Source organism: Ectobacillus soli, assembly GCF_042610425.1.
In the GTDB taxonomy this organism is placed as follows: Bacteria; Bacillota; Bacilli; order Bacillales; family Bacillaceae_G; genus Ectobacillus.
Window position 1 is genome coordinate 1 of record NZ_JBGJZM010000003.1, and the last position, 57,671, is coordinate 57,671.

At 39.7% G+C, this 57,671-nt stretch carries 49 protein-coding genes, 1 rRNA gene and 1 riboswitch (1 of these 51 running past the window's edge); of the genes, 37 read left to right on the forward strand and 13 right to left on the reverse strand.

What is annotated here, in order from left to right:
- Window positions 1-94 (forward strand): 5S ribosomal RNA (gene rrf, locus ACAN53_RS14605); the annotation flags it as partial.
- 533 nt (window positions 95-627) lie between these two features.
- Here rrf and ACAN53_RS14610 read toward each other — a convergent pair.
- Both ACAN53_RS14610 and ACAN53_RS14615 read right to left on the reverse strand, forming a co-directional pair.
- Entirely contained in the window at window positions 628-2,118 is a 1,491-nt protein-coding gene (locus ACAN53_RS14610) for a bifunctional diguanylate cyclase/phosphohydrolase (protein WP_379970887.1), read from the reverse strand.
- A gap of 613 nt (window positions 2,119-2,731) precedes the next feature.
- Window positions 2,732-3,310: a DUF5317 domain-containing protein gene (locus ACAN53_RS14615; protein WP_379970888.1), complete on the reverse strand. Its 579-nt coding sequence runs from the start codon at window positions 3,308-3,310 to the stop codon at window positions 2,732-2,734.
- A 308-nt stretch (window positions 3,311-3,618) separates the two neighbouring features.
- Window positions 3,619-3,720: riboswitch (purine riboswitch) on the forward strand.
- A gap of 124 nt (window positions 3,721-3,844) precedes the next feature.
- Between ACAN53_RS14615 and purE the strand changes: the two genes are divergently transcribed.
- The 12 genes from purE (at window position 3,845) to purD (ending at window position 16,674) form a co-directional block, all read left to right on the forward strand.
- Window positions 3,845-4,303 carry a 5-(carboxyamino)imidazole ribonucleotide mutase gene (gene purE / locus ACAN53_RS14620; protein ID WP_379971093.1) on the forward strand — a complete coding sequence of 153 codons (459 nt, stop codon included), beginning with the start codon at window positions 3,845-3,847 and terminating at the stop codon, window positions 4,301-4,303.
- A gap of 8 nt (window positions 4,304-4,311) precedes the next feature.
- Window positions 4,312-5,454: a 5-(carboxyamino)imidazole ribonucleotide synthase gene (purK, locus tag ACAN53_RS14625; protein ID WP_379971094.1), complete on the forward strand. Its 1,143-nt coding sequence runs from the start codon at window positions 4,312-4,314 to the stop codon at window positions 5,452-5,454.
- Window positions 5,451-6,746 carry an adenylosuccinate lyase gene (gene purB / locus ACAN53_RS14630; RefSeq protein WP_379970890.1) on the forward strand — a complete coding sequence of 432 codons (1,296 nt, stop codon included), beginning with the start codon at window positions 5,451-5,453 and terminating at the stop codon, window positions 6,744-6,746. The genes purK and purB overlap by 4 nt, the downstream gene beginning before the upstream one ends.
- Before the next feature lie 88 nt (window positions 6,747-6,834).
- Window positions 6,835-7,554, forward strand: a complete 720-nt coding sequence (gene purC, locus ACAN53_RS14635) for a phosphoribosylaminoimidazolesuccinocarboxamide synthase (RefSeq protein ID WP_379970891.1) — start codon at window positions 6,835-6,837, stop codon at window positions 7,552-7,554.
- Window positions 7,547-7,801, forward strand: a complete 255-nt coding sequence (gene purS / locus ACAN53_RS14640) for a phosphoribosylformylglycinamidine synthase subunit PurS (RefSeq protein WP_379970892.1) — start codon at window positions 7,547-7,549, stop codon at window positions 7,799-7,801. The genes purC and purS overlap by 8 nt, the downstream gene beginning before the upstream one ends.
- Entirely contained in the window at window positions 7,798-8,478 is a 681-nt protein-coding gene (gene purQ, locus ACAN53_RS14645) for a phosphoribosylformylglycinamidine synthase subunit PurQ (protein WP_379970893.1), read from the forward strand. The genes purS and purQ overlap by 4 nt, the downstream gene beginning before the upstream one ends.
- On the forward strand, window positions 8,462-10,678 hold the full coding sequence (purL, locus tag ACAN53_RS14650; protein ID WP_379971095.1) for a phosphoribosylformylglycinamidine synthase subunit PurL: 2,217 nt from the start codon (window positions 8,462-8,464) through the stop codon (window positions 10,676-10,678). Before purQ ends, purL begins: the two co-directional genes overlap by 17 nt.
- On the forward strand, window positions 10,663-12,072 hold the full coding sequence (gene purF / locus ACAN53_RS14655; protein WP_379970894.1) for an amidophosphoribosyltransferase: 1,410 nt from the start codon (window positions 10,663-10,665) through the stop codon (window positions 12,070-12,072). The genes purL and purF overlap by 16 nt, the downstream gene beginning before the upstream one ends.
- 170 nt (window positions 12,073-12,242) lie before the next feature.
- On the forward strand, window positions 12,243-13,283 hold the full coding sequence (purM, locus tag ACAN53_RS14660) for a phosphoribosylformylglycinamidine cyclo-ligase (protein WP_379970895.1): 1,041 nt from the start codon (window positions 12,243-12,245) through the stop codon (window positions 13,281-13,283).
- Window positions 13,280-13,858, forward strand: coding sequence for a phosphoribosylglycinamide formyltransferase (gene purN, locus ACAN53_RS14665; RefSeq protein ID WP_379970896.1), 579 nt, complete (start codon window positions 13,280-13,282; stop codon window positions 13,856-13,858). The genes purM and purN overlap by 4 nt, the downstream gene beginning before the upstream one ends.
- A complete protein-coding gene (gene purH / locus ACAN53_RS14670) occupies window positions 13,855-15,387 on the forward strand; it encodes a bifunctional phosphoribosylaminoimidazolecarboxamide formyltransferase/IMP cyclohydrolase (RefSeq protein WP_379970897.1) in 1,533 nt (510 codons plus the stop codon). Before purN ends, purH begins: the two co-directional genes overlap by 4 nt.
- A gap of 12 nt (window positions 15,388-15,399) precedes the next feature.
- On the forward strand, window positions 15,400-16,674 hold the full coding sequence (gene purD, locus ACAN53_RS14675) for a phosphoribosylamine--glycine ligase (RefSeq protein ID WP_379970898.1): 1,275 nt from the start codon (window positions 15,400-15,402) through the stop codon (window positions 16,672-16,674).
- Window positions 16,675-16,699: 25 nt separating this feature from the next.
- Here purD and ACAN53_RS14680 read toward each other — a convergent pair whose 3' ends face one another.
- A complete protein-coding gene (locus tag ACAN53_RS14680; RefSeq protein ID WP_379970899.1) occupies window positions 16,700-17,059 on the reverse strand; it encodes a YgaP family membrane protein in 360 nt (119 codons plus the stop codon).
- Between the two features lie 262 nt (window positions 17,060-17,321).
- Here ACAN53_RS14680 and pcrB point away from each other — a divergent pair, with 262 nt between their 5' ends.
- From pcrB to ACAN53_RS14705, 5 genes are all read left to right on the forward strand, one after another.
- On the forward strand, window positions 17,322-18,011 hold the full coding sequence (pcrB, locus tag ACAN53_RS14685; RefSeq protein ID WP_379970900.1) for a heptaprenylglyceryl phosphate synthase: 690 nt from the start codon (window positions 17,322-17,324) through the stop codon (window positions 18,009-18,011).
- 13 nt (window positions 18,012-18,024) lie between these two features.
- Window positions 18,025-20,229, forward strand: a complete 2,205-nt coding sequence (pcrA, locus tag ACAN53_RS14690; RefSeq protein ID WP_379970901.1) for a DNA helicase PcrA — start codon at window positions 18,025-18,027, stop codon at window positions 20,227-20,229.
- Window positions 20,230-20,244: 15 nt separating this feature from the next.
- Window positions 20,245-22,254: an NAD-dependent DNA ligase LigA gene (gene ligA, locus ACAN53_RS14695; protein WP_379970902.1), complete on the forward strand. Its 2,010-nt coding sequence runs from the start codon at window positions 20,245-20,247 to the stop codon at window positions 22,252-22,254.
- Between the two features lie 15 nt (window positions 22,255-22,269).
- Window positions 22,270-23,484 (forward strand): CamS family sex pheromone protein, encoded by a 1,215-nt coding sequence (locus ACAN53_RS14700; RefSeq protein WP_379970903.1) that lies wholly within the window; start codon window positions 22,270-22,272, stop codon window positions 23,482-23,484.
- 72 nt (window positions 23,485-23,556) lie between these two features.
- Window positions 23,557-24,330, forward strand: coding sequence for a TSUP family transporter (locus tag ACAN53_RS14705; protein WP_379970904.1), 774 nt, complete (start codon window positions 23,557-23,559; stop codon window positions 24,328-24,330).
- A 44-nt stretch (window positions 24,331-24,374) separates the two neighbouring features.
- Here the strand turns inward: ACAN53_RS14705 and ACAN53_RS14710 are convergent, their stop codons facing one another.
- Window positions 24,375-24,962 carry an LOG family protein gene (locus ACAN53_RS14710; RefSeq protein ID WP_379970905.1) on the reverse strand — a complete coding sequence of 196 codons (588 nt, stop codon included), beginning with the start codon at window positions 24,960-24,962 and terminating at the stop codon, window positions 24,375-24,377.
- A gap of 198 nt (window positions 24,963-25,160) precedes the next feature.
- Between ACAN53_RS14710 and pruA the strand changes: the two genes are divergently transcribed.
- Window positions 25,161-26,708 carry an L-glutamate gamma-semialdehyde dehydrogenase gene (pruA, locus tag ACAN53_RS14715; protein WP_379970906.1) on the forward strand — a complete coding sequence of 516 codons (1,548 nt, stop codon included), beginning with the start codon at window positions 25,161-25,163 and terminating at the stop codon, window positions 26,706-26,708.
- A 54-nt stretch (window positions 26,709-26,762) separates the two neighbouring features.
- Here the strand turns inward: pruA and ACAN53_RS14720 are convergent, their stop codons facing one another.
- Window positions 26,763-30,839 (reverse strand): SH3 domain-containing protein, encoded by a 4,077-nt coding sequence (locus ACAN53_RS14720; RefSeq protein WP_379970907.1) that lies wholly within the window; start codon window positions 30,837-30,839, stop codon window positions 26,763-26,765.
- A 558-nt stretch (window positions 30,840-31,397) separates the two neighbouring features.
- Between ACAN53_RS14720 and gatC the strand changes: the two genes are divergently transcribed.
- The 4 genes from gatC (at window position 31,398) to ACAN53_RS14740 (ending at window position 35,691) form a co-directional block, all read left to right on the forward strand.
- Window positions 31,398-31,688, forward strand: coding sequence for an Asp-tRNA(Asn)/Glu-tRNA(Gln) amidotransferase subunit GatC (gene gatC / locus ACAN53_RS14725; protein WP_379970908.1), 291 nt, complete (start codon window positions 31,398-31,400; stop codon window positions 31,686-31,688).
- Window positions 31,689-31,704: 16 nt separating this feature from the next.
- On the forward strand, window positions 31,705-33,165 hold the full coding sequence (gene gatA, locus ACAN53_RS14730; protein ID WP_379970910.1) for an Asp-tRNA(Asn)/Glu-tRNA(Gln) amidotransferase subunit GatA: 1,461 nt from the start codon (window positions 31,705-31,707) through the stop codon (window positions 33,163-33,165).
- A gap of 15 nt (window positions 33,166-33,180) precedes the next feature.
- Complete coding sequence (gene gatB / locus ACAN53_RS14735; RefSeq protein WP_379970911.1) at window positions 33,181-34,611, forward strand: Asp-tRNA(Asn)/Glu-tRNA(Gln) amidotransferase subunit GatB; 1,431 nt, start codon at window positions 33,181-33,183, stop codon at window positions 34,609-34,611.
- Window positions 34,612-34,794: 183 nt separating this feature from the next.
- Window positions 34,795-35,691 (forward strand): diacylglycerol kinase, encoded by an 897-nt coding sequence (locus tag ACAN53_RS14740; RefSeq protein WP_379970912.1) that lies wholly within the window; start codon window positions 34,795-34,797, stop codon window positions 35,689-35,691.
- 55 nt (window positions 35,692-35,746) lie between these two features.
- On the opposite strand, the gene ACAN53_RS14745 is transcribed toward ACAN53_RS14740, so the two are convergent.
- From ACAN53_RS14745 to ACAN53_RS14755, 3 genes are all read right to left on the reverse strand, one after another.
- Window positions 35,747-36,835 (reverse strand): polysaccharide deacetylase family protein, encoded by a 1,089-nt coding sequence (locus ACAN53_RS14745; RefSeq protein ID WP_379970913.1) that lies wholly within the window; start codon window positions 36,833-36,835, stop codon window positions 35,747-35,749.
- Between the two features lie 151 nt (window positions 36,836-36,986).
- Window positions 36,987-38,075 (reverse strand): polysaccharide deacetylase family protein, encoded by a 1,089-nt coding sequence (locus ACAN53_RS14750; protein ID WP_379970914.1) that lies wholly within the window; start codon window positions 38,073-38,075, stop codon window positions 36,987-36,989.
- Window positions 38,076-38,184: 109 nt separating this feature from the next.
- Window positions 38,185-39,228, reverse strand: coding sequence for a polysaccharide deacetylase family protein (locus tag ACAN53_RS14755; protein ID WP_379970915.1), 1,044 nt, complete (start codon window positions 39,226-39,228; stop codon window positions 38,185-38,187).
- Window positions 39,229-39,693: 465 nt separating this feature from the next.
- Between ACAN53_RS14755 and ACAN53_RS14760 the strand changes: the two genes are divergently transcribed.
- The gene (locus ACAN53_RS14760) at window positions 39,694-40,071 is read left to right on the forward strand and encodes an iron chaperone (RefSeq protein ID WP_379970917.1); all 378 of its coding nucleotides are present in this window, start codon (window positions 39,694-39,696) and stop codon (window positions 40,069-40,071) included.
- A gap of 224 nt (window positions 40,072-40,295) precedes the next feature.
- On the forward strand, window positions 40,296-41,015 hold the full coding sequence (locus tag ACAN53_RS14765) for an MIP/aquaporin family protein (protein ID WP_379970918.1): 720 nt from the start codon (window positions 40,296-40,298) through the stop codon (window positions 41,013-41,015).
- A 393-nt stretch (window positions 41,016-41,408) separates the two neighbouring features.
- Here the strand turns inward: ACAN53_RS14765 and ACAN53_RS14770 are convergent, their stop codons facing one another.
- Window positions 41,409-42,512, reverse strand: a complete 1,104-nt coding sequence (locus ACAN53_RS14770; RefSeq protein ID WP_379970919.1) for a polysaccharide deacetylase family protein — start codon at window positions 42,510-42,512, stop codon at window positions 41,409-41,411.
- Between the two features lie 117 nt (window positions 42,513-42,629).
- Between ACAN53_RS14770 and rlmD the strand changes: the two genes are divergently transcribed.
- From rlmD to ACAN53_RS14790, 4 genes are all read left to right on the forward strand, one after another.
- On the forward strand, window positions 42,630-44,003 hold the full coding sequence (gene rlmD, locus ACAN53_RS14775) for a 23S rRNA (uracil(1939)-C(5))-methyltransferase RlmD (RefSeq protein ID WP_379970920.1): 1,374 nt from the start codon (window positions 42,630-42,632) through the stop codon (window positions 44,001-44,003).
- A 129-nt stretch (window positions 44,004-44,132) separates the two neighbouring features.
- Window positions 44,133-44,984, forward strand: coding sequence for a DegV family protein (locus tag ACAN53_RS14780; protein ID WP_379970921.1), 852 nt, complete (start codon window positions 44,133-44,135; stop codon window positions 44,982-44,984).
- 522 nt (window positions 44,985-45,506) lie between these two features.
- Window positions 45,507-46,001, forward strand: coding sequence for a YehS family protein (locus ACAN53_RS14785; RefSeq protein ID WP_379970922.1), 495 nt, complete (start codon window positions 45,507-45,509; stop codon window positions 45,999-46,001).
- A 28-nt stretch (window positions 46,002-46,029) separates the two neighbouring features.
- Window positions 46,030-46,743 carry a M48 family metallopeptidase gene (locus ACAN53_RS14790; RefSeq protein ID WP_379970923.1) on the forward strand — a complete coding sequence of 238 codons (714 nt, stop codon included), beginning with the start codon at window positions 46,030-46,032 and terminating at the stop codon, window positions 46,741-46,743.
- Between the two features lie 256 nt (window positions 46,744-46,999).
- Here the strand turns inward: ACAN53_RS14790 and ACAN53_RS14795 are convergent, their stop codons facing one another.
- Window positions 47,000-47,695: a Crp/Fnr family transcriptional regulator gene (locus ACAN53_RS14795; RefSeq protein ID WP_379970924.1), complete on the reverse strand. Its 696-nt coding sequence runs from the start codon at window positions 47,693-47,695 to the stop codon at window positions 47,000-47,002.
- Between the two features lie 115 nt (window positions 47,696-47,810).
- Between ACAN53_RS14795 and hcp the strand changes: the two genes are divergently transcribed.
- Window positions 47,811-49,514 (forward strand): hydroxylamine reductase, encoded by a 1,704-nt coding sequence (gene hcp / locus ACAN53_RS14800; RefSeq protein WP_379971096.1) that lies wholly within the window; start codon window positions 47,811-47,813, stop codon window positions 49,512-49,514.
- Window positions 49,515-49,639: 125 nt separating this feature from the next.
- Here the strand turns inward: hcp and ACAN53_RS14805 are convergent, their stop codons facing one another.
- Entirely contained in the window at window positions 49,640-49,834 is a 195-nt protein-coding gene (locus tag ACAN53_RS14805) for a YgaP family membrane protein (protein WP_379970925.1), read from the reverse strand.
- Between the two features lie 75 nt (window positions 49,835-49,909).
- Window positions 49,910-50,593: a Crp/Fnr family transcriptional regulator gene (locus ACAN53_RS14810; protein WP_379970926.1), complete on the reverse strand. Its 684-nt coding sequence runs from the start codon at window positions 50,591-50,593 to the stop codon at window positions 49,910-49,912.
- A gap of 189 nt (window positions 50,594-50,782) precedes the next feature.
- Here ACAN53_RS14810 and ACAN53_RS14815 point away from each other — a divergent pair, with 189 nt between their 5' ends.
- From ACAN53_RS14815 to ACAN53_RS14830, 4 genes are all read left to right on the forward strand, one after another.
- Window positions 50,783-51,205, forward strand: a complete 423-nt coding sequence (locus tag ACAN53_RS14815) for an SRPBCC family protein (protein WP_379970927.1) — start codon at window positions 50,783-50,785, stop codon at window positions 51,203-51,205.
- A 197-nt stretch (window positions 51,206-51,402) separates the two neighbouring features.
- Window positions 51,403-51,840: a helix-turn-helix domain-containing protein gene (locus ACAN53_RS14820; RefSeq protein WP_379970928.1), complete on the forward strand. Its 438-nt coding sequence runs from the start codon at window positions 51,403-51,405 to the stop codon at window positions 51,838-51,840.
- Window positions 51,837-52,571 carry an ABC transporter ATP-binding protein gene (locus ACAN53_RS14825; RefSeq protein ID WP_379970929.1) on the forward strand — a complete coding sequence of 245 codons (735 nt, stop codon included), beginning with the start codon at window positions 51,837-51,839 and terminating at the stop codon, window positions 52,569-52,571. Before ACAN53_RS14820 ends, ACAN53_RS14825 begins: the two co-directional genes overlap by 4 nt.
- Complete coding sequence (locus ACAN53_RS14830) at window positions 52,568-53,305, forward strand: ABC transporter permease (RefSeq protein ID WP_379970930.1); 738 nt, start codon at window positions 52,568-52,570, stop codon at window positions 53,303-53,305. Before ACAN53_RS14825 ends, ACAN53_RS14830 begins: the two co-directional genes overlap by 4 nt.
- Before the next feature lie 263 nt (window positions 53,306-53,568).
- Here the strand turns inward: ACAN53_RS14830 and ACAN53_RS14835 are convergent, their stop codons facing one another.
- Window positions 53,569-54,072 carry a hypothetical protein gene (locus ACAN53_RS14835; protein WP_379970931.1) on the reverse strand — a complete coding sequence of 168 codons (504 nt, stop codon included), beginning with the start codon at window positions 54,070-54,072 and terminating at the stop codon, window positions 53,569-53,571.
- A 93-nt stretch (window positions 54,073-54,165) separates the two neighbouring features.
- Here ACAN53_RS14835 and ACAN53_RS14840 point away from each other — a divergent pair, with 93 nt between their 5' ends.
- The 3 genes from ACAN53_RS14840 to ACAN53_RS14850 form a co-directional block, all read left to right on the forward strand.
- Window positions 54,166-54,750, forward strand: coding sequence for a vWA domain-containing protein (locus ACAN53_RS14840; RefSeq protein ID WP_379970932.1), 585 nt, complete (start codon window positions 54,166-54,168; stop codon window positions 54,748-54,750).
- A gap of 404 nt (window positions 54,751-55,154) precedes the next feature.
- On the forward strand, window positions 55,155-56,675 hold the full coding sequence (locus ACAN53_RS14845; RefSeq protein ID WP_379970933.1) for an NADH dehydrogenase subunit 5: 1,521 nt from the start codon (window positions 55,155-55,157) through the stop codon (window positions 56,673-56,675).
- Window positions 56,672-57,671 carry the start of a DUF2309 domain-containing protein gene (locus ACAN53_RS14850; RefSeq protein ID WP_379970935.1) on the forward strand. The gene runs 1,610 nt beyond the window's last position, so only the first 1,000 of its 2,610 coding nucleotides appear in the window; the start codon lies at window positions 56,672-56,674; its stop codon lies off the right edge, out of view. The genes ACAN53_RS14845 and ACAN53_RS14850 overlap by 4 nt, the downstream gene beginning before the upstream one ends.

Here is a 57,671-nt window from a genome sequence, read left to right on the forward strand (position 1 = left end):
TCACACCCGTTCCCATACCGAACACGGAAGTTAAGCTCTTTTGCGCCGATGGTAGTTGGGACTTTGTCCCTGTGAGAGTAGGACGTCGCTAGGCAAAAAAAGCTACTCGTCAAATTGACGAGTGGTTTTTTTTTTATGTCTATTTTTAAAGAAATGTATAGCGTTGATGGTTCATATGAGAAAAGGAATGCTTGTTTGTAAAATGGACAACCATTAAACCAGAAACCAGTCAAATGAGAAAGCAGGCACACTACAAACGAAAGCTATTGGACGAATTAGGGAGTAATAGGAATGATCCTACTAATAATAGGTGGGGTACTACTGGTCTGTACATACACAAACATAAAGAAAAAATCTTGTGGAACTTTCCGTCAGTTTAGGAGAAAATACGGTTCCTTCTGATTTTATCTAATAAATTTAGAGTCTGTTTTTAATAAAACAGGCTCCTTATTTGTTTATTCATCATATAATTATCTTTTATCCTAGCTCATCAAAGTAGGTGTCAGCGAAATAGACATCTTTATTAGCGGAAAATTAACTTTATCGAGTACTCGCAAATACAGACTATGATGCTACATGCACAATTCTTTTCGTGTTTATTAAGAGAGTTTATTTAAGAAAGTACTATCAAACTTCTGTTGTTGTTTGTTCCATTTCAAGCTTAAGGGCATACGCTTTTTGAATCAAACAAATAAATGGTTCCACATATTCTGGATCAAACTGTAGACCTGCACAATCGCGAAGCTCCTGTATAGCTTCTGTTAAGGTTTTTGTTTTTTGATACGGTCGTTCCGTGGTCATGGCATCAAATGAATCAACAATCGATAAAATGCGAGCAAGCTTTGGTATTTTATATTCCTTTAAGCCATATGGATACCCTTTTCCATCGAATCTTTCATGATGAAGTTCAATGATAGGAAGAAGATCATCGAAATTTTTGTTTGTCGAAATAATTTCTTTTCCCCATATGGTATGTTTTTTCATGATTTCCCATTCGTGAGGATCTAATTTTCCTTTTTTATTAATAATATCCCGTGGAATTTCTAGCTTTCCAATATCGTGAACCAATGCACCTAAAATAAATGTTTTGCGCTCTGCGTCAGTTAAATCAAGCTCGCTACTAAAATCAACAGCATATTTGTATACACGTTTGCTATGACGATACGTATAAACATCCTTAGAAAGAAAGATACTGAGCTTTTGTTCCATTTCATGCAATTCTTTTTCAAAGGACACGGTTTTTTTCACTGAATTCACGAGTTTATCATCGGCAATATGTATCATGTTTTTCCCTTGCTCTTTCGCATTGTACATCGCAATGTCTGCACGTTTTAACAATTCTTGAGAATCGTATAAATCTTTATTATATTCTGAAATCCCAGCTGAGAATGATAAGCAATGATAAGGAAGACGTTCAACACCATCAAAATATGTATCATTTAACTTTTTACGAAGACGATCAATAAAGAAAGTAGCCGGTTTAATTGACGTATTCTGCATCAAAATCGTAAATTCCTCACCACCATACCGTGCAACAAAGTAATCATGTTTCTTGCACTCAGATTCAAGAAATGAACCAAAAAATTGTAACAGAGCATCTCCTTGCAAATGTCCATAAAAATCATTGTATTTTTTAAAATCATCGATATCAAGAATAGCAAGACTTAATGGTTGATTTAAAGCATTAGCGGCTTTCACCTTTTCCTCTAATGTGTCTTTAAAATAGCCATGATTGCTAAGGCCTGTAAGAAAATCAATGTTAGCTCTTTTGTTAGCTTTTTGATATAACGTAAAATGCTGTCGAAATGCGATTGATAATAATATCAATACACTAACAAATATAAAATATCCAAATAGCCCTAATGAAGAAGCAGTAGCTATTAAAATAATAGAAAATAATAAAGTACTAAGATATAGAGCTAAACTCTCTCCAAACATTAATGAAATAATCGCTTTCACTTTTTCTTTTGTTAGAAATACAAAATAGATAACGATTAAGAATGTGTTAATAATAAAGTATGAAAAAAAAGCAAATATTGTTGGAATTATGTAGATATTGCTGTATTTACCGATATCACCTCCGATAGCCAGATAAATATGATAGGAGCTTATCATCATGATACTATACATACTGAGATTAAAAATGTGTTTATACCATTCTAATTTTCTATTTATCAACATATGTGAGAAAAATGATAGAAAAATTAGATTTAATGAAAAACTTAATCCAAGAAGAAAACATGTTGCGATAAATATTGCTGAATCAAGACATATAGCATTTCCTTTTGGAGGTAACTGAATTGTGTAATAACTAATCAGAATCACACAAACACTCAAAATTATTTTTAAATATAACTGATTTGTAGAGAATAAAGTATGAATTGAAAAAATAAGATTTAATGCTATACCGATGGTAGAAACGAGAAAAATATAAAGACTAACGGGGGATTTTATACTATTCATAGTTATTTTTAACGCTCACTCTCATTAGTTAAATATGTTAAAGGAAACTAAATAGTAAACAAGAATGAAACAGCAGTATGCGATAATCCTATTTTAATTGGCAAAGTAAAATGTAGCAACCAATTATTCTGGATTAATATGACATACTGCTATCACTTGATTTTTTTAGTGTTATCCTATTAACCTAATCGCCACCCTGAAGTTAAAGCAACAATAAGAGACCCTAAAATAATAGCGTTAAAAAAAATACGACTTGTTAGTACTTTTTTCATGTAGTTTCACCTCCTTTAACGAAATGAGTTCGGTGTTTTGTTACCATAAGCCATTGGACAAAGATAAAGATACCGATATTCATAATAACGTCACCAATACTGATTGCTTGCATTTTTGGATAAGGATGCGTGATTGGTATAATGTCGCCTAAAAAACCAAGGTGCGTATTAGCTGTTAAAACTTGATGTTTGGCATACATGCCGCCATTTTTTATATATTCAGCATTTACTGGATCAATCATATACGCTACATCTAAAGAAACGGGCATTCTTCCACCATTAATTGCCATGACTAGAAAATTTAAAAATACGCCAAGTAAAATTAGCTTGAATCCTTTATAGTTCCGATTTAAATACAAAAATATAAGTCCTAATACATAAATAAAGATGTAAATATAATTGCTTAAAAATAGAAGAGTGGGAAAACGGTTTTGAAATATAAAAATCAGTATTTCTAATACGAATAGAATTGGAAAGATTAACCCGCCTTTAATTCGTAAGTTTGCTAACTCCTTTAGGTTGCCTCTTCTTATAAAACCTACAATGATTGAGATAATCATTCCATCAAGTACCATAGTAATTTCCATCCATTCTGTAAATTCGAATATTAAACTTGAACAATAAAAAGGACATAATAGCGAAATGAGTAGTATATTAGCGAATGTTGACGTATAAATAATACTTATATGATACTCGTATGATGGTTTTTCTGTCAATATATTCTAATGTAAATATTATCTTAATATAAATAAATTTCCTGTTGGAATTTATAGGGTGCAATGGATTGTCAAATTTGTGAAATACGAATGATTTTGTTGTTTGTTTCTGTAAACGTTCGATTTTCATTGACACTCCTTATATGAATTTGATATTATAACGATGGATAATTTAAATACGAACACCTCATATAATAGCGGGAATATGGCTCGCAAGTTTCTACCTAATGACCGTAAATCGTTGGACTATGAGGGAAAGTTACTCAGCTTATGTTCGTTTGTGCGAGAGTAGTATGCCTGAGTAGAATACTTTCCCTAAGTATGGGGTTGTGTTCTGCTTGGGCATTTTTTATAGGACAGGAGGTATGGACAGTGCCAGTAGTCGGAGTTGTTATGGGAAGTACATCGGATTGGGAAACGATGAAACATGCGTGTGATGTGTTGGATGAGCTTGCTATTCCTTACGAGAAAAAGGTTGTTTCAGCACATCGTACACCGGATTATATGTTTGAATATGCTGAAACTGCTCGTGATAGAGGGTTGAAGGTAATTATTGCTGGGGCAGGAGGCGCGGCGCATTTGCCTGGTATGATTGCAGCCAAAACGACGCTACCTGTTATCGGTGTTCCTGTTCAGTCGAAAGCATTAAATGGGCTCGATTCTTTATTGTCAATTGTACAAATGCCAGGTGGTGTCCCAGTTGCTACAGTTGCAATTGGAAAGGCTGGGGCTGTCAATGCTGGCTTACTAGCTGCTGAAATGCTAGGGGCTTTCGATGATACGATTTATAATGCGTTAGAAAAGCGACGTGACGAAATGAAACGAAAAGTATTAGAGGACAGTGAACTATGAAGAAGAAGATGATTATTCCTGGTCAGACGATTGGGATTATCGGTGGCGGTCAGCTTGGTAGAATGATGGCTCTTTCTGCTAAAGAGATGGGGTTTCGCATTGCTGTGCTAGATCCAACACCTAATTCTCCTTGTGCACAGGTAGCAGACATTGAAATCGTTGCTGCCTATAATGATAGAAAGGCAATCGAGGAGCTAGCCAACGTCAGTGACGTGATCACATATGAATTTGAAAATATTGATTATGACTGTTTGCAGTGGATTGAGGAGCATGCGTATTTGCCTCAAGGTAGCCACTTGCTACATGTAACGCAAAACCGATATACCGAGAAAAATGCGATTATGAATGCGGGTATTCCTGTTGCGGCATTTCGTCTTATTCAGGAAGAGGAAGATTTACTCCGGGGTATTCAAGACTTTTCCTATCCTTGTGTGTTAAAGACCACCACAGGGGGCTATGATGGGAAAGGGCAGGTTGTACTCCGTAGTGAAGAAGATTTAGTTGAAGCAAAGCAGCTTATCGCAGAGCGTGAATGTATTTTAGAAGACTGGGTTCCATTTGAGAAAGAAGTTTCTGTGATTGTAGTAAGAGGGATTGATGGTAAGACAAGCGTATTTCCGGTAGCGGAAAATATCCATGTTGAAAATATCCTGCATTCATCTATTGTTCCTGCTCGTATTTCCGACGAGGTTCAATTGCAGGCTGTTTTGTGCGCGGAAACGCTTGCGAATGAGCTTGACTTAATCGGGATTTTAGCGGTTGAGATGTTTGTAACGCAGGATCAGCGCATTTTTGTCAATGAATTAGCGCCTAGACCGCATAATACAGGTCATTATACGATGGATGCTTGTGAGACAAGTCAATTTCAACAGCATATCCTTGCTATTTGCGGATGGCCACTTGGAGAAACTTCTTTGTTAAAACCGGTTGTCATGTTTAACATTTTAGGAGAACATATAGAAGAAGTCTTTCATAAGATTGACCAATTTTCATCATGCAAGTTGCATGTGTACGGAAAGGCAGAGGCTAAGGTCAAACGGAAGATGGGTCACCTTAATATTCTAGCGCAAGACACAAACGAAGCTATGGACAAAGCACGTTCACTTCGCATTTGGGAACGCGAAGAACAATGGTTGGAGGGAAAACGATGATTAATCGCTATACACGCCCAGAAATGGGAGCAATTTGGACAGAAGAAAATAAATTTAACGCTTGGCTAGAAGTAGAAATTCTTGCTTGCGAAGCTTGGTCTGAGCTTGGAGATATTCCGAAAGAAGATGTGAAGAAACTTCGAGAGAAAGCTTCATTTGATATTAACCGCATTTATGAAATTGAAAAAGATACGCGCCATGATGTAGTCGCATTTACAAGAGCCGTTTCGGAAACACTAGGTGACGAACGGAAATGGGTACACTATGGATTAACTTCAACTGATGTGGTAGATACTGCATTATCATTTTTACTTAAGCAAGCGAATGATATTTTATTAAAAGATATTACTGCTTTTATCGAAGTGTTAAAGAATAAGGCGAACGAGCATAAGTATACGGTAATGATGGGTCGTACGCACGGTGTACATGCAGAGCCAACGACATTTGGTTTAAAGTTAGCACTTTGGTATGAAGAGATGAGACGGAACCTAGAGCGCTTCAAGCAAGCCGCTGATGGCGTTCGCGTTGGTAAGATGTCTGGTGCTGTTGGTACGTATGCCAATATTGATCCTTCTATCGAAGCATATGTGTGTGAAAAGCTTGGACTTGAAGCTTCTCCTATTTCTACACAAACGTTGCAACGTGATCGTCATGCACATTATATGGCAACACTTGCTTTAATTGCGACATCCATTGAAAAAATGGCTGTTGAAATTCGTGGATTGCAAAAGAGTGAAACACGCGAAGTGGAAGAATTCTTTGCAAAAGGACAAAAAGGATCTTCTGCAATGCCTCATAAACGTAACCCAATCGGTTCAGAAAATATGGTTGGTATGGCACGTTTGATTCGCGGTTTTATGCAAACAGCATATGAAAATGTTCCACTTTGGCATGAACGTGATATTTCCCATTCCTCTGCAGAACGTGTGATATTACCAGATGCTACGATTGCGCTTAACTATATGTTGAATCGCTTTGCAAATATCGTGAAGAATTTAACGGTCTTCCCTGAAAATATGAAACGTAATATGACTCGTACATTTGGACTTATTTATTCACAACGCGTTATGCTTTCCTTAATCAACAAAGGAATGGTACGTGAGGCAGCATATGACACCGTTCAACCGAAAGCAATGGAAGCATGGGACAAGCAAGTTCAGTTTAAAGAGCTTGTGGAAGCCGATGAAACCATTACGAGCAAGCTGTCCCAAGAAGAAATTGACGAATGCTTTAACTATGAACACCATCTTCGTCATGTAGATACGATTTTCAAACGACTTGGCTTAAACTAATCATTTAAATAAGGCACAGACTGAAACTCTGTGCCTTTCATGTAATCAGAGGATTCATAATTATTAAAAAAACCAGGGGGCTTATAACATGCAAAAGCTAGAGCAGTTATATGAAGGAAAAGCAAAAATTATGTACCGTACAGAACAAGAAGATGTCGTATGGGTTCAATATAAAGATAGTGCTACAGCTTTTAATGGTGAAAAGAAAGCGACAATTGCTGGTAAAGGACATTTAAATAATGAAATTACTACGCTTCTTTTTACTAAGCTGAAGGATGCAGGCATTCCTAGCCACTTTATTGAAAAAATTTCTGATACAGAGCAGCTTGTAAAGAAAGTAACGATCGTTCCTCTTGAAGTGGTTGTTCGTAATATAATTGCTGGAAGCTTTGCAAAGCGTCTTGGACTTGAAGAAGGAGCTCCATTAGAAGCTCCGATTGTAGAGTTTTATTATAAAGATGATGACCTTGGCGATCCTCTTGTAACAGAAGATCATATTCGCGTTTTAAATGTTGCAACGCCGCAACAATTAGAACAACTTCGTACGTTAGCATTAGGTGTGAATGAAGTATTGAAGAAACATTTTGCAAGCTGCAAGATCAGATTAGTAGACTTCAAATTAGAATTCGGGATAACAAAGGAAGGCGAATTATTACTTGCCGATGAAATCTCTCCAGATACTTGTCGCTTATGGGATGAAGAAACGAATGAAAAATTTGATAAAGATGTATTCCGCAGAGACCTTGGAAACTTGACGGACGCTTATAAGGAAATCTTAAAACGATTAGGGGGAGTTTCACATGTATAAAGTAAAGGTATATGTAACACTTCGTGAGAGCGTATTAGATCCACAAGGAACAGCAGTGAAGAATGCGTTGCATAGTTTATCCTTTACTTCAGTACAGGATGTACGAATCGGAAAATATATGGAAGTTGTAATTGATGACAAAAATGCTGATGTGGATAGCATGGTGAAAGAAATGTGCGAAAAATTATTAGCAAACGTTGTTATTGAAGACTACCGATATGAAATCGAGGAGGTAGTTACGCAGTGAAATTTGCCGTAATCGTTTTTCCAGGATCAAATTGTGATGTAGATATGTATCATGCGATTCAAGATGAACTAGGCGAAGAAGTGGAGTATGTTTGGCATGATGAAACGAGTTTAGATGGGTACGATGCAATCCTTCTTCCAGGTGGATTTTCGTATGGCGATTATCTTCGTTGCGGAGCTATTTCACGGTTTTCAAACGTCATGAATGCAGTCATCGAAGCTGCAAATGCAGGAAAGCCAGTCCTTGGTGTATGTAATGGCTTTCAAATTTTAGTCGAAGCAGGCCTTTTGCCTGGAGCTTTAATGCGAAATGAAAATTTAAAGTTTATGTGTCGTACAGTAGAATTGCGTGTTGAAAATACGTCGCTCTTTACATCTGAATATGAAGTGGGAGAGATTATTCAAATTCCAATTGCTCACGGCGAAGGAAACTATTATTGTGATGAACAAACATTGAAAACACTTGAAGAAAATCATCAAATTGCGTTCCGTTATGTGGATAACCCAAATGGAAGCATTTCAGATATTGCAGGAATTACGAATGAACGAGGTAATGTTCTCGGCATGATGCCGCATCCAGAACGTGCTGTTGATGTGCTTTTAGGCGGAGATGACGGATTGAAAGTATTTCGATCAATTTTAAAAGCTTGGAGGGAAACACATAATGTTACAGCATGAGCCGAGTCCGGAGCAAATTCAAGAACAAAAACTCTACGCACAGATGGGGCTTTCAGACGAAGAGTTTGAAATGGTAAAGAATATAATTGGTCGTCAACCGAACTATACGGAAACTGGATTGTTCTCTGTAATGTGGTCTGAGCATTGTAGCTATAAGAATTCGAAACCAGTGCTTCGCAAGTTCCCAACTTCAGGCGAACGCGTTTTACAAGGACCGGGTGAAGGTGCTGGTATCGTTGATATTGGCGATCAACAAGCGGTTGTATTTAAAATTGAAAGTCATAACCATCCATCAGCAATTGAACCCTATCAAGGAGCTGCAACTGGTGTAGGTGGAATTATTCGCGATGTATTTTCCATGGGTGCTCGTCCCATTGCTATATTAGATTCTTTACGCTTCGGAGAACTTACTTCCCCGCGCGTGAAATATTTATTTGAAGAAGTCGTTGCTGGTATCGCAGGATACGGAAACTGCATTGGAATTCCAACTGTAGGGGGAGAAGTACAATTCGATCCATGCTATGAAGGAAATCCGTTGGTTAATGCGATGTGCGTAGGCCTTATTAACCATAGTGATATTAAAAAAGGACAGGCGCACGGCGAAGGTAATACGGTTATGTACGTAGGTGCTTCTACGGGACGCGATGGAATCCATGGTGCTACATTTGCTTCAGAGGAACTATCTACTGAATCTGAATCAAAGCGTCCTGCAGTACAAGTAGGGGATCCATTTATGGAGAAACTATTATTAGAAGCCTGTCTTGAACTTGTTCATTTTGACTCTCTTGTCGGTATTCAGGACATGGGAGCAGCGGGATTAACATCTTCAGCTGCAGAGATGGCAAGTAAAGCTGGTATGGGACTTGAAATGTATTTGGATGATGTACCTCAGCGCGAAACAGGTATGACAGCGTATGAAATGATGCTTTCTGAATCGCAGGAACGTATGCTAATCGTTGTTAAGAAAGGCCGCGAACAAGAAATTGTTGATTTGTTTGAGAAATACGATTTAGCGGCAGTTGCAATTGGAAAAGTAACAAATGATAAAATGCTGCGTCTGTTCCATAAAGGAGAAAAGGTGGCAGAGGTTCCGGTAGATGCACTTGCAGAGGAAGCTCCTGTTTATCATAAGCCTTCTAAAGAGCCAGCTTACTTTGCTAAGTTCCAAGGAATGACGATTGAAACTCCAAACGTAAAAGATTATAAAGAAACATTACTTGCTCTTTTAAGTCAATCTACGATTGCAAGCAAAGAGTGGATTTATGATCAATACGATTATCAAGTACGTACGAATACAGTTGTTATGCCAGGATCGGATGCTGCTGTTGTACGTGTTCGTGGTACAAAGAAGGCACTTGCCATGACAACGGACTGTAATTCTCGTTATATTTACTTAAATCCAGAAGAAGGCGGAAAAATTGCTGTAGCAGAGGCTGCACGTAATATCGTATGTTCTGGTGCTGAGCCACTAGCCATTACGGACTGCTTAAACTTCGGAAATCCAGAAAAACCAGAAATTTTCTGGCAGATTGAAAAATCCGCTGATGGTATGAGCGAAGCATGTATAGAACTTGGAACACCGGTTATTGGTGGAAATGTCTCTCTTTATAATGAACGAAGCGGTGAAGCTATTTATCCAACACCAACAGTTGGTATGGTCGGACTTGTTCATGATATCGCACATGTGACAACACAAGAGTTTAAACAAGCTGGCGATCTTATTTATGTAATCGGTGAAGCGAAAGAAGAATTTGGTGGTAGTGAATTGCAAAAAATGGTTGATGGCAGAATTTCAGGCCCATCCCCTAGCATAGATTTAAAAGTGGAAGCAACAAGACAACAGCAATTGCTTGCAGCGATTCAAACAGGTCTCGTTCAATCTGCACATGATATTGCAGAAGGCGGATTTGCTGTAGCGATTGCAGAATCACTGATTGGTGCTAAGGCACTTGGTGCAGCAGTTCAGGTAAAGGGCGAAGCAGTAACAGAATTATTTGCCGAGTCACAATCTCGCTTTGTTGTATCTGTTAAAGCTGAAAACAAAGAAGCATTTGAAAAAGTCGTAGAAGCAAACCTTATTGGCGAAGTTACAAATGCTGCTAAACTTACGATTACAAAGGGTGAAAAAATTCTTGTAGATGTATTCGTAAATGAAATGGTAGATGCTTGGAAAGGAGCTATTCCATGCTTGCTGAAATAAAAGGCTTGAATGAAGAATGTGGTGTGTTTGGGATTTGGGGTCATCATAATGCTCCACAACTTACGTATTATGGATTGCATAGTTTGCAACACCGTGGTCAAGAAGGAGCAGGAATTGTTGTTAATGATGGGAAAAAACTACAAGGACATAAGGGCCTTGGGTTAATTACCGAAGTATTCTCTCATGGAGAGCTTGAGAAACTAGGCGGAGATTCTGCTATTGGCCATGTTCGTTATGCGACAGCAGGAGGCGGAGGTTATGAAAATGTACAGCCCCTTCTCTTCCGTTCTCTGACAGGGAGCCTCGCGCTTGCACATAACGGGAATCTTGTTAATGCAAATAAAATAAAATTAGAACTTGAATTGCAAGGCAGTATTTTTCAAACAACATCGGATACGGAAGTACTTGCGCACTTATTAAAGCGTCATAGTGAATTTCCATTAGTAGAACGAGTAAAGGTTGCGCTAAATAAATTACAAGGTGCATACGCATTCCTTATCATGACTGATCATGAGATGATTGCAGCCCTTGATCCAAATGGATTTCGTCCTCTTGTACTTGGTAAATTAGATGATGCTTATGTTGTTGCTTCTGAAACATGTGCGTTAGATATCGTTGGAGCGACGTATATTCGCGATGTAGAACCGGGTGAAATGCTGGCTATATCAGATGAAGGTATAGAAGCTCATCGGTTTGCAGAACCGAAAAAGCATACAATTTGTAGTATGGAATATATATATTTTTCACGTCCGGATAGCAACATTGATGGTATTAATGTACATGCAGCACGGAAAAGTATGGGGAAACAACTAGCGAAAGAAGCGCCAGTTGAAGCAGATGTAGTAACAGGAGTACCGGATTCCAGTATTTCAGCTGCAATTGGCTTTGCAGAAGCTTCTGGTATTCCGTATGAACTTGGAATGATTAAAAATCGCTATGTTGGACGTACGTTCATTCAACCATCTCAGGAACTTCGTGAGCGTGGAGTGAAAATGAAACTTTCTCCTGTACGCGGTATTGTTGAGGGGAAACGCGTTGTGATGATCGACGATTCCATCGTGCGTGGTACTACAAGCCGTCGTATTGTGCAAATGCTTCGCGATGCAGGGGCATCAGAAGTGCATGTTCGCATAGCGTCACCGCCAATTGTAAATCCTTGCTATTACGGCATTGATACTTCAACGCGTGAAGAACTTATCGCATCTAAGCATTCTGTTGAAGAAATTCGGGAAATCATTGGTGCAGACTCCCTTTCATTTTTAAGTGAAGAAGGACTTGAAGAAGTAATTGGAAGCCAGCAGTCGAGTGAATGTCGTGGGCAGTGTATGGCTTGCTTTAATGGAAAATATCCGACACCAACATACGAGGATGAACTCGTACATCAAAAGGACTAACAGACAGGTTTGACTTGAAAAGAGGAGAACTTCCCTTTTTAAGTCATTTCCTGTGTTTATATATAAGATATTTGGGATGATGATCTGGCCTGCTACAAAGAGAGAAAATGCTTTTGAGTAGTATTAGGTAGGTCATGTCCGTTTTCTTAATAGAAAGGAGATAAACCATAATGGCAGATGCGTATAAGCAAGCAGGAGTGGATATTGAGGCAGGATACGAAGCGGTTTCCCGCATGAAAAAGCACGTTCAGAAGACGATGCGTAAAGAGGTGCTTGGGGGACTCGGAAGCTTCGGAGGTATGTTCGATCTTTCTGCTTTTAAGCATGAAGAGCCAGTGCTCGTTTCAGGAACGGATGGGGTAGGAACGAAGCTAATGGTTGCTTTTATGATGGACAAGCACGATACCATTGGTATTGATGCGGTTGCAATGTGTGTCAATGATATCGTTGCACAAGGCGCTGAGCCGTTATTCTTCTTAGATTATATTGCGTGCGGGAAGGCTGATCCTGCTCGTATTGAGAGTATTGTTAAAGGGGTAGCAGATGGATGCCAGCAAGCAGGCTGTTCGTTAATCGGCGGAGAAACAGCTGAAATGCCAGGTATGTACGCAGAAAATGAATATGATCTTGCTGGATTTACAGTAGGGATTGTGGATAAGAAAAAACTTATCACCGGACAACATATTGCAAATGGAGATGTGCTCATTGGTCTTGCATCAAGCGGCATTCATAGCAATGGATATTCGCTAGTACGTAAAATTCTTCTTGAAGACGGAAAGCTCTCTTTACAGGAAGTCTATGGTTCTTTAGAAACAATCTTAGGTGAAGAATTGCTTCGTCCTACAAAGATTTATGTGAAATCTGTTTTGGAAGTATTAAAGAAGGTTGAAGTTAAGGGCATTGCTCATATAACAGGCGGAGGCTTCATTGAAAATATTCCACGTATGTTGCCAGAAGGCATCGGGGCTGAAATTGACTATGGTTCATGGCCAATCCTACCAATCTTTGACTTGCTACAAGAAACAGGAAAGCTAAATCGCATGGACATGTTCAACATTTTCAACATGGGAATTGGAATGGTCCTTGCTGTTAAAGAGGCAGATCTTGCAGTAGCTATGGACGTGCTTGCATCACAAGGAGAAAAGGCTTATGTGATTGGTAGAGCAATAAATGGCGAAGGTGTAACGTTTGGCGGGGGTCAGGTAGAATGAACCGATTAGCAGTATTTGCATCTGGTACCGGATCTAACTTTCAAGCGATTGTCGATGCAATTGAGGCGGGCAAGCTGGACGCACAAATACGGTTGCTTGTATGTGATAAACCTGGGGCAAAAGTAGTAGAACGGGCAATGGCACATAACATTCCGATGTTTGTATTTAATCCGAAAAGCTACCCCGGCAAGATAGCATTCGAGACAGAAGTAATCGAACAACTTCGTAAGTATGAAGTAGATTGGGTTATTCTCGCAGGGTATATGCGTCTGATTGGCGATACATTACTTGGTGCTTACGGCGGGAATATTGTGAACATTCATCCGTCTTTACTTCCTAATTTTCCAGGTAAGGATGCGATTGGCCAAGCAATTGCAGCAGGCGCAGCTACTACGGGTGTGACGATTCACTATGTCGATGAAGGCATGGACACTGGTCCGATTATAGCGCAACAAGCGGTTACAGTAGATAATGATGATACGCATGATAGCTTACAGAAAAAGATTCAGCAAGTAGAGCATCAACTATATATCGAAACGATTTCAAATCTAGTAACAGGGGCGATAAAACGATGAAAAAGCGTGCGTTAGTAAGTGTATCAGATAAAACAGGGATTGTGGAATTTGTAAAGGGTCTTAAGGAACAAGGAATCGAAGTTATTTCAACAGGCGGTACACATAAATTACTTCAACAAAACGGCGTAGATGTAATTGGAATTTCTGAAGTAACAGGATTTCCTGAAATTATGGATGGTCGTGTGAAAACTCTTCATCCTTCTATTCATGGTGGTTTGCTTGCAGTACGTGATAACGAAACACATATGGCGCAAATGAAGGAACTAGGCATTGAACCAATTGATTTCGTAGTCGTGAATTTATATCCATTTAAAGAAACGATTTCAAAGCCAGATGTTGCCTTTGAAGATGCAATTGAAAACATTGATATCGGCGGACCTACGATGATTCGTTCTGCTGCGAAAAATCATGAATATGTATCCGTCATCGTTGATCCAAAAGACTATGAAATCGTACTAGCGGAATTGAAAGAAAACGGAGAAGTATCAAAAGAGCAAAAACGCAAACTAGCAGCGAAGGTATTCCGTCATACAGCAGCGTATGATGCCCTTATTTCCGAATACTTAACGAAGCAAGTAGGAGAAGAAAGCCCAGAAACGGTTACGCTAACGTTTGAAAAGAAACAAGACCTACGCTACGGAGAAAATCCGCATCAAAAGGCAACGTTCTACAAGAGTCCATTTAAAGTGACTTCTTCGATCGCGTATGCAGAGCAATTACACGGGAAAGAACTATCTTACAATAATATTAACGATGCAAATGCTGCGCTAGATATCGTGAAGGAATTTGCAGAGCCAGCAGTCGTAGCAGTTAAGCATATGAATCCATGTGGCGTTGGCACGGGAAAAGACATTTTTGAAGCGTACGAACGCGCCTATTCCGCAGATCCTGTTTCTATTTTCGGAGGAATCATTGCTACAAATCGTGAAGTAGACAAAGCAACAGCAGAAAAAATGCATGAAATTTTCTTAGAAATTGTCATGGCACCTTCTTTCACTCAAGAAGCAATTGAAGTGTTAACAAGCAAGAAAAACCTTCGTCTTCTTACAGTGGATTTAGAAAAGGGAGAAGTAAACCGTAAATTCACTTCCGTTCGTGGTGGTTTATTAATGCAGGACGAGGATGCAGTTTCTCTTGAAGATGCAACGGTTACATATCCTACGAAGCGTCAACCAACTGAAAAAGAATGGGAAGATTTAAAGCTTGCTTGGAAAGTAGTAAAGCATGTGAAGTCTAATGCAATTGTACTAGCTAAAGATCAAATGACAATTGGCGTAGGTGCAGGTCAAATGAACCGCGTTGGTTCTGCAAACATTGCGATTACGCAAGCGGGTGAAAAGGCAGAAGGCTCTGCTCTTGCATCGGATGCATTCTTCCCAATGCCTGATACAGTAGAAGCAGCTGCAAAAGCAGGAATTACAGCAATTATTCAACCGGGCGGAAGTATTCGCGACGAGGATTCCATTAAGAAAGCCGACGAATATAACATTGCGATGGTGTTCACGGGAGTGCGCCACTTCAAGCACTAAGGAGGAAGATGCATGAACGTATTAGTAATTGGACGGGGTGGCCGGGAGCATGCGTTAGCTTGGAAGCTAGCGCAGTCCCCTCAAGTTTCGACTGTATATGTAGCGCCGGGAAATGAAGGAATGGCGGATGTAGCAACGCTCGTTTCCATTGATGAACTCGATTTTACTGCATTAGTCGCATTTGCGAAGGAGAACGAAATTGGACTTACAGTAGTTGGTCCTGAAGTTCCACTAACTGCAGGTATTGTTAATCACTTTGAGGAAAACGGACTTCGTATTTTCGGACCTCGTGCGGAAGCTGCGATCATTGAAGGCAGCAAGGCGTTTACGAAGGAACTTATGAAGAAGTATGACATTCCGACAGCAGCATATGATACGTTTACGGAATATGAGGCAGCGGCGAACTATGTGAAAAAGGTCGGAGCACCGATTGTTATTAAAGCGGATGGCCTAGCTGCTGGAAAAGGCGTTGTCGTTGCGATGACAGAAGAAGAGGCGCTTGCAGCGGTTTACGATATGCTACAAGATGCTAAATTCGGAGACGCAAGTAAGAAGGTTGTTATCGAAGAATTTCTAGATGGACAAGAATTTTCTTTAATGGCTTTTGTAAAAGGTACAACGGTGTATCCAATGGTCATTTCACAAGACCATAAGCGTGCGTATGACGGAGATAAAGGACCGAATACAGGCGGAATGGGTGCTTATTCTCCTGTCCCACAAATTCCGCAGGAGGTTGTGGACGTTGCGGTTGAAACGATTCTTCATCCCGTTTCACAAGCGATGGTTAAGGAAAATCGTTCGTTTACAGGTATTTTATATGCCGGTCTTATTTTAACAGCATCTGGTCCGAAGGTTATTGAATTTAATGCCCGCTTCGGGGATCCAGAAACGGAAGTGGTGTTACCGCGCCTAGAAAACGATCTAGTGGAAGTGATGACAGCTGTTCTTGACGAAAAGCCGTTATCTTTACAATGGTCAGGTGAAGCGGTAGTAGGCGTATTTCTTGCATCAAAAGGATACCCAGAAGCTTATGAGAAAGGGTATACGATTAACTTTGGTGAATACAGTGAACAAGCACTTATTTTTCATGCTGGAACGAAAATGAAGGATGGTGTCTTTGTAAATAATGGAGGACGCGTTCTATTTGTAGCAAGCCGTGGCAAAGATTTGGCGTCAGCGAAAGAGCAAGTATATAAAGAATTACAACATATTAAAAGTGATGGGTTGTTTTACCGCTCCGATATTGGACAAAAAGCAATCGACTTTATTGAAAGAAATGATGGCTAGCATTGTGCTAGCCATTTTTTTCTCATCATAATCCCAAAATGTCTGATGCAATCTTTGCTTCTATTTTATCATCCGAAGCATCGAAATGCTGGGAAGATGGGTTGGCATCTTTTTTTTCATAGGCAGTATCTGAATGCTCATTCGAGGATTCGTGTTCAGTAGGCTTTTTCATCATATTCATATAACGGCTTAACTTCCATGCTTCTGTGATGGGACAGAAACGTACAATTCCCTCTGCAACTTTCATAGCCCCTAAACCGATTGCAATCTTGGACATTAGACACCAAGGCTTACGCACTAATCTTGCCGTGGCAAAGCTCAGCATTGCGAAGCCGATTGTAATGCGGATGAGGGCATTTAATGTGCCAATGTTTGGTTTCAACACGGTAACCAGCTCCTTCTTAGACGTAACATGTGAAATAGAAATTCTATTTCATTATGTATTGTCTCACTTCAAATTTCTCTCTATACCATCCAACTTTTAGCCACTTTAACAGTTAAAAATCTGGTTTTTTCGCAAAAAATCAACGGGGTTTTACAAAGTGAAATGAGCATAGGTACACTGGAAATATACATTTCACCTGTTCGTTAATCCACAATTCTTTGGTATAATGTAATAATGCACAATGTAAGAAAGAGGTGTGTCCATGTACGATATACATGAATGGAAACATGTGTTTAAGCTTGACCCTAATAAAGAGTTAGGCGATCAGGAGTTAGAACAAATTTGTGAGTCTGGAACGGATGCTGTGATCGTAGGCGGAAGTGATGGAATAACATTAGATAATGTATTACATATGCTCGCAGGCATTCGTAGATATAGTGTTCCTTGTGTGCTAGAAGTATCGAATTTAGAGTCTTTAACACCAGGGTTTGATTACTATTACATACCTTCTGTTTTGAACAGTCAGAACCCGGAATGGATTACAGGACTTCATCAAAAAGCATTGAAAGAATTTGGAGATGTCATGAACTGGGAAGAAATTTTGATGGAAGGGTATTGCGTATGTAACCCTGATTCGAAGGTAGCAAAGCTAACTGAAGCAAATTGTGAGCTTGATGAAAGCGATGTAGTGGCGTATGCACATCTTGCAGATAAGCTACTTCATCTTCCTATTTTTTATTTAGAATATAGTGGAATGTACGGAGATCTAAATATTGTGAAGCAAGTGAAACAGAACTTAGAACATGCACGGCTTTATTACGGTGGTGGAATTGAAACGGCTGAGCAGGCAATTGAAATGGCTCAGTATGCAGATACGATTGTCATCGGGAATTTAGTATATGATAACATCAAAGAAGCATTAAAAACAGTACGAGCAGTAAAAGGGAAGTAAGGAAGGTGACAAGATGAACAACATTGAAAACATGCTTGCTGGCTTAAATACAGAGCAGCAGAATGCAGTCAAACTAACTGAGGGCCCACTATTAATCATGGCTGGAGCAGGAAGTGGGAAGACGCGGGTATTAACGCATCGTATTGCGTATTTACTGCAAGAGAAAGGAATAGCTCCGTGGAATATTGTAGCCATTACCTTTACGAATAAAGCAGCTCGTGAAATGAGAGAAAGAATTGATAAGCTTGTTGGGGCGGATGCCAATGATGTATGGATTTCAACCTTCCACTCCATGTGTGTACGTATATTACGACGTGATATTGACCGTATCGGGATGAACCGTAACTTTACGATTCTTGATAGTAGTGACCAGCTTTCTGTTATGAAGACAATCGTGAAAGAGCGTAATATTGATCCGAAAAAATTTGATCCACGCGCGCTAATAGGAAGTATTAGCAGTGCAAAGAATGAATTAATTTCACCCAAGCAATTTGCGAAAGAAGCCTCTGCTGATCCGTATGAGCAGTTGGTGAGTGATGTCTACGACGAATATCAAAATCGATTGCGAAAAAACAGTTCTCTTGATTTTGACGATCTCATTATGACGACTATTCAATTGTTTGAACGGGTGCCGGAAGTATTAGAGTTTTACCAACGTAAATTTCAATACATTCATGTGGATGAATATCAAGATACAAACAAAGCACAATATATACTAATCAAGATGCTTGCGCAGCGACTTAAGAATTTATGTGTAGTGGGCGATTCCGATCAATCGATTTATCGTTGGCGCGGGGCAGATATTACCAATATCCTTTCCTTTGAAAAGGATTATCCGAATGCAAAAATGATTATGCTAGAACAAAATTATCGTTCCACAAAAAATATACTACAAGCAGCAAACGCCGTAATCGGATACAACAGCAATCGGAAGCCAAAGCAACTATGGACGGAAAATGAAACAGGACGAACGATTTCCTATTATCGTGCTGTGACGGAACAAGACGAAGGGTATTTTATTGCAAAAAAAATAAGCGAGCAAGTGGCAGCAGGTAAACATAAGTATGATGACTATGCCATATTATACCGGACAAATGCGCAATCTCGTGTAATAGAAGAAGTACTGCTGAAATCAAATATTCCGTACAAAATGATCGGTGGAACGAAATTCTACGACCGGAAAGAAATTAAAGATATTTTAGCGTATCTTCGTTTTATTTCAAATCCAGACGATGAAATTAGCTTTAGACGAATTATAAATGTACCAAAACGCGGAATTGGAGCATCTTCAATTGATAAAATCATAAATTACGGAACAGAACAAAATCTTCCCTTATCTGAAGTACTATCGCAAATTGACTTCGCTGGTTTAAGTGGAAGGATCACGGCTGCCGTAACACAATTTCATGAACAAACATCAGGCTGGATTCAAATGAGTGATTACGTATCTGTTACCGAACTGGTTGAAGAAGTGCTAGATAAGACTGGATACCGGGAAATGTTAAAAAATGAACGATCATTAGAAGCACAATCCCGTTTAGAAAACTTGGACGAATTTTTATCCGTTACACGAAGCTTTGAAGATACAAGTGAAGATAAAAGTCTAGTTTCCTTCTTAACAGATCTTGCTCTAGTAGCAGATATTGATAAACTGGATGAGGAAACAACGCAAGAAGAAGTATTGCTTATGACCATGCATGCTGCAAAGGGACTTGAGTTTCCTGTTGTATTTATTGCGGGAGCTGAGGAGGGTATTTTTCCACATCTTCGTTCTCTTATGGACGAAAATGAAATGGAAGAAGAACGACGTCTTGCGTATGTTGCTATTACACGTGCTGAGGAAGAACTATATGTGACCAACGCACAAATGCGTACGCTTTACGGAAAAACAAATATGAATCCAGAATCCCGCTTTATATCAGAAATTCCCGCTAATTTAGTAGAGCCGCTTCACCATGTTCCGCAAAAGAAAAAAACAGCTGTGACATCTGCTAAATCTTCTAAATCTAGTCGCATTATTCAAACGCCGTATAAAACGACAGGCGGGGAGCAATTGGGCTGGCAAGTAGGAGACAAAGCGTCGCACAAAATTTGGGGCATCGGTACGGTTGTGAGTGTAAAAGGGGAAAATGAGGGAATGGAGCTAGATATTGCATTTCCTAGTCCAACCGGAATCAAACGATTATTAGCAAAGTTTGCGCCGATTTCAAAAGTGTGAGGAAAGGATGAGACGATGTCAAACGAAGTGATAAGGGAACGCATCGAAGAGCTACGAGGTATAATAAATAAACTAAATCACGAATATTACGTTTTAGACAATCCATCTGTTTCGGATGCCGAATATGATCGTTATATGCAAGAGCTAATACGTCTAGAAGGAGAACATCCTGAGTTTATATCTGATGAGTCACCAACGGTTCGTATTGGGGGACATGCGTTAGACATGTTTGAAAAGGTCACGCATACTTCCCCGATGCTAAGTCTTGGTAATGCTTTTAATGAAGCAGATATTCGCGACTTTGATCGTAAGGTACGCCAAGGAACTGGCAGAGAAAATGTTAGATATGTCTGTGAGCTAAAGATTGACGGGCTAGCTGTTTCCCTTCATTATGAAGAGGGAAAGTTCGTACAAGGCGCAACCCGCGGAGATGGTGTAATCGGAGAGGATATTACAAGCAATATTAAGACAATTAAGGCGATTCCACTTCGCCTGCATCAACCGCTCTCGTTAGAAGCACGAGGCGAGGCATATATGCCCAAGAAGTCGTTTGCAAGAGTGAATCGTGAAAAAGAAGAACAGGGCGAAATGTTATTTGCTAATCCGCGTAACGCCGCAGCAGGTTCATTACGTCAGCTTGATCCAAAAATAACAGCAAAAAGACATCTCTCCTTTTTTGTTTATGCGATGGCGGGGCTAGAAGGGCAGCCGATTGCTTCTCATAGCGAAGCACTGAACTTCTTTGGTGAACTAGGGTTTAAAACGAATCCTCATCGCAGAGTTTGCGAAACAATCGAGGATGTACTTGCCTATGTAGAGGAATGGCAGGAAAAGCGCCCGACACTTGATTATGAAATAGATGGCATTGTCATTAAAGTAGATGAGATAGAATTACAAAATATACTCGGAACAACTGTGAAAAGTCCGCGCTGGGCAATAGCATATAAATTTCCAGCCGAAGAGGTTGTAACGAAGTTAGTAAGTATTGAATTAAATGTAGGTCGTACAGGTGTTGTCACGCCGACTGCAAACCTAGAACCTGTTCGCGTCGCCGGAACGATTGTGCGCCGTGCTTCTCTCCATAACGAAGATCTTATCCGTGAAAAGGACATTCGCATTGGTGATTTTGTTGTAGTGAAAAAGGCGGGAGATATTATTCCAGAAGTCGTGCATCCGTTGGTAGAGCGTAGAACGGGGACTGAACAAGAATTTCATATGCCGTCCCATTGCCCAGAATGTAAGGATGAACTGGTGAGATTGGAGGGAGAAGTTGCCCTGCGCTGCTTAAATCCTGCTTGTCCGGCACAAATTCGGGAAGGATTCATTCATTTCGTTTCGAGGGATGCGATGAATATTGACGGACTTGGGGAACGCGTTATTACACAGTTATACGAAGAGAAGCTTGTGCATACTGTTGCTGATATTTACACGTTAACGAAGGAGCAATTGCTCGCATTAGAACGATTTGGTGAGAAATCGGCCACGAATTTACTCGCTGCTATTCAATCGTCGAAACAAAACTCCCTAGAGAAGCTTCTTTTTGGTCTTGGTATTCGCCACGTAGGAGCGAAAGCAGCACGTACGTTAGCCCTTCATTTCGAAACAATGGAACACTTACGACAAGCTACCGTAGAAGAATTGACTATTATCAATGAAATTGGAGAAAAAATGGCGAGTTCGATCGTTGCCTATTTTGCAAACGAAGAGGTTCATCACCTACTAGCGAAGCTCCAAGAGTATGGTGTTACGATGACTTATAAAGGTGCAACATTATCAGAAGTAGAGACAGTTGACTCTTACTTTTCTGGTAAATCCATTGTCCTAACAGGCAAGTTAGCAACGATGGGACGAAGCGAAGCAAAGAAAGAAATTGAAGCACGAGGCGGTAATGTAGTAGGCAGCGTAAGTAAAAATACAGATTTAGTGATCGTCGGAGAAGCAGCTGGATCAAAGCTTGCACAAGCAGAAAAATTTAGTATTGAGATTTGGGATGAAGATAGATTTACTATGGAGTTAAAAAAATAGAGGTGCGAACGAAAAATGAAAAAACTAGTAGTGCTACTAATAAGTCTCGGTCTTACTCTTACCGGATGTAGTTCGAGTTTGCAGAAGAATGGACAGACTACGCAACAGTCAACGCAAACGAAGGATAATTCTATCGTTCCGAAATATTCTATTTCGGATCAATATTACAAGACGATTCTCCCTTTTAAAGCTGGAGCAGCGCGGGGATTAGTGTTACAAGGATTAAATACTCGCTTGGATGTGGATGAGTATGAATCAGGTCTTATGCGTATTGCACAAAACACGTTTAATACAAAGGATTACTATTTTCAAGAAGGACAATATTTAGATTCAACGGTCACACAGCAGTTATTACTCCGTAAACGAACTGATTCACAGCAGAAGGATGCCGAGGCTAAGGCGGCGCCAACAAGTGGAAAAAGTAGTAGTATACCGAATATCGGTCTAAACCCAGTCTATGACCCAAATGCAGCAGGCACAACGGATCAAAAAAACACAAAAAGCCCGATCTACCTTGCAAATATTTTAGAACATGATTTTATGACAAAGGATAGTAGTGGAAATGCAAAATTAGGCGGCATTGTCATCGGACTTGCGATGAACAGTGTTTACTATACCAATCTTCCCGATAATGAAGGCGGCTATCCTCGTGAGTATGAGATTCCGCTTCAAGATGCGATTACGCAAGGAAAACAAATGGCACAATCTGTCTTGGATACGTTATATAAAAAAAGTACAGATGCGAAGAATGTTCCAATTACGATTGCAATCTATCGTCAGCAAACAAAATCGTCCCTTGTTCCAGGCAATTATGTTACGTATGTTAATTTAGATAAGGGACAGACGAGAGTAGACGGCTGGAAGGATGTTAACGAGAAATACTATTTGTTCCCATCTACGCAGGCTTCTAACGATGTTAGAGAAGATGCAACAAGACTTTTAAATTTTAAAACGAGTATTTCTGATTATTTTCCAAATAACTTTACAGCTGTTGTTGGAAAAGGGTTTTACAAGGATAATCAGTTGAAGAGTTTGGATTTAGATATTCCCGTTCAATTTAATGGAAAAGCAGAGGTAATAGGATTCACACAATATGTTGCAAGTCTTGTGATGGATCAATTTCCAAACTATATTAAAGTACAAGTGAATATTCATTCCGTTGATAAGCCAGAGGCTATTATCGTTCGTGATGTGAACCAAGATAAACCAACCGTTCAAGTTTTTGATTAAGGATTGGCTGTTTCCTTTGTTTGAGGGAACAGCCTTTTACATATTTTACAATTGAATAGAGGGAAAGTGAGTATGGAGCATCTGAGTATAGAAATCATATTATTCCTTATGGCATTTGGGTTTTTAGCATCATTTATTGATTCGGTTGTCGGGGGAGGCGGACTTATTTCAATTCCCGCTTTGCTTTTTCTTGGATTACCCCCTTCTGCTGCGATTGCAACGAATAAGCTTGCAGCAACAATGGGTTCCTTAACGAGTACGGTGTACTTTATACGCCAAAAGAAGGTAGATATGCGTATTATGAAACGGTTGCTACCGTATACGATAGCCGGAGCTTTTGTCGGTGCTTTGGTTGTACGATTTATATCATCAGAAATATTACGACCACTTGTATTAGTATTACTCGTCATGGTAGCCCTCTACATTTTTATAAAAAAAGATTGGGGATCGACTTCTACCTATCGTGGTTTAACGAAAGGAAAACGAGTTCTGTTTCTAGCCATTATTTTGGCAATCGGTTTCTATGACGGTTTCTTCGGTCCTGGAACGGGTTCTTTTCTTATTTTCGCTTTTTTAATGATTGGGTTTGATTTTATTCATGCGGCTGCGAGTGGTCGTATGTTAAATTTCGCTAGCAATATCACAGCATTGATTACATTTCTATTTTTAGGTGCCATCCATTTTGAATATGGTATAATAATGGGTCTTTCGATGGTTATTGGTGCATTTGCTGGAACGAAATTCGCAGTGAACAAAGGTGTAGGCTATGTACGGATTTTATTTCTTATCGTCACGGTTTTATTAATTGGAAAAAATGTTGTGGAGTATTTTCATTTAATACAATAGTCTTAATGCAGGAGAAAAGGGGAGCTTATGCTGCCCTTTTTTAATTATATGGAGTCGGGTATTTGCTTCCATTTGTTTCCTAACACAGGCGGGGTATATTGCTTCATTTGTTGTAATAGTTCTGCTGCATTATCAGCTGATACCATAAGATCTAAATGGTTAGGATTCATAAATTCTTCCGTTACCGCATGCTTTGTCATGGCAAGTAAAGGGTTGTAGTAGCCTTCGATGTTGTAGAGTCCAATCGGTTTTTTATGAATACCAATTTGAGCCCAGCAAAGCGATTCAAACAGCTCTTCCAGCGTACCATATCCTCCTGGAAGCGCAACAAAGCCATCGGCCATTTCATTCATCGTTGCCTTACGTTCGTGCATATCATTTACTTCGATAAGCTGTGATATATGTGGATGAACCATTTCACCGATAAATAGTCCCTTTGGCATAATTCCAATAACAGTACCCCCAAGATCGAGTACGGTGTTCGCTAGTTCTCCCATTAAGCCTATGCGGGACCCACCATAAATTAATTGTAAGTCTTGCTTAACAATCTCCTCGCCAAGCAGTCTTGCATGCTCTTTATATTGCGAGCGGATTCCTAGATTCGAGCCTGCATATACACAAATATTCTTCATGCTTTCACCCCAGTACATAAATACCATACAGTCGTATCGTACCGCATATTGTTTGGAACGTAAAGAGAATAGCTGACATACCTAAGAAGTGATAATTTCTAGTATGACATAAAGGATTCTATACTATATTGTTTGAATATTAATAATATACAAAATAATGTAAAAATACCGCTATTTTAAAAAAGGAGGCTTTATTCTATGGTAGTAGCTTATAAACATGAGCCGTTTACTGATTTCAAAATAGGTAGCAATAAACTTGCGTTTGAAGAAGGATTACAAAAAGTAAATTCCTATCTTGGTCAGCAATATCCGCTTCGAATTGGTGAGACACAGATTATGACGGATGAAAAAATTGTTTCAAGAAATCCTGCAAATCGAGAAGAAATTATCGGTTATGTTTCTAAAGCAAGCCGGGAGCTGGCTGAGAAGGCGATGAAGGTGGCAGATGAGACATTCCAGACGTGGCGAAAGTCGAAAGCTGATATGCGTGCTGATATTCTATTTCGCGCGGCAGCGATAATTAGAAGAAGAAAGCATGAGTTTTCCGCCCTCTTAGTGAAGGAAGCGGGAAAGCCATGGAATGAAGCGGACGGAGATACTGCGGAGGCAATTGATTTTCTTGAGTACTATGGACGTCAAATGCTCACGATTAAAGATGGTATACAAGTGCAAAGCCGTGCATCTGAGAATAATCGGTTTACCTATATTCCACTTGGAGTGGGTGTGATTATTTCTCCGTGGAATTTTCCACTTGCTATTATGGTTGGAACGACGGTAGCAGCTATAGTGGCTGGGAATACAGTTGTATTAAAACCTGCTAGTGCTACGCCTGTAATTGCTGCAAAATTTGCTGAAGTATTAGAAGAAGCAGGACTTCCAGCAGGCGTTCTCAATTTTTTACCTGGAAGTGGAAGTGATGTAGGAGATTATTTAGTCGATCACCCTCGAACACGCTTTATTAGCTTTACTGGATCGAAAGAGGTGGGATTACGTATTTATGAGCGAGCTTCCAAAGTACATCCTGGTCAGATCTGGTTAAAACGAGTGATTGCTGAGATGGGAGGTAAGGATACGATTATTGTAGATAAAGAAGCTGATTTAGAATTAGCTGCTCGTTCGATTGCGGCTTCATCGTTCGGATTTGCAGGACAGAAATGTTCGGCCTGTTCGCGGGCGATTGTTGTAGAAGATGTGTATGATGTTGTATTAGAACGAACAATTGAGTTAACGAAGGAATGGCAGCTGGGAAATCCGGAAGACAGCAGTATAAATATTGGACCGGTGATTGATCAAAATGCGTACGAAAAAATTATGAGTTATATTCAAGTAGGAAAAGAAGAGGGCACGATAAAGCTAGGAGGAGAGGGAGATAATCAGATAGGATGGTTTATCAAGCCAACGATTATTGCTGATGTTCCAGAAGATGCTCGTGTTATGAAGGAAGAAATTTTCGGACCGGTCGTTGCGTTTTGTAAGGCAACTGATTTTGATCATGCGCTTGCCATCGCAAATAATACGGAATATGGATTAACAGGAGCAGTTATTACAAACAATCGGGCTCATATGGAACAAGCACGTGAAGATTTTTATGTAGGTAATTTATATTTTAACCGAGGTTGTACAGGCGCTATTGTAGGGTATCAGCCGTTTGGAGGTTTTAATATGTCTGGTACAGACTCGAAGGCAGGAGGCCCAGATTACTTGCTTCTTCATATGCAAGGAAAAACGACATCCGAAATGTTATAAAAGGATATGGATAGAAAAAACAGAGAGAAGCATACATTCTCTCTGTTTCGATATTCAATAGGATTTAATGAGTGTAAGATCACTAGCATTTACGTATACGCTACTATATTGCGGATCATCGGATACTAACTCATACATGGTGCCTGCTGGTGTTTGTATCGTATTTTTAATGGCTGCGATGATTTCATGGTTTGTTAAGTAGGCCTTTTGCCCTGCTAGATTTTGCACGAGCTGTACGCCTGCTGAAATCTTACCTAGCTGATAAGAATGAAGGTTGCGATCTCCATACATGCCATCGATTTTATGCATGACAGATGAGATTTCATTTGACCAGTTGCTATCGCTTGCATAATACACATTCATACCCCGTGCTTTATCGCCTAAAAAGTCCCCATTATAGAAGAGAGAATTAGGAGTTAAATAGTTTTTATCAATATACTGTGCACAATAGTCAATGCCTTGTTGCAACGTAGAGAAGGATGCGGCTCCTCCGTATGGATTGTAATCAACTGCTTGGAATCCGAATAGATTGTTTTTATCTTTTGCAATGCTGCTTGTTCCCCATCCTGATTCTATAATCGCATGAGCTAATAGATAGCTTACATTGATATGATATTTATTTGCTGCATCAATAAAGTATTGCCCTGTTCCGACTAGAGGACTGTCTGGACGGTTTGCTTTTATAAATTGATTGAGCTCATCAGCGCTATAGTTAGCTGAAATACGAAGCGGTACGTATTGGAAGTATTGATAGCTATCTTGCCCTCCGATAGAGGTACGATCAAAGGCTTCATATTGTACGCCTTGTATTAATTGAGTCGGTGCATAGCCAACGCCATAGGAATAGTAATTGCTGCTGCTAGCATCGTATAAATTGTAAATGAGATTACTATTGTTTACAGTGTAATACGATGTAGGAGAATGAAGCATGCCAGGGAAGAGCGTTACATCTTGCAAAGTCACATAGCCTTTCATACCATCTAGCGTGACATAGATGAGTGATCCTACTGCTTTTTCAAATTTTAAATCCGTGTTTGCTGCTACGTAGGTAAGTTTTTGGTTAGTTACGCGGTCGTAAATGTTTACAACGCCGTTTGTTCGTACAAAGCCATTTTTCATATCAATAACTTGTCCGTTCCGTGTTACGTAGCTATCTGCTTGAGTAGTAGATAACAAGGTTTCCGCATTCGTTTGGTTGTCTTGTAGGATGGTACTAGTAGATGTGACAACGGCGTAGGAAACGTCTGATGTACTTTGATTTAAATAGCCGGTTGATACGTATGCATACGAGCCATTGTATTGAATTTTGGCCCATCCATTTTCTGAGCTTATTGTTTGGACAGTTTGGCCTTTGTTCAGCTTACCAATGATATTGCCATTAATCGATGGTGTATCCCGCACGTTTAATATGGAAGCCGTTACAGTTGTCGTTTGTTCCTGCGCTAAAGGCTTAATGGATAGCGCGGGAATGTATCCTTCTTTGTTATTAAACGAGATTTTTATCCAATCCCCGCTTTGTTCTATTATTCCGATGCTACTACCTTTGCTTACTGTACCTAGTGAGGTTGAGGAATATGAGGCATTTTCCCGAACGTCTATCTGCGGTACGGTTATCGTTGCTGTAGAAATGACAGCAGGATTTGAACCACCAACTAAGATTGGTGTGCTAGGCGTAGCAGGAGTATCCGCAAGTTTTAAGAAAGCCAAGGAAACAAAAGCATCTTTGCCGTTAAAGGAAATTTTAGCCCATCCGTTACTAGAGCTAAGAACAGAAACGGATTGACCTTGAATCAAAGATCCTACAATACTACTAGAAGTAGAAGCATCCGAGCGAACATTCAAGTGATCGGCATTAACAGTAGCGATCTGTGTTTGAACCGGAGCTGGAACCGGAGTACTCGGAGCCGGCGAATTAGCGGCAGAGTCCGCAAGTTTTAAGAAAGCCAAGGAAACGAAAGCGTCTTTGCCGTTAAAGGAAATTTTAGCCCATCCGTTACTAGAGCTAAGAACAGAAACGGATTGACCTTGAATCAAAGATCCTACAATACTACTAGAAGTAGAAGCATCCGAGCGAACATTCAAGTGATCGGCATTAACAGTAGCGATCTGTGTTTGAACCGGAGCTGGAACCGGAGTACTCGGAGCCGGCGAATTAGCGGCAGAGTCCGCAAGTTTTAAGAAAGCCAAGGAAACGAAAGCGTCTTTGCCGTTAAAGGAAATTTTAGCCCATCCGTTACTAGAGCTAAGAACAGAAACGGATTGACCTTGAATCAAAGATCCTACAATACTACTAGAAGTAGAAGCATCCGAGCGAACATTCAAGTGATCGGCATTAACAGTAGCGATCTGTGTTTGAACCGGAGCTGGAACCGGAGTACTCGGAGCCGGCGAATTAGCGGCAGAGTCCGCAAGTTTTAAGAAAGCCAAGGAAACGAAAGCGTCTTTGCCGTTAAAGGAAATTTTAGCCCATCCGTTACTAGAGCTAAGAACAGAAACGGATTGACCTTGAATCAAAGATCCTACAATACTACTAGAAGTAGAAGCATCCGAGCGAACATTCAAGTGATCGGCATTAACAGTAGCGATCTGTGTTTGAACCGGAGCTGGAGCTGGAACCGGAGTACTCGGGGCCGGCGAATTAGCGGCAGAATCCGCCAGTTTTAAGAAAGCCAAGGAAACAAAAGCATCTTTGCCGTTAAAGGAAATTTTAGCCCATCCGTTACTAGAGCTAAGAACGGAAACAGATTGTCCTTGAACTAAAGATCCTAGAATACTACTAGAAGTAGAAGCGTCCGAGCGAACATTTAATTTATCGGCATTGACGGTAGCTGCCTGCGTTTGAACCGGAGCTGGGGCAGGAGCACTCGGAGCCGGTGAACTAGTAGAAGAATCCGCAAGTTTTAAGAAAGCCAAGGAAACGAAAGCGTCTTTGTCGTTAAAAGAAATTTTAGCCCATCCGTTACTAGAACTAAGAACGGAAACAGATTGTCCTTGAACTAAAGATCCTAGAATACTACTAGAAGTAGAAGCGCTAGAGCGAACATTTAATTTATCAGCATTGACGGTAGCTGCTTGTGTTTGAGCCGGAGCAGGAGCAGGAGTACTCGGAGTCGGTGAACTAGCGGAAGAATCCGCAAGTTTTAAGAAAGCCAAGGAAACGAAAGCGTCTTTGCCGTTAAAAGAAATTTTGGCCCATCCGTTACTAGAGCTAAGAACAGAAACAGATTGACCTTGAATAAGAGATCCTACGATACTACTAGAAGTAGAAGCATCCGAGCGAACATTAAGTTTATCAGCATTGACGGTAGCTGCTTGTGTTTGAGCCGGAGCTGGAGCAGGAGCAGGAGTACTCGGAGCCGGTGAACTAGCGGAAGAATCCGCAAGCTTTAAGAAAGCCAAGGAAACGAAAGCGTCTTTGCCGTTAAAAGAAATTTTAGCCCATCCGTTACTAGAGCTAAGAACGGAAACAGATTGTCCTTGAACTAAAGATCCTAGAATACTACTAGAAGTAGAAGCGCTAGAGCGAACATTTAATTTATCAGCATTGACGGTAGCTGCTTGTGTTTGAGCCGGAGCAGGAGCAGGAGTACTCGGAGTCGGTGAACTAGCGGAAGAATCCGCAAGTTTTAAGAAAGCCAAGGAAACGAAAGCATCTTTGCCGTTAAAGGAAATTTTAGCCCATCCGTTACTAGAGCTAAGAACGGAAACAGATTGTCCTTGAACTAAAGATCCTAGAATACTACTAGAAGTAGAAGCGCTAGAGCGAACATTTAATTTATCAGCATTGACGGTAGCTGCTTGTGTTTGAGCCGGTGCACTCGGAGCCGCTGGGCTAGCAAGTCTAACATAATCGAGCGAAATATAAGCATCCTTGCCGTTAAAGGAAATCTTGGCCCATCCATTGTTTTGATTTACGATAGAAACAGATTGCCCTTGAACGAGCGTGCCGAGAATCGTACTTGTTGTGGATGGTGCTGAGCGAACATTTAAATGTAAGGTGGTAACAATGCCTTGCTGCATGGCTGAATCAGTTGCTGCATATGTGTTTGTGGCTACAACAGCTAAGCCACTTGCGACTAGTGAGCTAACGAGTAGAGTATTTGTTGATGCATTCATTGCAAAAGGATACAAGCCTAGCTTATATCCATTCCCCCCTTTATAAACACAAATTTGAAATGGGTATGAAATAGAATCTGTATGTAGATACATGTATGATTGTAGAACGTAGTAGAAGAAAGAACTATTTTCGTATTTGTTCAATTAAAAAAATAAAAATCACAGAACCCTAATATAATAGGAAAAGAATGTTATCTAAACATGTAAAAGGCAAGGTATATATAATTTTATCTATACCTATCGTAGCATATTATGGAAAATAATTAAATTTATATATTGTGAAAAATATATAAAAAATATATAAAAATAAAAGGAAAAGTATCCTGGCTATTTCTACTAAAGCGCTTTCCGTTTCTGCTAACTTTCCGTTTATATCCTATCTGTGAGTGGTATAATGAATGATGGTGCAACCGTTCTATTTTTTGACTATTCGAACAAAATAACAATAGCAACTTTGTTGTCCCTATGAAAAAACCGACCATTCTTGCTACATGTCTTGCTTGTATACAAGAAAGTCTGGTATCATCAATATTATTGTATAATAGAACGAAATATGTATGGAGGTGTCTGAACGTGTCGAGAATTTCTGTTGATACTGTAAAGCACGTTGCTCATTTAGCACGTCTTACGTTTACTGAAGAAGAGGCTGAAAAGCTATCTAAAGAACTTGATGCTATTATTGGATTTGCTGAGCAATTAAATGAATTAAATACTGACGATGTAAAGCCAACATTCCACGTGTTAGATATGAAAAATGTTATGCGTGAAGATGTACCACAACCAGGATTACCAATTGAAGATGTATTAAAGAATGCACCGGATCATAAAAACAATCAAGTCCGTGTGCCAGCGATTATAGAATAGAGGAGGGGAATGTACTGTGTCATTATTTGACTATTCTGTATCAGAATTACATAAAAAATTACATAGTAAAGAAATTTCTGTTACTGATTTGGTAGATGAGTCGTACAATCGCATTGCCAAGGTAGAGGATAAAGTTAGTTCATTTATCACATTAGATGAAGAAAACGCACGTGCAAAAGCAAAAGAACTTGATGAAAAACTTGGCAAGACTGATGAAAAAGGTCTGCTTTTTGGTATGCCAATAGGTGTGAAGGATAATATCGTGACGAAGAATCTTCGTACGACGTGTGCTAGTAAAATACTAGCAAATTTTGATCCTATTTATGATGCAACTGTTGTACAAAAGCTAACACAAGCTGAAACCATTACAATCGGTAAGCTAAATATGGACGAATTTGCAATGGGTTCTTCCAATGAAAACTCTAGCTTCTTCCCTACGAAGAATCCTTGGAATACTGCCTATGTACCAGGTGGATCTAGCGGTGGTTCTGCTGCTTCTGTTGCAGCTGGAGAAGTATTATTTTCACTTGGATCTGATACAGGTGGTTCAATTCGTCAACCAGCATCTTTCTGCGGAGTAGTTGGATTAAAACCTACATACGGCCGTGTATCACGTTTTGGTCTTGTAGCATTTGCATCTTCACTTGATCAAATTGGTCCGATTACACGTAATGTGGAAGATAATGCATACTTGCTTCAAGCAATTTCTGGCTTAGATCAAAATGATTCTACCTCTGCAAATGTGCCGGTAGGAGATTATGTATCTGCTTTAACAGGAGATGTAAAAGGGCTTCGCATTGCAGTTCCGAAAGAATATCTCGGAGAAGGTGTTGGCGAAGAAGCACGTCAATCTGTTCGAAATGCACTAAAAGTATTAGAAGGACTTGGCGCAACATGGGAAGAAGTATCGCTTCCACATTCTAAATACGCACTTGCAACGTATTACCTACTATCATCATCAGAAGCTTCTGCAAATCTTGCTCGCTTCGACGGAGTGAGATACGGATATCGTACAGACAATGCGACAAACCTATTGGAACTTTACAAAAATACGCGTAGCGAAGGTTTTGGCGATGAAGTAAAACGTCGTATTATGCTTGGTACCTTTGCTCTTAGCTCTGGTTATTATGATGCTTATTATAAACAAGCACAAAAGGCTCGTACATTAATTAAACAAGACTTTGATAATGTATTTGCTAACTATGATGTGATTATCGGACCAACAACACCAACACCTGCATTTAAAGTAGGCGAAATTATTGATGATCCATTAACGATGTATGCAAATGATATTTTAACCATTCCAGTAAACCTTGCAGGTGTTCCAGGAATCTCTGTTCCATGTGGTTTCGCAGAAAATGGTCTGCCACTTGGCTTGCAAATTATCGGTAAATATTTTGACGAGGCAACGATTTATCGCACTGCACATGCATTTGAACAAGCAACTGACTATCATAAGCAAAAACCACAATTATAAGGGAGGCGAAACGAGATGAATTTTGAAACAGTTATTGGTTTAGAAGTCCATGTAGAATTAAAAACAAAAACAAAGATGTTCTCAGCAAGTCCTAATCTCTTCGGTGCGCCCCCAAATACACAAACGAGCGTTATTGATTTAGGCTATCCAGGGGTACTTCCTGTCATTAATAAGGAAGCAGTAGATTTTGGTATGAAGGCTGCCATGGCGTTAAACTGTGAAATTGCAACGGATACGAAATTTGATCGTAAAAACTATTTCTATCCTGATAATCCGAAAGCTTATCAAATCTCACAATTTGATCAGCCAATCGGCGAACACGGCTGGATTGAAATCGAAGTCGGTGGCAACAAAAAACGTATTGGGATTACTCGTATTCACTTAGAAGAAGACGCTGGTAAATTGACTCATGCAGCGGGTAATCATTCCCTTGTCGATTTCAACCGTCAAGGAACACCACTAATTGAAATCGTATCTGAACCAGATATCCGTACACCAGAAGAAGCTTATGCTTATTTGGAAAAATTAAAGTCCATTATTCAATATACAGGTGTATCTGATTGTAAAATGGAAGAAGGATCTCTTCGCTGTGATGCGAATATTTCGATTCGTCCTGTAGGCCAAGAAGAATTCGGTACGAAAACAGAATTGAAAAATTTAAATTCCTTTGCCTTCGTTCAAAAGGGATTAGAGTTTGAAGAAGAACGTCAAGAGCAAGTCTTGCTTTCTGGCGGTATTATTGAACAAGAAACACGTCGCTATGATGAAACAACCAAGTCAACGATTCTTATGCGTGTAAAGGAAGGCTCTGACGACTATCGTTACTTCCCAGAACCAGATTTAGTTGAACTTTCGATTGATGAAGCATGGAAAGAACGTGTTCGTGCAACGATTCCAGAACTTCCAGATGTTCGTAAGAAACGGTATGTCGAAGAACTTGGACTTCCTGAATATGATGCGAAGGTTCTTACGCTTACGAAAGAAATGTCTGATTTCTTTGAAGCAACCGTTACGGAAGGTGCAGATGCGAAGCTTGCTTCTAACTGGTTAATGGGCGAAGTATCTGGTTATATGAATAAGAATCAAAAAGAGCTTCATGATCTTGCATTAACACCAGAAAGCTTAGCAAAAATGATAAAGCTTATTGAAAATGGCACAATTTCTTCGAAGATTGCGAAGAAAGTATTTGCTGAATTGGTGGAAAAAGGCGGAAATCCAGAAGCAATCATTAAGGAAAAAGGTCTTGTTCAAATTTCCGATGAAGCAACGCTTCGAAAATTTGTCACAGATGTTCTAGATAAAAACGAACAATCCATTGAAGACTACAAGAACGGGAAAGACCGTGCAGTTGGCTTCTTAGTTGGACAAATTATGAAAGCAACAAAAGGACAAGCGAATCCGCAGCTTGTAAATAAGATTTTATTAGAAGAAATAAACAAGCGGTAAAAAAAGTCACAAACCATAATATGCATCTTACAAGGGTGAACAGAGGGAGAAATATCTCTTTTCTGTTCACCCTTTTTGACTAATCAAACGTTTAATTAACTTCCTTGTAGTTGCAAAATTGCTTTGATAATGATAAATGTATGTATAAAGGATCTTTTTTCTAAATTAAGGGTGATGAAGAAAATGAAACGTGCACGAGTAATTTATAACCCAACTTCAGGACGAGAATTATTTAAACGGTATTTGCCAGATGTCCTTCACAAATTAGAACAAGCAGGTTATGAAACATCTTGTCATGCTACAACGGGTGAAGGAGATGCAACCAAAGCTGCTAGGGAAGCTGCAAAGCGTGGCTTTGATGTTGTCATTGCAGCAGGCGGAGATGGTACATTAAATGAAGTTGTAAATGGACTAGTGGGACCAGGAAAACGTCCGAAATTTGGAATTCTTCCAGTAGGAACAACAAATGATTTTGCTAGAGCCATTGGCGTATCCCGTTCCATTGAAGAAGCAACCGATATCATATGTCAAGGACATTCCATCCCCCTTGATATTGGACGTGCAAATGATAAATACTTTATCAATATTGCGGGTGGAGGACGAATTACGGAAGTAACATATGAAGTGCCAAGTAAGCTTAAAACAATGCTTGGGCAGCTTGCTTATTATTTAAAGGGAATTGAGATGCTTCCGTCTCTACATCCTACATACGTTGAAATTGAATATGATGGCAAGGTGCTCTGCGAAGAAATTACACTCTTCTTAATTACGAATACAAACTCAGTCGGAGGATTCGAAAAACTCGCCCCAGAAGCTTCCATTAATGACGGGATGTTTGATTTACTTATATTAAAAAAAGGAACACTTGCAGATCTCATTAAAGCGGCTTCACAAGCAGTTCGCGGTGAGCATCTGAACAATCCACAAATTCTTTATACACAGGCGAACCGTATAAAAGTAAATACACCAGATAAATTAATGATTAATTTAGACGGTGAATACGGAGGCGATACGCCAATGGAATTTGAGAATTTGTATCATTATTTGGATGTATTTATCCCGCGTGAAGTAAAGACGTAAAGTGAAAAGGGATTGTCACAAGACGTATGCGTCTTTGTGACAATCCCTTTTCACTTTATTTATTCTCTTGTATGTTTTCTGTAAATTGATTCATGGTCATAATAGGAGTAATATCGAATCGGTTAATAACATATTTCTCATTGGGCTCGCCTTTTTCAATAAATTTCCCTTTTTTCGTAGTTACAGCATAGTCATAATATTTCTTAGTAAGTTCTACGATATTGTCATTATAATATCCAACTGGATAAGCGATAGCAATAACTGGTTTTCCTGTTACTTGGGCAATTCTATCCTTTGATTCTCGTAGCTCCTGTTCCGCATTTGGTACATAAGGTAAATTTGCATGATTGACTGTATGGGATTGAATTGAGAATACGCCAGAGTCAGACATCATTTTTATTTCGTCCGTTGATAAGTATCCAGGTTTCCCAAAGAATCCGGGTAACACATAAGCAGTCGCTGTAGGTTGAAAATGATCATCCTTCAGCTTTTGAAAAATGTAAAATGCATTTAAATTGTCTTTCATACCGTCATCAAATGTGACAAAAATAGGCTTGTTAACTTTGTTAATATCATTCCATCGTTCGAATGTTAGCAACGTATATCCATTTTCTTTTAAATATTTCATTTGTGCTTCAAAGGCACTAGGTGAAACGAATAACCCTCTAATTCCTTGTCCGTGATATTCATCAATCCCGTGATACATTAAAAAAGGAACACTTTGCTGAAAAATTATAGCTGAATGTACGAGAGGAATTTTAGTACCATCAGATGTAACGCCAGTTGCTTCAATCTGATATTCGCCTCGTTTCCAATCAAACGACTCCAAAGAGAAAGGCAAAGCAAATTGATTAGCAGTATCTTTAGAAGAAAAAACTTTCCCGCTACCTTCGCCGTCTGCTACGCGCCAAATTCGATATTGTACTTCTGAAAAGGAATCCCGTAATTGTTTTGTATAGATAGTGGTTTGTTTCGATTCGTAATTAATAGAGTCCCAGGTTATAAGTCCTTGTGAAGTGGGAATAGGATTACTTACCTGCTTCGCAACCGCCTTAGGAGCAGAAGCAATTGAATGAATCGCTGATGAACAGCCAGTGGTAATAACAGAGGCAAGAAGCAGTACAGACACATATTTCATTATCATTTTATTCTTCATCCCTTTATATATAATTCCACTTGTCATCATACCACCCTATACCAAACAATAAATAAAGTTTGCAAGATCATTATATTTTCTTAAAAAATTTACATTCGATTTACAATGAAATAGGAAATAGAATGGGTAGGTTTTGCTATTATTCTTGTATCACATTGATAAAACGATTCATCGACATGGTTGGTGTAATATAGATCCGTTCTATTAAGTAGCGTTCATTCGGTAATCCTTTTTGAATAAACTGTCCATCATCTGATGTGACGGCAAAATCATAATAATTTTTTGCAATCCCGACGACTTTATCATTATATACACCAGTGGGATAGGAGAGAGAAACAACTGCCTTTCCCGTTACATCTGAAATTTTTCTAGAGGAATCTTGAAGTTCTTGTTCAAGATTGGGTACTTTTGTTAGAAAGTCATGCGTATCGGAATGAGATCCAAACGAGATAATCCCTGAGTCAGACATCGACTTTATATCATTTGCAGATAGGTATCCATCCTTATCAATTAAGGCAGAAATAACATAAAAAGTTGCTGCAGGTTGAAAGGAAGCATCCTTTAGTTTTTTCAGTACGTTATATGCATTTAGGTTATCCTTCATTCCATCATCAAAAGTAAGGAAAATAGGTTTGTTTACGCGGTTTCGTTCACTCCATCGTTCAAAGGTAAGCAGAGTGTATCCGTTATCTTTTAAGTACTGCACATGCGATTCGAATTGAGCAGGTGGAACAAATAAGCTTTTAAATCCCACCCCGCGGTAGTCATCAATGCCGTGATACATTAACATTGGAATTTTCTGCTCAAATGTGATCGTAGAATAAGCGAGTGGTGTATTCGAACCATCTGCTTTTACACCTACTGTTTGAATTTGATATTCCCCGCGTTTGTAGTCAAATATTTGCAAAGAAAAAGGGAGTGAAAAGTGATTAGAAGTATCTTTAGATGAAAAATGACGAGCGCTACTTGGACCATCTGCGATACGCCAAATCATGTATTGCACTTCTGTAAAGGTATCTTGGAGATTTTTCATATAGAGTGTCGTTTGTGTTGATTTGTAAGTAATAGCATCCCATGTAATGAGACCTTGCGCGGATGGAGTAGTTGCTTTTTTTACAACAGGTGTTTGTGTAGGGACTTCGCTAGTTGCGTGTTTTGATTGCTGAGATGTGAAGGAGCATCCGGTAAGTGATAAGAGTGTAAGTAGGAGAACTAGTGCATATTTCATTCGCTTCATTCCTTTGTTTGAAATTGATTTCAATATACCATAATGCTTTAAGGTAGGGAATGGTTTTTATGAACAATCAATGAAGACTAGCCCGCTTGAATAAAGCGGGCTAGCTAGAATGATGGTTACTGACTGCATGTGGTTGCAATAGATTAGCAAATTGCTCGATAGTCGTTGAATATTGAACAAACTGGCGTGGCATGGTGTAATATTCGTCCGGTGCTCCTTTTTCAATAAAGAGTCCGTGGCGAACGGTTACAGCAAATTGATAATATTTCATAGCCTGCTGCATGATATCCTTATTATAGTGACCGTATGGATAGGCAAAGGCCATGACGGGCTTTCCTGTCATTGCTTCTATTACATCCTTTGACTTTTCTAATTCTTCCTGAATATTTTTTACTTCGGGCAAATCAGGATGATACATCGTATGCGATTGAATGGAAAAGAAACCTGATTGTGACATATCCCGTAGCTGATCAGCTGTTAATCGATGATGCTTACCAACAAAACCAGCGATGACAAATATAGTACCGGACGGTCTAAAATGATCGCTTTTCATCTTTTTGAAAATTTCATAGGCATTTATATTGTTTTCATAGCCATCATCAAAGGTGATGCATACTGGCTTGTTAACTGTGTTTATTTCATTCCATCTATCAAACGTTAAAGGGGTATAGTTATGTTCTTTTAAATAGCGAATCTGCGCCTCGAAGTTTGCGGGAGAAACATATAGTTCCTCTAAGCCACTTCCCTTAAATTCCGCAATCGAATGATACATTAAAATAGGAACGTATTGCTGAAACGTTACAGTTGATTTGGCAATTGTGATCATTGGCTTCTTTTTCTTTACTCTTACTGCTTCTATCTCATATTGGCCTCGCTGTGATTCAAATTGCTTGGTAGCAAGTACTAAGGAAAAGTTTGACTGTTTGTCAGTAGACGTAAAGGTTTTAGCGCTTGAAGGACCATCCGCAGTGCGCCAAACCCGGTACATGACTTCATCTGTTCTAGCCGGCGTATGTACAAGGGAGAGCGTGACTGAAGATGCATCTCCTATTGGTTGATCATGAATAATTTCGGTTTTCGGGGCGGCTAATGTAGGAGAAGATAGGAAAAGAATGAACATCATAAACAGAACAGCAATTCTCATAAAATCCCTTCTTTCATAAACATACGGATAGTGTTCCACATTTTAGGAATTTCTTGCATGCTTCGAAAAGAAAAATAGAGGACTTGTAAGAAGGTGTTCCAGCAAGTATGATAATGACAATAAAGTGAAACTTCCCTCAGTGGGGGCACTGAAAAAGGTATCACTCTCTTACATACCTAGAGAAAGTACCTTATTTCTTTGCCTAACCAATAACGGAACTTGTAGTAATTTCTTTACTCATAGATACTAGATTGCTGCCCTCGATAGTGGATCATGCGTTTCAACGGGAACATAAACAGGGCATTGATTACCGCCTCGAGCGAAAATCAAGATAGCCGGTCATCAATCGACTGCTTTAGTTACTGTTTCGAGTGAAAATCATAGTTGCCGGTCATCAATCAACTGGTTTTGGTTACTTACTGCCCACAAAGAGTGGGATAAAATGTAGATTCAGGAGGAGAAGTCATGGAAAAAAACAAAGTAACATTTGCATCAATCGATGAATACATCTTGCAGTTTCCCCCTGACGTACAAGAGAAGTTATTCAAGCTGAGACAGGTAATTAAAGAATGCGCACCCGAAGCAGAAGAAAAGATTAGTTATCAAATGCCGACCTTCGCATACTACGGAAACCTCGTATACTTTGCGGCATACAAAAAGCATATCGGTTTTTACCCAACTTCAAGCGGTATTACTGCGTTTGGGCAGAAGTTATCTTCCTATAAAAGCTCCAAAGGAACCGTACAGTTTCCCATTGATCAGCCGCTACCTTATGAATTAATCAAACAAATTGTTTTATTTCGCGTTGCTGAAAATCGTAGGAAAGCAGAAAAGAAAAGATAAGCGGCTTCGCGGAAATAGCGACTGTTTTGTGAACAAAGATGTCTATTTCTGGTCGCTGTATTGCTTTGTTTTTTTCCCTACCCCTCCATCTTTCTACCACATTTTTTTCGGTAAACATTATAGAAAATCCAACAATTAAAATAGCATGATTGTAGCCTTGAACATATGGGAACGATTTCTTATATAGGTTACAATTTCATTCTTAACTAGGAAAGGAACAGACTATGACAGCATACATCGCAGAAGTATTTGCCACCGCACTCATGGTGATATTAGGAAACGGCGTTGTGGCCAATGTACATTTAAAAGGTGCAAAGGGACATAAGAACGGCTGGATGGTCATCTCCACGGGGTGGGGATTTGCCGTCATGATGCCAGCCGTCATTTTCGGAGGAATTAGCGGAAATCATATTAATCCAGCATTCACGCTTGGACTTGCGTTAAATGGTGAATTTCCGTGGGAGAAAGTAGGTCCGTATATTTTGGCGCAGTTGATTGGTGCATTCCTTGGCGCTATTATTGTATGGATTATGTACAAGCCATTCATGGATGATACGGAAGATCAAGTCGACATACTCGGTTGCTTCGGTTCTGTCGCGGCTTACAAACGCTCCAATTTGAACGCCTTTTTGACTGAATTTATTGGTACATTTATTCTCGTTTTTGGTGCCTTAGGAATCGTTCACTCTCCGCTAATGGGGCAGGATAAATTCACGGCCCACATCGCAATCGGCTTCCTAGTATGGGCGCTCGTTCTTTCCGTTGGGGGTCCAACTGGCCCAGCCTTAAACCCAGCCCGCGACATTATGCCACGTCTAGCACATGCACTCCTGCCGATCAAGGGCAAAGGAAGCTCAGACTGGAAATATGCCTGGGTACCTGTAGTTGCTCCGATCTTAGGATCGATTTTAGGGGTGTTTACGTATATACATTTGTTTAAATAAGAGTGGAACGGACCGGTGGTGAACATCGGTCTTTTTTATTTTTTCACGAAGGTGGTGAGTACGTAAGGGAGAGGATTGTGCCTGCAGGAGTGTAAAAACAGCTGGGGAGGGAAGAAAAGGGAGAGAATTGTGCCTGTGGGAGTGGAAAAACGGACGGGGCGGGAAGAAAAGGGAGAGGATTGTGCCCGTGAACGAGGGAAAAGAGGGTTTGCAAGAACGAAAGGGAGTGAATCGTTCCCGTAAACATGGAAAAACAGCTGTAGCGGGAACGAACTGACCTCCAAAGCATCTATCATATGTTCCTGCAGACGATAAAAGGTACTACCTGCATGTTTTTTAACAGAATGAATTGGTGCTGTAGGATTTCCAATTCCCTGCTAATGGCCCAAGAACTTACCTGTCTTTCAGAAGTGCAGCAAATTGCTCCATCGTTGTGGAATGATGGATACGAATGCGTTGCTGCAGAAGAAGTTCATTTGGTTTTCCACGTTCTTCGAAGTATCCGGGCTTTGTAGTTGTAGCGAATTTGTAATATTTCTTTGCTACCTCAACAACCTTGTCGTTTACGTGACCAAACGGGTAGGATAAAGCAATCACAGGTTTTCCTGTAATGGATTCAATTTGTTCCTTAGCACCTTTCAGCTCTGCCTCAGGATTGGGCAGAGTTGGAAGATCAGCATGAGAAAGAGTGTGAGATTGAATCGAGAATATTCCAGAGTTCACCATCTCTTTGATCTCGTCATGTGATAGCCAAGAAGAACCAACAGTGTCTGCGATAACATAAGCAGTTGCTTTCGGGGTAAAGGAGGAATCCTTTAATTTGGTTAGAACAATGAATGCATTCTTATTGTTTTTCATTCCATCATCAAATGTAACAAAAATAGGCTTATTCACTTCAAATCGTTTATTCCATTGTTCGAATGTTAACAACGTATATCCATTTTCTTTTAAGTACTGCATTTGCTTTTCAAATTGGGCTGGCGATACAAATAAATCTTTAATCCCCACACCATGATAGTCATCAATTGCATGGTACATCAAAATAGGAATCTCATGAGAAAACGTAATGGTATCTTGTCCAAGGAGGATAGGAGTACCTTCTTGTTTGGTTCCGTAAGCTTCAATTGTATATTCTCCGCGCTTATTCATAAAATCTTTTGTATCAAATACAAGCGAAAACTGGTTCGATCTATCCGAAGAGGAGATGGACTTCTTATTACTAGTTCCATCAGCCGTTCTCCATATGAAATAGCTAATTTCCTTCCAATTTCCTGTAGGATTTTTAATAGATACGGTAGCAGAAGTAGAGTCAAATGTAAGGGGAGAATAGGTAATTCTATTTTTGGAAAGATCACCTGGATATACGTGATAGGCAGATGCGGAAGGAATAGCAAAGAATATACTGAGTAGAAAAGTAAAGATAACGAAGGCCCTTTTCATTTCTAGTTGTTCATCTCCTTTAAGTAGTTTGATGTAAGGTTGGATATAAAGATACATGTATTGTTCCTAATTTTTTATTTTTCTTGCATGTTCCTGATGAACGACCAATAGGAAAATCAAGACAAGATATGGTACAATGAAACGCAGCAAATCCGAAAAAAAGAGGGTAAATACATGACACCACCAGTTCAAAAGAATGAATATATAGATGTAGTATTTGAAGACATTACGCATGAGGGAGCCGGCGTTGCGAAAGTAGACGGCTATCCAATTTTCGTACCAGACGCATTAACAGGTGAACAGGCACAAATTAAAGTCATCAAGGTCAACAAAAACTTCGCATTTGGCCGATTGATCGAACTAAAAACAGAAAGTCCGTTCCGCCAAGAGCCTCCTTGCCCGGTCTATAAAGAGTGCGGTGGTTGCCAAATCCAGCACATGACCTATGAAGGCCAATTAAAAATGAAGGAAAAACAAGTGAAAGACGTTATGCAGCGTATCGGCAAGCTAACGGACATAATCGTTCATCCTGTGCTCGGCATGGAAGAGCCATGGAGCTATCGCAACAAAGCTCAAGTACCAATTGGAGAAAGTGAAGCCGGATTAATCGCCGGATTTTATAAAAAAGGAACGCACGACATCATCGATATGGACAAGTGCCTCATCCAAATGCAGCAAAATGACGAGCTCGTCCAGCAAGTAAAAGAAATCTGCAACAAATACGGCGTCCGCGCTTACGATGAACAAACGCATAAAGGAACGCTGCGCCATGTCATGGCACGCTACGGCAAGGTATCGGGCGAAATTATGATCGTCTTCATTACAAGAACCGCCCATCTATCGCGCCGTGATGAAATCATAAACGAGCTTGTCACAACTTTCCCGCACATCACATCCATCGTGCAAAACGTAAACGACAAGCGCACAAACGTTATTTTCGGAGACAAAACAACCGTCCTATACGGCTCTGAATCCATCCGTGACTCCATTGGAAACGTGCAATTTGCTATTTCCGCGAGATCGTTCTACCAGGTCAACCCAGTACAAACGAAAGTACTCTACGAAAAAGCACTCGAGTACGCAGGGTTAAATGGTGAAGAGACGGTCATTGATGCCTACTGCGGCATCGGTACGATATCCTTATTTTTAGCGCAAAAAGCAAAGAAAGTATACGGCGTTGAAATCGTGAAAGAAGCGATTGAAGATGCGAACCGCAATGCCGAATTAAATGGGATTACGAATGTAGAATTTGCTGTTGGTGAAGCAGAGAAAGTTATACCTGAGTGGTACAAGCAAGGTATTACTGCAGATGTGATTGTTGTTGATCCGCCGCGAAAAGGCTGTGACCAAGCGCTACTGGATACGATCATCGCAATGAAACCAAAGCGAGTGGTGTATGTTTCTTGTAATCCGGGAACGCTGGCAAGAGATTTGCGGATCTTGGAGGATGGAGGATTTAGGACAGAAGAGATTCAGCCGGTGGATATGTTTCCGCAGACTACTCATGTGGAGTGCGTCTCGCAACTCATATTAAAGAAAGGCAACTAACACATGGGCGTTGCCTCTTTTCGTATCTTGAAGATGATTAACTTTCTGCTCTTTTCATGTATAGTTAGAGTGATTCATAATGATGAAGCACGAACTGTAATGACTGTATAAGATGGAAGGGGACATAAAATGAGAAGGATTATTTTATCGACAGAGAGTGGAGCGGATTTACCAAAAGATTTAGCTGACAAACATGCAGTTCAAGTAGTCCCAATGCATGTTATCATGGACAGACAAGATTATTTAGATGGTTCGTTACCCGTAAACGATATTTATGAATATTATGAGCGTACAAAAAAAATACCGTCTACAACTTCTACAAATGCTTATGAGTATCAGGATTTTTTTTCGAAAATAAAAGTGGATTTTCCTGATTGTGTCATTATTCATATTGGTTATACGTCTAAGGCATCTTCTTCCTTTCAAAATGCGCTAATTGCAGCGGAAGATTTTGAGGATCTTTTTCTAATTGACGCTTTGAACGTTACAGGTGGATTAACCGCAATTGTGATGTATGCTGTTACCATGTTAGAGAAAGAACCTACGATTGAACCTGTTCGCTTAATAGAAAAAATAGAATCAAAGGTTCCTAAATCAAGGCTGGCTTTCATTCCCGGCAGCTTAGAATTTTTAAGAGCGGGTGGACGAGTAAGTAATATTGCTTATCTCGGAGGGGCTTTGTTAAAAATAAAACCATGCATTGAATTAATTGAAGGAAACCTTGTTTCAACTAAAAAATATCGTGGGAATATGAGCGGAGTTGCAGAAAAACTCATGCAAGATTATTTAAATCAATACAACATTGATAGAGAACAACTTTATTTTCTATACTCAATCGGACTCAATGAAAGTATCAAACAACGGATGGATGAAATCGCAAAAGAAACTGGTTTTGAAAATGTAAAATGGATTCAGGCGGGTGCTATGATTTCTACTCACTCTGGACCTGGGGGCTTCGGGATTGTAGGGTTAGAATTGTAGGAACGTTCTAAAATGTCCCAGGGATGCTTAGACTTTTTACAACAATTAGGTGTGATTCTAAATATAGATAGACTTTCAATGTACTCAAAAAATGAAAACTTAATTTGAAAGGTATACACTGCTACATAACGTGTCTGCGATCACCACTCAAGCCATGTGGAGTGTGTGACGCAACTTGGTTTAAAGTAAGGCAACTAACTATTAGGGAGTTGCCTATTTACTTTTTTGATATCCAATTTACAACGAAGTAGTATAAGATTAAATGTGCCGGTGGTTTTGTTGTGACTGAATTAGGATTATCTGCATCAATGGTGTAAGCAGCAATAATATAGCATATTTTTGTAGTTTGAGTAGGTAGGGTTATAAAAGTAAAAGCAGGGAAACTCTAAATACAATTACTATCACTTTCATAAAAAGGTACAGGTCGAGGAAGAGGTAAGGATTGAAATAAGATAGATTGGTATGAAGATCTCTGTTACTTTAGAGTACAGGCACTAATTTAAAAAAAATAGGAGGTTTATTGTGGAGAATAACGATATATTAATTCGCTTGAGATATGCAATGGAAATAAAAAATAAAGAAATGGCAGAGATATTTAAACTTGGCGGTGTGGATGTAACAGTACCAGAAGTAATCAAAATTCTCACAAAATCAGATGATGATGCTGAAAGTGACGATCAAATAAAATGTAACAACAGTATGTTAGATTCATTTTTAAATGGTTTTATTATTTTTAAAAGAGGAAAACAAGAGCCCAAACCAGGACAGCCTGATACGCCAGAGCCATCTATAAAGAAAAGTCCAAACGTTAATAATCTCCTGTTAAAGAAAGTAAAAATAGCATTAGCATTAACTACTGAGGATACGCTGGATATATTCGAAAAAGCAGGAATCACGGTTTCAAAAGGAGAACTCGGCGCTTTCTTAAGAAAAGAAGGGCATAAGAATTATAAAGAGTGCGGAGATAAATACGCTAGGAATTTCTTAAAAGGGTTGGCTCTCAAATACAGAGGATAATGCATGAAAGAATCATACAGGTGATGAGATGATACATACCTACTTAGGGGAGACAATCCGTTTTGAGATCAAGTACAAAAATCGTAATCGTACATCTATAGGAATTACGATAGATAGTTATGGAAATGTGGAGGTCCAGGCTCCGAAAGGGACATCTGATGATAGAGTACTTCAGTTAGTAGAGGAAAAATGGAATCTTATTCAGCAAAAATTATTAGAAGTGAAGGGTAGGCTGCTTGGACCGCAGAAAAAGGTCTATGAGTATGGTGAGAGTTTTCTTTATTTAGGAAACAATTATCCCATACAAATCTTTCAAGATATAAATATAACGCAAGAACATGTAGTGTTTAAAGAAGAAAAGCTACATATTTATGTAAAGCAGCTTGACACTGAAAAAATAAAACAAACTTTAAAACGATTTTATTACCAGCAATGTAGGTTTTTAGTGGAGAAGAGCATATCCTCCTATCAAAGCAACTTCAAAACAAAACCACGTTCTTTTCGTATCTCGGATAGCAAAAATACTTGGGGAACCTGTGATTCAAAACGGCAGTTAACATTCAATTGGAGACTGGCAATGGCACCACGGGAAGTAATCGACTATGTAGTCGTTCACGAAATGTGCCATATGGTTCATCTTAACCACGACCGATCCTTCTGGCGTCTTGTTGGAAAAATAATGCCTGATTATAAGGAAAAGGAAAGCTGGTTGACTTTATCGAGTTGGAAAATGACTGTTTAGCAATTACCCGTTACACAATGTAAATGTAACAAAAAAATAAAATGAGAATGGTACCTTTCTCTTTACACAAAGTATTTTTGAGAGGTACCTTTTTATTACTAACAGTTAATCATTGCGGGAAGGATCAAGTCACCAAAAGCATCTGTTAAGTAACTAGGATTAAATTCGCATTTTTGCGAATGGGATTCAATAAATCCTTTTGCTCACCCGTGACCTGATAATTCATATTTGAATTGTATACGTATCTCCCTCCCTATTAGTAATCACAAAACCCCTTCAATGCCTCAAGATCCTTTATTTTAAACGTAGATAAGTGAAAATCAATTATCCCCTCATCCCTCATTTGGCATATTTCCCTCGACATTGATGGTCTTGATACATTTAGGAAATCAGCGAGTTCGTTTCGTTTTAAGGATAAGATAATCGTGTTGCTTTTTGTTTTTTGGTATTGTTCCAATAAGTAGGCACAGATTTTTCCGCGTATACTTTTGATTGAAAGGTATTCTACTTTCTTGTTCATCATTATAGATTTATCTGATATTATTTTCATAAAATTATGGAGCATGGAGGTATGCCAAGTGCAATTGTTTGCGCATCGATTGATAAGGTCAGCATGTGTAAGAAATAAAACCTTACATGATGTTTGGACTCGTACGGATACCGGCCATGTTTTATGACTTGAGAATACGAGCATTTCCCCAAATAAATCCCCTTTTTTAACGACGGTCATAATGACCCTGTTTCCAACGGCGTTTTCTTTCACAATCGTTGCTTCGCCTTCTAAAATCAGGCCAAATTTGTCGATTGATTCACCGACCGTTACAATCGTTTCGTTTTTGCCATAGCTTTGTATTTGGGGAGTTAAGCATTGTAAGAGGGAAACCATTTCGTTCTTTTCTATTCCATGAAATAAAGGTAAGTTGTCAGGTATATCTAAATAGACATTTTTCATGTTAATATCATTCCTTTTGTATCTCCAGATACCGAATTGAATTCATAGATACAATATAATAATGACACAGAAAGAACAAATAAAATAGCAAAACAGGAGGTATTTCATGTCAAATATGTTTTGTTTTCAATGCCAAGAAACTGCTAAAGGAACAGGATGTACGATACAAGGTGTGTGTGGGAAAACGGCAGATGTTGCAAATACGCAGGATTTATTGGTTTATGTAACGAAGGGATTAGCAATCATTAGTATGGAAGCAAGAAAAGTTGGGATTATGGATGCTAATGTCGACAAATATGTAACGGAAAATTTATTTTCGACCATCACGAATGTAAATTTTGATAGAGAAGCACTTTTAGATCGAGTAAAAGAAACGTTATCATTAAGAGAAGAGTTAAAAGCGAAAGTTTTAAAAGCTGGTGTACAGGTTTGGGAAGCGAATGGTGATAGTAGTTTCTTTAAGAAATTATTTGGAATGAAAGCAAACGAAGTAGGTATCCCAGATGCTGCGGTATGGTCAGCTGTCAATAGTAGTGAGTTTGATGCGAAGGCGGAACAGGTTGGCGTATTGGCAACTGAAAACGAAGATATAAGAAGCTTAAGAGAACTGATCGTATATGGGCTGAAAGGTTTAACAGCATATATGAAGCATGCGATGAACTTAGGATATAATGATGCTGACGTTCATGGATTTATAGTAAAAGCGTTAGCTGCTACATTGGACGATTCCTTATCCGCAGATGATTTAGTTGCGCTTGCATTAGAGGCAGGAAGATATGGTGTAACGGGTATGGCTTTACTTGATAAAGCGAATACAGAATCATATGGACATCCTGAAATTACGAAGGTGGACATTGGGGTAAGAAACAATCCCGGAATCTTAATTTCTGGTCACGATTTAAAAGATCTTGAGATGCTACTTGAGCAAACAGAAGGAACTGGCGTAGATGTGTATACACATGGTGAGATGCTTGCGGGGCAATATTACCCAGCCTTTAAGAAGAATGCTCACTTTGCAGGAAACTATGGAAACGCATGGTGGAAACAAGGAGAAGAGTTTGAACAGTTTAATGGAGTTATTCTCATGACTACAAACTGTGTCGTTCCTCCAAAAGATTCATATAAGAATCGATTATTTACAACAGGAGCAACAGGTGTATCCGGATGTAAGCATATTGAGGAAGAAGAAAACGGAAATAAGGATTTCTCAGAATTAATTGCTATGGCTAAAAAGTGCCAAGCTCCAACTGAAATAGAAACGGGAGAAATTGTGGGTGGATTTGCTCATAATCAAGTAATGGCTCTTGCTGATCAGGTTGTAGATGCTGTTCAAACAGGTGCAATAAAGAGATTCTTTGTAATGGCTGGTTGCGACGGTAGAGTGAAATCAAGAAGCTACTATACGGAATTTGCAGAAAAACTTCCACAAGATACTGTTATCTTAACTGCAGGATGTGCAAAATACAAATATAATAAATTAGAACTTGGCGATATCGGTGGAATCCCAAGAGTACTGGATGCAGGACAATGTAATGATTCCTATTCACTAGTTGTTATTGCATTAAAGCTTCAGGAAGTATTTGGATTGGATGATGTGAATAAACTTCCAATATCCTATAATATAGCATGGTATGAACAAAAAGCTGTAATCGTATTATTATCATTATTATATCTAGGCGTTAAGAACATCCACTTAGGACCAACACTTCCAGCTTTCCTTTCACCAAATGTGGCGAAAGTGCTAGTAGAGAACTTTGGAATAGCAGGAATGGGAACGGTTGATGAAGATATAGAATTGTTTTTAGGAGAATTAGCTTAATTTCTACATTTATTCGATTGGGATGTTTAGAAGGTCTCTAAACGAAAAAAGAAGCTGGATAAAAACGTTTCGTTTTATCCAGCTTCTTTCATTTAAGGGTAATTATCAGTTATTTTCGCATTTTTTTACTTCTTAACAGGGCACGTTTTAATCCCAAAGATAGCGTATAGCGGACAAAAACCAAAGGCTGCAGTTAGAATCGGAACTAAGCCTAGTAATCCTATATATTTCAAGTTGCTTGGAATGATGAATAAAAGACTTAATAAGACCACACCAATGATATAGCGAATTACCTTATCCGTACTTCCCACGTTTTTCATGCAAAGCCCTCCTCTTATAGTAGGTTTCCTATGCATCTAGCATAGCCCTATTTAAGAAAAGGTTCCGTGACAAAGTCACATTCCTGCGATTTTCTTTAATCCTTCTATATCTCTCACGATAATTTTACCGCGTGCTAAATGTACTATATTTTTCTTTTCAAAATCTTTCAGAAGTCTACTAATCACTTCTCGTGCTGTTCCTAATTCAATTGCTATTTTTTCATGGGTTATGTCTAGTTTTTCTTCGCGTTCATGGTGATTTAGATTATGGAGGATAAAATGAGCAAGTCGTTCGTCCATGTTTTTGAACACAACTTCATCAATTAATAGCATGACCTCTTGTAATCTAGTCGAGATCGTATGAAAAATGAATTGCTGACAAGCTGGTTCTTGTGCAAACAGCTCTTGATAAAAGGAAGCAGGAATAACTCCGAGGGTAGCTCCTTCTTCCACCTCTGCCATTGCGGGATACTGTAAGTTTCCCATAATACAGGATACACTTAAAACGCACGTTTCCCCATTTCTCAGTCGATATAAAGTCATTTCTTTTCCTTCCGGTGAAAGCTTGTATACGCGTATGATTCCATCAAGAACAAACACCAAATTGGTACAAGCAGTTCCTTCTTCAAGAATCCTTGTCCCTGCAGGATAAGAATCAATTTGAATCGTTTGTATAAACTTTTTTAGCATGACCGGCTTGAGTTTCGTTAAAAACGGGAAACTAGTTTTAAGCTCAGCTAAAGAGTCTCCATCGCTCACGTTTCTTCGCTCCTCATCTATTTAAAAAATATGTATGTATAGAACTATTGTACACCAGGTTCTAGGCTTAGAAAGCTAAGGGGTGTGCAAGTTGCAGTTAGGAAACCGTACCGTGTATAATGAGCGTAATAGCAATAGTCAATATTTGGCAGTCATTCTGAGGAAAACATATATTAGGGAGGCTGAAAAATGGAAGAAAATACAAACTCAACCATTACAGTAGAAGCAACCGTTCATGCGTCAGTAGAAAAGGTTTGGACATATTGGACAGAGCCAGAATATATTAAACAATGGAGTCATGCTTCAGACGATTGGCACACAACACATGCAGAAAATGATTTGCGGGTCGGCGGCAAATTTTCAAGCAGAATGGAAGCAAAAGATGGAAGTTTCGGATTTGACTTTGGTGGAACCTATGATGAGGTGCAACTACACCAGTTCATTTCGTATACCCTTGGCGATGGGAGAAAGGTAAGCATTACGTTTGAAGCAATCGGAAATGAAACGAAGGTAGTGGAAGAGTTTGAAGCAGAAGCCGCCAATTCTATTGAAATGCAGCAAAGCGGTTGGCAGGCTATTTTAGATAACTTTAAGAAACGGGTAGAATCGTAAGGACGAAACGCAATAGGGTAAAGCAGTTGATTCAGTCGAGTTATCGGGGTGTGCATGGTGCACCTCGATTTTTTTGTGGGGAAAACGTGGATAGATAGCTAGAAGGAATGTAAACGTAGACTAACATTTTTTGTAACATCTGGTTGGTAGAATATTCAGATAAGCGAAGTATACTGAAGACAAGGGGTGTGAAAAGTATGATTTGTATGAATCTGAAAGCCTTACGAAAACTTAGCAAGTATACGCAAGAGGAAGTTGCAGATAAAATCAATGTTTCGAGACAAGCCGTTGCGAAATGGGAAAGCGGAGAAACGGTACCGGATATAAATAATTGTTTAGCTTTGGCAAAGCTATTTGGTGTGACATTGGATGATCTTGTGAATTATAAGGATGATCGGGGTGGACTTGGGATTCGGCCGATAGGGAAACACATATTTGGGACGGTGAAGGTGGGAGAACGTGGGCAAATTGTGATTCCCAAAAAAGCGAGAGAGATATTTGAAATTCCTCCAGGAGATAGCTTACTCGTTCTGGGCGATGAGGCACAAGGGATTGCAATTGTAAAAAACGAGGAGTTCCTGCAGTTTGCAAAGGAAATTTTTCAGGCACAGGAATATGAGGGGGAAGAAAAATGATTGCCATCCAAACTACGAATTTGACAAAGAGATACAAGGATAAAACCGTTGTAGATTCTCTCAATCTTTCAATTGAACAAGGTGAGCTGTTTGCACTGCTTGGCGTGAACGGAGCAGGAAAAACGACTACGATTAAGATGTTAACTTGCCTAAATAGTCCAACATCTGGTGATGCAACGCTATTTGGAGACAATATTGTTTCCAATCCTCTCGCAGTAAAAGAAAAGATTAATGTGTCACCACAGGAAACGGCTGTAGCTCGTAATTTATCTGTAAAAGAAAATCTAGCATTAATTGCGCAAATACACGGGTTCGACAAGAAGGCGGTCAATCATAAAGTCGAGGAGATGCTTACAACGTTTGGACTTACGGAAGTGTCCAAAGCTAAAGCAAAAACGTTATCGGGAGGAATGCAAAGACGTCTTAGTATTGCGATGGCCCTTATTTCGAACCCGCAAATCCTTTTCCTAGATGAACCAACTCTCGGATTGGATGTGTTAGCAAGACGGGAACTATGGGCTGCGATTGAAAAGTTGAAAGGAAGTATGACTATTATTCTTACAACCCATTATATGGAGGAAGCAGAAGCCCTTTCGGACCGTATCGGGGTCATGGTGAAAGGAAGATTAAAAGCAGTTGGAACAGCAGCAGAATTGATGGCAAAGACGAGTACGAAAACACTTGAGGATGCCTTTGTTTTACTAGCAACTGAAGAGGAGGGAGAACGATGAAATCATTTATTCTTGCAGTGCGTAACGGGAAGGAGATTCTGAGAGATCCTTTGAATTTGGCATTTGGGATAGGCTTTCCGTTGATCATATTATTTCTACTATCTGCCATACAAGCGAATATTCCTGTTAGTTTGTTTGTCATTGATAAACTCATTCCTGGCATAGCTGTTTTCGGTCTTTCTTTCATCTCACTTTTCTCTGGAATGCTACTAGCGAAAGATCGAAGCACATCATTTTTAATGCGATTGTTCACGGCTCCGCTTTCTGCTTCCAATTATATTATGGGGTACTCACTCCCGTTACTACCAATAGCTATTATTCAAATGGTCATCTGCTATATTGCTGCCTTTTTTTTAGGATTACCGGTCAATGCAAATGTTTTGCTTTCCTTGATTGTGCTCATACCTGCAGCTGTGTTTTTTATCGGAATCGGACTGTTGGCGGGTAGTATATTTAATGATAAGCAGGTCGGTAGCATATGCGGAGCACTTTTAACGAACCTGAGCGCATGGCTTAGCGGCACCTGGTTTGATTTGAATCTGGTCGGTGGCTGGTTCAAATCAATTTCCTACGCACTTCCGTTTGCTCATGCCGTAGATGCGGGTAGAGCCGCTATTTCTGGAGACTATGCATCAATTTTACCGCACCTTTGGTGGGTCATTGGCTACGCAGTTATCATCATGATCGTTGCCATTTTCACCTTTAAGAAAAAAATGAATGGAGAAACCGAGTAAATAGAAATACTGGTAACCTTTCGTGCGGGCATTTTGTTGCTGCTCGCAAGCTTTTTTTACGAGAACGGGCAAAAACGGAGTCCTTTTGTTACTGTTTGCAGGCTTTTTTCTCGAGAACGGGCAAAAACGGGGCCCTTTTGTTACCGCTCCTAAGTTTTTTTCCCGTGAGTGGGTACAAACGGAGTCCTTTTGTTACCACCCGCAAGCTTTTTCCCCGCGAGCGGGCATAAATGGAGTTCTTCTGTTATACACGATTCTCCCCCCTATTTCATCATCCCACTTAAAGGCTTCAAACCAATATAATCCAAGGCTTGATTTACATGATGGATGTCGTATATTTGTTTTTCTACGCAGAACTGAATGACTAAATCAAACGTATCACTATCGGATAAGGAGTAACCGGCTGCGCTTAAGAGGCTATCTATTTCTTCCTCGTCTAATTCGAGGGCTAAGGCGAGAGCAATGGCGGTATTTTTCCCGATGTTGTAGTCCGGATTGGAGCGAATTTTCGAAAAATGCCTGCGATCAATCCATGCCTTTTTGTAGATTTCGGTGTCACTAGTTCCTTTGTTATCGATAAAGGAAAACAATACCTCGTTAAAGGTTGGCATGCGTTTCTTGTTAATGTAATCTTCTAGTTCGATCGTTTGCATGCTTTCAGATAAATCAGGGAGAACGATTTCTTCTGCGTAAACTTCAAGAAACACCTCATTCTTATAGAAGTCTACATATTCCTGCAATTCTGTTAAAAGTGTTGTCGTAAGCAATGGAGTTCCTCCCAATTGTCGCTTGGTAGGCGACCAAATAATGGATGAAATTAGCTATTATTATAGCATAAAGACTAGGAGGCGATGATTTGTATGAATAACAATTTAACAGAGATTATTTTTTTACTTGATAGAAGTGGGTCAATGGGAGGACTAGAAACGGAGACGATTGATGGGTTCAATGCGTTTATCGAGAATCAGAGACAACTAGATGGAAAAACTATTGTCACAGCGATCTTATTCGATGATGCGTATGAAATCGTATGGAATGGTGTCGATGCCAGTGAAATAAAGCTGACGGATAAGCAGTATTATGTAAGGGGTATGACTGCGTTTCTCGATGCAGTGGGGAAGACAATCGTTGACGTAGGTCGCAGGCTATCAAAAACAAATGAAGAGGAAAGACCCGGCAAAGTAATTGTGGTCATAACAACGGATGGGATGGAGAATGCTAGCCATGAATTTACGTATAGTAAAGTGAAGGAGCTTGTCAAAAATCAGCAGGAGAAGTATAACTGGGAATTCATCTTTCTTGGTGCTAATATGGATGCCACGCAAGAAGCGAATAACATTGGAATTGCGCGTGAGGATGCGTACAGTTTTGAAGCTACAAAAGACGGTCTAAATGAGATGTACAATGAAATATGCGAGGCAGTGTTTGATAAAAGGCAGTGTTAAAACCAGGAAGGATTTTTCGAGTTTGTATATAAGAAATCCTATTCAAAGACTTGACAGAACGTTCACAAAATAGTAACATTTTCACCAGAAAAGTAGTTTAAAAGACTTCTATCACTTTAGCATCTAGTCAATACATGCGTACTTGATTACGTGAAAAAGTCACAGATATAGAGGCCGAAACGAAGGTAATTGAAAACAAACATCCTTATGTAAGCAATAAGGATTAGAACTGCATATATGGTAGGTAGACTTTTTAAAAACCCAATTTAGGTTAGTAAACAGTAAGCCGACATTTTCATGGTGTGATGGTTGTTAGAGCCGTTACGCTTGTGAAAGTGTCGGCTTTTCGTTTTTTTACAGCTAAAAATACTAGATATTTCATTATCAATGAGGAGGAAAGCGAAATGGTAAGTGCGTTACCGGTTGTGTTTTTTTTCGTATTAGCTTTATCTGTGCTTAGTGCCATTCTTCTATTATATCCAAAAGTTCCGTTGCAATATGTTCGCGTTCATGTCGGCATCCTTGCCTTGCCGCCTCTTGTTGCTTTGTTTGCACTTGTGATGGCGAAGGGAAGTATGGTCTTTGGTCCTTGGCGTTTTGATTCCTTATCATGGCTGGTGGCGTTGTTTGTTCTTACGATCGGTTTAATTGTGCAGCGCTACTCGGTTCGTTATTTATTTGGGGATCGGTACTACCGAAAGTATTTTGCTTTGTTGACGTTTACGACAGTTGCTGATTCTGTTGCATGGCTCAGCGACGACGTTCGTCTGTTGCTTCTTTGTTGGGGCGCTACCCTTTTCGGATTGACGTTGCTTATTCGTTTAAAGAAGGAATGGGGCGTTGCAAGATTGGCTGGATTGGTGACGGGGCGCTTGTTTGCGGTTAGCTGGATGGCACTGCTACTTGCTGTGATTTGGTTAACAATGGCTACGGGGCACCATCAACTTTCCCTTATTTTAGAGAAAGATAGTCTTGCAAAAGTAGCTTCTTGGCAACGAACCGGCATGAACTTACTTCTACTTGTTGCAGTTATGATTCCTGCTGCCCAGTGGCCGTTTCAGCGCTGGTTATTAGATTCTGTCGTAACACCGACTCCTATATCCGCTGTCATGCATGCAGGTATCGTGAATGCGGGTGGGATTCTATTGACGCGCTTCTCTCCGTTGTTTAACGGGGATGTAGCGCAAGTCATCCTTCTTCTTATAGCTAGTATTTCTGTATTAATTGGAACGGGAATCATGCTTGTTCATGTTGATTACAAAAGACAGCTCGTTGGCTCAACGATTGCACAAATGGGGTTTATGTTAATCCAGTGCGCATTAGGGGCCTATTTAGCAGCAATTATTCATGCGGTTTTACATGGGTTGTTTAAATCCACTCTATTCTTACAGGCAGGCTCTGCTGCGCAGCGTAAAGATTCGATCCCTCAGGTAACGCAGTCCATCTCCGTTGTATGGATTGTTGTTGGAGGAGCCTTGGGACTTTTGATGGGAATCGGGTTCTGGCTTACTGCTCCTGTAGAGACGTATCAATTGATTAGTGCTTTTATTTTAGGATGGTCCGTATTGGTTGCATGGGCACAGCTGCTTGCTCTAGCTTCAAGTTTCATCGAACGAATTGTAGGGCTGGTACTTTTTACGGGCACATCTTTTGTATTCTTTCTTATTCATAAGGCTTTTTATAACTTGTTACATGAAACGATTTCTGTCAGCGTACAGCCTCCAACTTTGCTAGCGGTTATCCTTCTTTTACTTTTGCTAGTCGCAAGTGGAGTAGGAGTATGGTTTAAGCATAATCGGTCATCGAAACCATTCTCTATTTTATATCTTTGGCTTGTCCGTTTCGGAGAATCGAAACATGATTTGGTTGAAAGTCATCCGCGATATTTGACGCAATTACTGACTCGAGGAGGAAATGTAAGATGAATCCAATGGTAGCAAATCTGTTACAAGCAGAAAAAGTATCTGAATATCTTACTATACATGATTTGGTGGAGGCTGCGAGCAACGTAATTGTACCACTTGGCCCCATTCAGGCATTTGCCGCACGGAGTCCTTGGGCTAACTTAGAACAGAAAACTTTTGAACAGGTCGCACGCCGTCTTAAGGATGTGGCTGATGTAGATATATATCCGAATGAATCGATGATAGCGGCGGCACGTAACCGAGGAGAGATTCGACTCGATCTTCTACAAATGAGAGTACGGCGCTGGCTTGATTCTCAGGCCATCGACTTGCCACGTAAGGTAGTAGAGCAGTATTGCTTGGCTGCGCTTACGAAAGAGCAGTCAAATGCTGATTTATTCAATACTTCTGAATTGCAAAGTTTGGCAAAAAAGCTTAGTCGCTTTAGCTCGATAACTCCGAATAAACAAACAGTGCGAACGGTAAGCCAACGGTTGACACAGTTATCAGATAATCGGGAGGAAAAAAAGCTAAACCGACATCTTATCAAATGGTGCAAGCTGTATCTTGGAGAGTCGCAAGCAGTTTGGATGATGCCAAATCGTGAAAAAGGCTTCTATCAAGCATGGCGGTCATTAATTGAATTTGATCCTGCACTTAATCATGATGTCCGTAAGCAATTTAAGGACTGGCCTGAAGACGCAGAACAGGCATTAGAAGAATCACTTTCGCTCCTTGAAATTCCTTATTCTGATACACAGGAGTATTTGGAGGCCCATTTGCTTGCGTTGCCAGGCTGGGCAGGAATGATGAAATGGCGCACTCAGGAAGCAACCGGGGAACAATCGTTATTAACAGAGTATTTGGCTGTTCGAGTTTCTATGGAATGGGCTTTCGTGAATTCCTATCTTCCAGTGCCTCCGCAAGAAAGGGATACGGTACAGCTCGAGTCTTTAGTAGCATCTTGGGCATACTGGGGAAATCTACCGCTTGATGCATGGGCACCGTTATCCGTTT

Bases quoted from the DNA above. Each gene is read 5' to 3' on its own strand.
- ACAN53_RS14610 (WP_379970887.1), bottom strand. From the start codon at position 2,118: ATGATGATAAGCTCCTATCATATTTATCTGGCTATCGGAGGTGATATC.
- ACAN53_RS14615 (WP_379970888.1), bottom strand. From the start codon at position 3,310: ATGGTACTTGATGGAATGATTATCTCAATCATTGTAGGTTTTATAAGA.
- purE (WP_379971093.1), top strand. From the start codon at position 3,845: ATGGGAAGTACATCGGATTGGGAAACGATGAAACATGCGTGTGATGTG.
- purK (WP_379971094.1), top strand. From the start codon at position 4,312: ATGATTATTCCTGGTCAGACGATTGGGATTATCGGTGGCGGTCAGCTT.
- purB (WP_379970890.1), top strand. From the start codon at position 5,451: ATGATTAATCGCTATACACGCCCAGAAATGGGAGCAATTTGGACAGAA.
- purC (WP_379970891.1), top strand. From the start codon at position 6,835: ATGCAAAAGCTAGAGCAGTTATATGAAGGAAAAGCAAAAATTATGTAC.
- purS (WP_379970892.1), top strand. From the start codon at position 7,547: ATGTATAAAGTAAAGGTATATGTAACACTTCGTGAGAGCGTATTAGAT.
- purF (WP_379970894.1), top strand. From the start codon at position 10,663: ATGCTTGCTGAAATAAAAGGCTTGAATGAAGAATGTGGTGTGTTTGGG.
- purM (WP_379970895.1), top strand. From the start codon at position 12,243: ATGGCAGATGCGTATAAGCAAGCAGGAGTGGATATTGAGGCAGGATAC.
- purN (WP_379970896.1), top strand. From the start codon at position 13,280: ATGAACCGATTAGCAGTATTTGCATCTGGTACCGGATCTAACTTTCAA.
- purH (WP_379970897.1), top strand. From the start codon at position 13,855: ATGAAAAAGCGTGCGTTAGTAAGTGTATCAGATAAAACAGGGATTGTG.
- purD (WP_379970898.1), top strand. From the start codon at position 15,400: ATGAACGTATTAGTAATTGGACGGGGTGGCCGGGAGCATGCGTTAGCT.
- pcrB (WP_379970900.1), top strand. From the start codon at position 17,322: ATGTACGATATACATGAATGGAAACATGTGTTTAAGCTTGACCCTAAT.
- pcrA (WP_379970901.1), top strand. From the start codon at position 18,025: ATGAACAACATTGAAAACATGCTTGCTGGCTTAAATACAGAGCAGCAG.
- ligA (WP_379970902.1), top strand. From the start codon at position 20,245: ATGTCAAACGAAGTGATAAGGGAACGCATCGAAGAGCTACGAGGTATA.
- ACAN53_RS14700 (WP_379970903.1), top strand. From the start codon at position 22,270: ATGAAAAAACTAGTAGTGCTACTAATAAGTCTCGGTCTTACTCTTACC.
- ACAN53_RS14705 (WP_379970904.1), top strand. From the start codon at position 23,557: ATGGAGCATCTGAGTATAGAAATCATATTATTCCTTATGGCATTTGGG.
- ACAN53_RS14710 (WP_379970905.1), bottom strand. From the start codon at position 24,962: ATGAAGAATATTTGTGTATATGCAGGCTCGAATCTAGGAATCCGCTCG.
- pruA (WP_379970906.1), top strand. From the start codon at position 25,161: ATGGTAGTAGCTTATAAACATGAGCCGTTTACTGATTTCAAAATAGGT.
- gatB (WP_379970911.1), top strand. From the start codon at position 33,181: ATGAATTTTGAAACAGTTATTGGTTTAGAAGTCCATGTAGAATTAAAA.
- ACAN53_RS14740 (WP_379970912.1), top strand. From the start codon at position 34,795: ATGAAACGTGCACGAGTAATTTATAACCCAACTTCAGGACGAGAATTA.
- ACAN53_RS14745 (WP_379970913.1), bottom strand. From the start codon at position 36,835: ATGATAATGAAATATGTGTCTGTACTGCTTCTTGCCTCTGTTATTACC.
- ACAN53_RS14750 (WP_379970914.1), bottom strand. From the start codon at position 38,075: ATGAAATATGCACTAGTTCTCCTACTTACACTCTTATCACTTACCGGA.
- ACAN53_RS14755 (WP_379970915.1), bottom strand. From the start codon at position 39,228: ATGAGAATTGCTGTTCTGTTTATGATGTTCATTCTTTTCCTATCTTCT.
- ACAN53_RS14760 (WP_379970917.1), top strand. From the start codon at position 39,694: ATGGAAAAAAACAAAGTAACATTTGCATCAATCGATGAATACATCTTG.
- ACAN53_RS14765 (WP_379970918.1), top strand. From the start codon at position 40,296: ATGACAGCATACATCGCAGAAGTATTTGCCACCGCACTCATGGTGATA.
- ACAN53_RS14770 (WP_379970919.1), bottom strand. From the start codon at position 42,512: ATGTATCTTTATATCCAACCTTACATCAAACTACTTAAAGGAGATGAA.
- rlmD (WP_379970920.1), top strand. From the start codon at position 42,630: ATGACACCACCAGTTCAAAAGAATGAATATATAGATGTAGTATTTGAA.
- ACAN53_RS14780 (WP_379970921.1), top strand. From the start codon at position 44,133: ATGAGAAGGATTATTTTATCGACAGAGAGTGGAGCGGATTTACCAAAA.
- ACAN53_RS14790 (WP_379970923.1), top strand. From the start codon at position 46,030: ATGATACATACCTACTTAGGGGAGACAATCCGTTTTGAGATCAAGTAC.
- ACAN53_RS14795 (WP_379970924.1), bottom strand. From the start codon at position 47,695: ATGAAAAATGTCTATTTAGATATACCTGACAACTTACCTTTATTTCAT.
- hcp (WP_379971096.1), top strand. From the start codon at position 47,811: ATGTTTTGTTTTCAATGCCAAGAAACTGCTAAAGGAACAGGATGTACG.
- ACAN53_RS14805 (WP_379970925.1), bottom strand. From the start codon at position 49,834: ATGAAAAACGTGGGAAGTACGGATAAGGTAATTCGCTATATCATTGGT.
- ACAN53_RS14815 (WP_379970927.1), top strand. From the start codon at position 50,783: ATGGAAGAAAATACAAACTCAACCATTACAGTAGAAGCAACCGTTCAT.
- ACAN53_RS14820 (WP_379970928.1), top strand. From the start codon at position 51,403: ATGATTTGTATGAATCTGAAAGCCTTACGAAAACTTAGCAAGTATACG.
- ACAN53_RS14825 (WP_379970929.1), top strand. From the start codon at position 51,837: ATGATTGCCATCCAAACTACGAATTTGACAAAGAGATACAAGGATAAA.
- ACAN53_RS14830 (WP_379970930.1), top strand. From the start codon at position 52,568: ATGAAATCATTTATTCTTGCAGTGCGTAACGGGAAGGAGATTCTGAGA.
- ACAN53_RS14840 (WP_379970932.1), top strand. From the start codon at position 54,166: ATGAATAACAATTTAACAGAGATTATTTTTTTACTTGATAGAAGTGGG.
- ACAN53_RS14845 (WP_379970933.1), top strand. From the start codon at position 55,155: ATGGTAAGTGCGTTACCGGTTGTGTTTTTTTTCGTATTAGCTTTATCT.